General features: G+C 66.0%; 55 protein-coding genes (1 of these 55 running past the window's edge). 30 read left to right on the forward strand and 25 right to left on the reverse strand.

Annotation, left to right across the window (positions count from 1 at the left end; translation table 11 throughout):
- Window positions 1–82: 82 nt before the first annotated feature.
- Entirely contained in the window at window positions 83–976 is an 894-nt protein-coding gene (gene hslO / locus QO207_RS07800; protein WP_301531907.1) for an Hsp33 family molecular chaperone HslO, read from the reverse strand.
- A gap of 118 nt (window positions 977–1094) precedes the next feature.
- On the opposite strand from hslO, the gene QO207_RS07805 reads away from it, so the two are divergent.
- Window positions 1095–1895, forward strand: coding sequence for a phosphatase PAP2 family protein (locus QO207_RS07805; RefSeq protein WP_301531908.1), 801 nt, complete (start codon window positions 1095–1097; stop codon window positions 1893–1895).
- A gap of 45 nt (window positions 1896–1940) precedes the next feature.
- Here the strand turns inward: QO207_RS07805 and QO207_RS07810 are convergent, their stop codons facing one another.
- Window positions 1941–2333, reverse strand: coding sequence for an RNA-binding S4 domain-containing protein (locus QO207_RS07810; RefSeq protein WP_301531909.1), 393 nt, complete (start codon window positions 2331–2333; stop codon window positions 1941–1943).
- Between the two features lie 134 nt (window positions 2334–2467).
- Here QO207_RS07810 and QO207_RS07815 point away from each other — a divergent pair, with 134 nt between their 5' ends.
- From QO207_RS07815 to QO207_RS07825, 3 genes are all read left to right on the forward strand, one after another.
- Window positions 2468–2911, forward strand: coding sequence for an ATP-dependent zinc protease (locus QO207_RS07815; RefSeq protein ID WP_301532078.1), 444 nt, complete (start codon window positions 2468–2470; stop codon window positions 2909–2911).
- Complete coding sequence (gene rimK, locus QO207_RS07820; protein ID WP_038803545.1) at window positions 2908–3813, forward strand: 30S ribosomal protein S6--L-glutamate ligase; 906 nt, start codon at window positions 2908–2910, stop codon at window positions 3811–3813. Before QO207_RS07815 ends, rimK begins: the two co-directional genes overlap by 4 nt.
- Before the next feature lie 259 nt (window positions 3814–4072).
- Window positions 4073–5002 carry an LD-carboxypeptidase gene (locus QO207_RS07825; protein WP_301531910.1) on the forward strand — a complete coding sequence of 310 codons (930 nt, stop codon included), beginning with the start codon at window positions 4073–4075 and terminating at the stop codon, window positions 5000–5002.
- Here QO207_RS07825 and QO207_RS07830 read toward each other — a convergent pair.
- Entirely contained in the window at window positions 4999–6318 is a 1320-nt protein-coding gene (locus QO207_RS07830) for an ATP-binding protein (RefSeq protein WP_301531911.1), read from the reverse strand. The genes QO207_RS07825 and QO207_RS07830 overlap by 4 nt on opposite strands.
- Window positions 6319–6550: 232 nt before the next feature.
- A complete protein-coding gene (gene ompR, locus QO207_RS07835; RefSeq protein WP_024762186.1) occupies window positions 6551–7291 on the reverse strand; it encodes a two-component system response regulator OmpR in 741 nt (246 codons plus the stop codon).
- A gap of 221 nt (window positions 7292–7512) precedes the next feature.
- On the opposite strand from ompR, the gene QO207_RS07840 reads away from it, so the two are divergent.
- The 4 genes from QO207_RS07840 to QO207_RS07855 all read left to right on the forward strand — a co-directional run bounded on the left by QO207_RS07840 (window position 7513) and on the right by QO207_RS07855 (window position 12403).
- Window positions 7513–9855, forward strand: coding sequence for a Tex family protein (locus tag QO207_RS07840; protein WP_301531912.1), 2343 nt, complete (start codon window positions 7513–7515; stop codon window positions 9853–9855).
- A gap of 9 nt (window positions 9856–9864) precedes the next feature.
- Window positions 9865–10254: a PaaI family thioesterase gene (locus QO207_RS07845; protein ID WP_088420109.1), complete on the forward strand. Its 390-nt coding sequence runs from the start codon at window positions 9865–9867 to the stop codon at window positions 10252–10254.
- A gap of 164 nt (window positions 10255–10418) precedes the next feature.
- Complete coding sequence (gene gshA / locus QO207_RS07850) at window positions 10419–12005, forward strand: glutamate--cysteine ligase (RefSeq protein WP_301531913.1); 1587 nt, start codon at window positions 10419–10421, stop codon at window positions 12003–12005.
- 140 nt (window positions 12006–12145) lie between these two features.
- Entirely contained in the window at window positions 12146–12403 is a 258-nt protein-coding gene (locus QO207_RS07855; RefSeq protein ID WP_301531914.1) for a hypothetical protein, read from the forward strand.
- Here QO207_RS07855 and argA read toward each other — a convergent pair whose 3' ends face one another.
- On the reverse strand, window positions 12404–13702 hold the full coding sequence (gene argA / locus QO207_RS07860; RefSeq protein WP_301531915.1) for an amino-acid N-acetyltransferase: 1299 nt from the start codon (window positions 13700–13702) through the stop codon (window positions 12404–12406).
- A gap of 193 nt (window positions 13703–13895) precedes the next feature.
- The gene (argE, locus tag QO207_RS07865) at window positions 13896–15035 is read right to left on the reverse strand and encodes an acetylornithine deacetylase (protein WP_301531916.1); all 1140 of its coding nucleotides are present in this window, start codon (window positions 15033–15035) and stop codon (window positions 13896–13898) included.
- 187 nt (window positions 15036–15222) lie between these two features.
- Here argE and QO207_RS07870 point away from each other — a divergent pair, with 187 nt between their 5' ends.
- The 4 genes from QO207_RS07870 (at window position 15223) to QO207_RS07885 (ending at window position 19925) form a co-directional block, all read left to right on the forward strand.
- Window positions 15223–16587, forward strand: a complete 1365-nt coding sequence (locus tag QO207_RS07870; RefSeq protein ID WP_301531917.1) for an inorganic triphosphatase — start codon at window positions 15223–15225, stop codon at window positions 16585–16587.
- A 55-nt stretch (window positions 16588–16642) separates the two neighbouring features.
- Entirely contained in the window at window positions 16643–18427 is a 1785-nt protein-coding gene (locus QO207_RS07875) for a GspE/PulE family protein (RefSeq protein ID WP_301531918.1), read from the forward strand.
- Window positions 18428–18549: 122 nt separating this feature from the next.
- On the forward strand, window positions 18550–19476 hold the full coding sequence (locus QO207_RS07880; protein ID WP_301531919.1) for an SPFH domain-containing protein: 927 nt from the start codon (window positions 18550–18552) through the stop codon (window positions 19474–19476).
- Window positions 19476–19925, forward strand: coding sequence for an NfeD family protein (locus QO207_RS07885; RefSeq protein WP_301531920.1), 450 nt, complete (start codon window positions 19476–19478; stop codon window positions 19923–19925). The genes QO207_RS07880 and QO207_RS07885 overlap by 1 nt, the downstream gene beginning before the upstream one ends.
- 194 nt (window positions 19926–20119) lie before the next feature.
- Here the strand turns inward: QO207_RS07885 and lgt are convergent, their stop codons facing one another.
- Window positions 20120–20920 carry a prolipoprotein diacylglyceryl transferase gene (gene lgt, locus QO207_RS07890; RefSeq protein WP_301531921.1) on the reverse strand — a complete coding sequence of 267 codons (801 nt, stop codon included), beginning with the start codon at window positions 20918–20920 and terminating at the stop codon, window positions 20120–20122.
- A 20-nt stretch (window positions 20921–20940) separates the two neighbouring features.
- Window positions 20941–21723 carry a sulfite exporter TauE/SafE family protein gene (locus QO207_RS07895; RefSeq protein ID WP_301531922.1) on the reverse strand — a complete coding sequence of 261 codons (783 nt, stop codon included), beginning with the start codon at window positions 21721–21723 and terminating at the stop codon, window positions 20941–20943.
- A gap of 114 nt (window positions 21724–21837) precedes the next feature.
- Between QO207_RS07895 and QO207_RS07900 the strand changes: the two genes are divergently transcribed.
- Window positions 21838–22584, forward strand: coding sequence for an NRDE family protein (locus QO207_RS07900; RefSeq protein ID WP_301531923.1), 747 nt, complete (start codon window positions 21838–21840; stop codon window positions 22582–22584).
- Here the strand turns inward: QO207_RS07900 and QO207_RS07905 are convergent.
- The 3 genes from QO207_RS07905 to QO207_RS07915 all read right to left on the reverse strand — a co-directional run bounded on the left by QO207_RS07905 (window position 22581) and on the right by QO207_RS07915 (window position 26481).
- A complete protein-coding gene (locus QO207_RS07905; protein ID WP_301531924.1) occupies window positions 22581–23606 on the reverse strand; it encodes a sensor domain-containing diguanylate cyclase in 1026 nt (341 codons plus the stop codon). The genes QO207_RS07900 and QO207_RS07905 overlap by 4 nt on opposite strands.
- An 84-nt stretch (window positions 23607–23690) precedes the next feature.
- Window positions 23691–25970, reverse strand: coding sequence for a phosphoenolpyruvate--protein phosphotransferase (ptsP, locus tag QO207_RS07910; RefSeq protein ID WP_301531925.1), 2280 nt, complete (start codon window positions 25968–25970; stop codon window positions 23691–23693).
- 31 nt (window positions 25971–26001) lie between these two features.
- Entirely contained in the window at window positions 26002–26481 is a 480-nt protein-coding gene (locus QO207_RS07915; protein WP_045215602.1) for an RNA pyrophosphohydrolase, read from the reverse strand.
- A gap of 147 nt (window positions 26482–26628) precedes the next feature.
- Here QO207_RS07915 and QO207_RS07920 point away from each other — a divergent pair, with 147 nt between their 5' ends.
- Window positions 26629–27285: an HAD family phosphatase gene (locus tag QO207_RS07920; protein WP_184587787.1), complete on the forward strand. Its 657-nt coding sequence runs from the start codon at window positions 26629–26631 to the stop codon at window positions 27283–27285.
- A 25-nt stretch (window positions 27286–27310) separates the two neighbouring features.
- Here QO207_RS07920 and QO207_RS07925 read toward each other — a convergent pair whose 3' ends face one another.
- From QO207_RS07925 to ilvA, 3 genes are all read right to left on the reverse strand, one after another.
- A complete protein-coding gene (locus QO207_RS07925) occupies window positions 27311–27778 on the reverse strand; it encodes a DUF2269 domain-containing protein (protein WP_301531926.1) in 468 nt (155 codons plus the stop codon).
- A gap of 10 nt (window positions 27779–27788) precedes the next feature.
- Window positions 27789–28256, reverse strand: a complete 468-nt coding sequence (locus tag QO207_RS07930; RefSeq protein WP_301531927.1) for a DUF2269 domain-containing protein — start codon at window positions 28254–28256, stop codon at window positions 27789–27791.
- Window positions 28257–28324: 68 nt separating this feature from the next.
- Window positions 28325–29851 (reverse strand): threonine ammonia-lyase, biosynthetic, encoded by a 1527-nt coding sequence (ilvA, locus tag QO207_RS07935; RefSeq protein WP_301532079.1) that lies wholly within the window; start codon window positions 29849–29851, stop codon window positions 28325–28327.
- A gap of 189 nt (window positions 29852–30040) precedes the next feature.
- On the opposite strand from ilvA, the gene rpiA reads away from it, so the two are divergent.
- Together rpiA and QO207_RS07945 are read left to right on the forward strand one after the other, a co-directional pair.
- Window positions 30041–30712 carry a ribose-5-phosphate isomerase RpiA gene (gene rpiA / locus QO207_RS07940; RefSeq protein WP_301531928.1) on the forward strand — a complete coding sequence of 224 codons (672 nt, stop codon included), beginning with the start codon at window positions 30041–30043 and terminating at the stop codon, window positions 30710–30712.
- Between the two features lie 91 nt (window positions 30713–30803).
- Complete coding sequence (locus tag QO207_RS07945) at window positions 30804–31136, forward strand: YegP family protein (protein ID WP_301531929.1); 333 nt, start codon at window positions 30804–30806, stop codon at window positions 31134–31136.
- Here the strand turns inward: QO207_RS07945 and QO207_RS07950 are convergent.
- Window positions 31100–31873 (reverse strand): CatB-related O-acetyltransferase, encoded by a 774-nt coding sequence (locus QO207_RS07950; RefSeq protein WP_301531930.1) that lies wholly within the window; start codon window positions 31871–31873, stop codon window positions 31100–31102. The two genes, QO207_RS07945 and QO207_RS07950, sit on opposite strands and share 37 nt — an antisense overlap.
- Before the next feature lie 55 nt (window positions 31874–31928).
- Window positions 31929–32861, reverse strand: a complete 933-nt coding sequence (locus QO207_RS07955; protein WP_301531931.1) for an SdiA-regulated domain-containing protein — start codon at window positions 32859–32861, stop codon at window positions 31929–31931.
- Between the two features lie 135 nt (window positions 32862–32996).
- Here QO207_RS07955 and QO207_RS07960 point away from each other — a divergent pair, with 135 nt between their 5' ends.
- From QO207_RS07960 to QO207_RS07990, 7 genes are all read left to right on the forward strand, one after another.
- Window positions 32997–34013 (forward strand): AraC family transcriptional regulator, encoded by a 1017-nt coding sequence (locus QO207_RS07960; protein ID WP_301531932.1) that lies wholly within the window; start codon window positions 32997–32999, stop codon window positions 34011–34013.
- A 434-nt stretch (window positions 34014–34447) separates the two neighbouring features.
- Window positions 34448–35497 carry an ABC transporter ATP-binding protein gene (locus QO207_RS07965; RefSeq protein ID WP_301531933.1) on the forward strand — a complete coding sequence of 350 codons (1050 nt, stop codon included), beginning with the start codon at window positions 34448–34450 and terminating at the stop codon, window positions 35495–35497.
- Window positions 35494–36408 (forward strand): ABC transporter permease, encoded by a 915-nt coding sequence (locus tag QO207_RS07970; protein WP_301531934.1) that lies wholly within the window; start codon window positions 35494–35496, stop codon window positions 36406–36408. The genes QO207_RS07965 and QO207_RS07970 overlap by 4 nt, the downstream gene beginning before the upstream one ends.
- Complete coding sequence (locus QO207_RS07975) at window positions 36405–37193, forward strand: ABC transporter permease (protein ID WP_301531935.1); 789 nt, start codon at window positions 36405–36407, stop codon at window positions 37191–37193. The genes QO207_RS07970 and QO207_RS07975 overlap by 4 nt, the downstream gene beginning before the upstream one ends.
- 43 nt (window positions 37194–37236) lie before the next feature.
- Window positions 37237–38286 (forward strand): extracellular solute-binding protein, encoded by a 1050-nt coding sequence (locus QO207_RS07980; RefSeq protein ID WP_184587762.1) that lies wholly within the window; start codon window positions 37237–37239, stop codon window positions 38284–38286.
- A gap of 389 nt (window positions 38287–38675) precedes the next feature.
- Entirely contained in the window at window positions 38676–40085 is a 1410-nt protein-coding gene (locus tag QO207_RS07985) for an APC family permease (RefSeq protein ID WP_301531936.1), read from the forward strand.
- Window positions 40086–40140: 55 nt separating this feature from the next.
- Entirely contained in the window at window positions 40141–41172 is a 1032-nt protein-coding gene (locus tag QO207_RS07990) for a histone deacetylase family protein (protein WP_301531937.1), read from the forward strand.
- Window positions 41173–41343: 171 nt separating this feature from the next.
- On the opposite strand, the gene QO207_RS07995 is transcribed toward QO207_RS07990, so the two are convergent.
- From QO207_RS07995 to QO207_RS08010, 4 genes are all read right to left on the reverse strand, one after another.
- Window positions 41344–41721, reverse strand: a complete 378-nt coding sequence (locus tag QO207_RS07995) for a NirD/YgiW/YdeI family stress tolerance protein (RefSeq protein WP_301531938.1) — start codon at window positions 41719–41721, stop codon at window positions 41344–41346.
- Between the two features lie 118 nt (window positions 41722–41839).
- A complete protein-coding gene (locus QO207_RS08000) occupies window positions 41840–42754 on the reverse strand; it encodes an SdiA-regulated domain-containing protein (RefSeq protein WP_301531939.1) in 915 nt (304 codons plus the stop codon).
- A gap of 87 nt (window positions 42755–42841) precedes the next feature.
- The gene (locus QO207_RS08005; RefSeq protein ID WP_301531940.1) at window positions 42842–43507 is read right to left on the reverse strand and encodes a fumarylacetoacetate hydrolase family protein; all 666 of its coding nucleotides are present in this window, start codon (window positions 43505–43507) and stop codon (window positions 42842–42844) included.
- A gap of 145 nt (window positions 43508–43652) precedes the next feature.
- Window positions 43653–45047 carry an FAD-binding oxidoreductase gene (locus QO207_RS08010; protein ID WP_301531941.1) on the reverse strand — a complete coding sequence of 465 codons (1395 nt, stop codon included), beginning with the start codon at window positions 45045–45047 and terminating at the stop codon, window positions 43653–43655.
- A gap of 190 nt (window positions 45048–45237) precedes the next feature.
- On the opposite strand from QO207_RS08010, the gene serA reads away from it, so the two are divergent.
- On the forward strand, window positions 45238–46467 hold the full coding sequence (gene serA, locus QO207_RS08015) for a phosphoglycerate dehydrogenase (protein ID WP_081515253.1): 1230 nt from the start codon (window positions 45238–45240) through the stop codon (window positions 46465–46467).
- Between the two features lie 181 nt (window positions 46468–46648).
- On the opposite strand, the gene QO207_RS08020 is transcribed toward serA, so the two are convergent.
- Together QO207_RS08020 and QO207_RS08025 are read right to left on the reverse strand one after the other, a co-directional pair.
- Window positions 46649–47080, reverse strand: coding sequence for a DUF4399 domain-containing protein (locus tag QO207_RS08020; RefSeq protein WP_301531942.1), 432 nt, complete (start codon window positions 47078–47080; stop codon window positions 46649–46651).
- Between the two features lie 140 nt (window positions 47081–47220).
- Window positions 47221–47715, reverse strand: coding sequence for a DUF523 domain-containing protein (locus QO207_RS08025; RefSeq protein WP_301531943.1), 495 nt, complete (start codon window positions 47713–47715; stop codon window positions 47221–47223).
- Window positions 47716–47979: 264 nt separating this feature from the next.
- On the opposite strand from QO207_RS08025, the gene QO207_RS08030 reads away from it, so the two are divergent.
- The gene (locus tag QO207_RS08030) at window positions 47980–48528 is read left to right on the forward strand and encodes a DUF6160 family protein (protein ID WP_301531944.1); all 549 of its coding nucleotides are present in this window, start codon (window positions 47980–47982) and stop codon (window positions 48526–48528) included.
- A gap of 25 nt (window positions 48529–48553) precedes the next feature.
- Here the strand turns inward: QO207_RS08030 and QO207_RS08035 are convergent, their stop codons facing one another.
- Window positions 48554–49165, reverse strand: coding sequence for a 2OG-Fe(II) oxygenase (locus QO207_RS08035; protein WP_301531945.1), 612 nt, complete (start codon window positions 49163–49165; stop codon window positions 48554–48556).
- 100 nt (window positions 49166–49265) lie between these two features.
- Here QO207_RS08035 and QO207_RS08040 point away from each other — a divergent pair, with 100 nt between their 5' ends.
- The gene (locus tag QO207_RS08040; protein WP_301531946.1) at window positions 49266–50006 is read left to right on the forward strand and encodes a hypothetical protein; all 741 of its coding nucleotides are present in this window, start codon (window positions 49266–49268) and stop codon (window positions 50004–50006) included.
- A 154-nt stretch (window positions 50007–50160) separates the two neighbouring features.
- Here QO207_RS08040 and QO207_RS08045 read toward each other — a convergent pair whose 3' ends face one another.
- Complete coding sequence (locus QO207_RS08045) at window positions 50161–51099, reverse strand: alpha/beta hydrolase (protein WP_301531947.1); 939 nt, start codon at window positions 51097–51099, stop codon at window positions 50161–50163.
- A 123-nt stretch (window positions 51100–51222) separates the two neighbouring features.
- Between QO207_RS08045 and QO207_RS08050 the strand changes: the two genes are divergently transcribed.
- The 3 genes from QO207_RS08050 to QO207_RS08060 all read left to right on the forward strand — a co-directional run bounded on the left by QO207_RS08050 (window position 51223) and on the right by QO207_RS08060 (window position 54339).
- Window positions 51223–51798: a DUF6436 domain-containing protein gene (locus QO207_RS08050; protein ID WP_301531948.1), complete on the forward strand. Its 576-nt coding sequence runs from the start codon at window positions 51223–51225 to the stop codon at window positions 51796–51798.
- Between the two features lie 88 nt (window positions 51799–51886).
- On the forward strand, window positions 51887–52399 hold the full coding sequence (locus QO207_RS08055; RefSeq protein WP_301531949.1) for a transcriptional regulator: 513 nt from the start codon (window positions 51887–51889) through the stop codon (window positions 52397–52399).
- 272 nt (window positions 52400–52671) lie between these two features.
- Window positions 52672–54339 carry a glycosyltransferase family 39 protein gene (locus QO207_RS08060; RefSeq protein WP_301531950.1) on the forward strand — a complete coding sequence of 556 codons (1668 nt, stop codon included), beginning with the start codon at window positions 52672–52674 and terminating at the stop codon, window positions 54337–54339.
- Here the strand turns inward: QO207_RS08060 and QO207_RS08065 are convergent.
- Window positions 54336–55370, reverse strand: coding sequence for an AraC family transcriptional regulator (locus QO207_RS08065; RefSeq protein WP_301531951.1), 1035 nt, complete (start codon window positions 55368–55370; stop codon window positions 54336–54338). The genes QO207_RS08060 and QO207_RS08065 overlap by 4 nt on opposite strands.
- A 106-nt stretch (window positions 55371–55476) precedes the next feature.
- Here QO207_RS08065 and QO207_RS08070 point away from each other — a divergent pair, with 106 nt between their 5' ends.
- A protein-coding gene (locus QO207_RS08070; RefSeq protein ID WP_301531952.1) for a penicillin acylase family protein crosses the window boundary here: on the forward strand, window positions 55477–55670 show its 5' end (the start). Its footprint extends 2194 nt past the window's final position; only the first 194 of its 2388 coding nucleotides appear in the window; the start codon lies at window positions 55477–55479; its stop codon lies beyond the right edge, outside the window.

The raw sequence follows: 55670 nt of genomic DNA on the forward strand, positions 1-55670 counted from the left end.
TATGCCAGAAAAGAACTGTTCTCGTGCAGCCTCTGATCTGGCGAGAGCGCCATTGGTTCGGCTATCGGACAATTCGATGCGGTCAATGGCGGGTTTCTGACGGTGTCTGGCTACCGCCGCCCGAGAACAGCTGGGCAACGTCCGAACCGTCGAACTGGTAGCGCTGGTTGCAGAACTGGCAGTCGATGACGATTTCGCCATCCTGTTCGGCCAGCAGGCGCTGCGCGTCTTCCAGTCCAAGACTGACCAGTGCGTTGGCCGAGCGTTCCCGCGAGCAGCTGCAGCGGAACACCAGCGGCTGCGGCTCGAACAGGCGCACGTCGTCCTCGTGGTACAGGCGGTGCAGCACGGTGGCGTTGTCCAGGCCCAGCAGCTCCTCGGCGGTGAGGGTGTCGGCCAGGGTGCTGACGTGCTGCCAGCTGGCTTCCCGCGACTCGGCGTCGCGCTCGCGGTCGGCCGGCAGTTGCTGCAGCAGCAGGCCACGGGCACGACGGCTGTCGGCGTTGAGCCAGAAGCGGGTCGGCAGTTGCTCGGAAGTGGCGAAGTAGGTCGACAGGCAGTCGGCCAGGGTCGCGCCTTCCAGCGGCACGATGCCCTGGTAGCGCTTGCCGTTCTTCGGATCGACGGTGAGGGTCAGCACGCCCTCGGGCATCAGCTCGGGCAGGCCGGCGGTGTCGCCGATGGCGTCCGCATCGTAGCGGGCCAGGCCGCGTACTTCGCGGTTGCTGGAGCATTCCACCATCAGCAGCGGCACGGCGCCGTTGGAGCGCGCCTGCAGCACCAGCAGGCCGTCGAACTTCAGGGTGCCGCACAGCAGCGCGGCGGCGGCGAGCATCTCCCCGAGCAGCTGGGCGACCGGTTGCGGGTAGGGGTGCTTGGCCAGTACTTCGGCGTAGCTGCGGTCGAGCTCTACCAGCTCACCGCGCACGTCGGTGTTGTCGAAGAGGAAACGCTGACTTTGATCGATCTGGGACATGCTTTGCACAACGCTGCGATAGGCACAAATAAATGACAAGTTGATGGCAAAGGCCTATAAAGCGCGCTTTGCAGCACCCACCCGCGTTCGAGTGGTTCCGTAAGGGGGGACCGATTTTATGGATAAAGCGACGCCGTTCCAAGCCACCTGGTCCTGGAAGCCCTTTATTGCCTGCCACCTGATGGCCGGCCTGTTGTTGTTGCTGTGGCTCTGGGAGCCCACTCGCAGCGCAATGGACCTGTTCGATTTCAGCCTGTTCAGCCTGCTCAACCAGCCGCTGGCGACCAATGAAGCCTGGCGCCTGTCCTGGGCCGTGGCGAGCACGCGGCCGTTCGACCTGCTGGTCGGGGTGATCCTGCTGCTCCTGCTGATCCGTGGCGACTGGATCTTCAAGGCGACCCAGGCCCGCGCGGCGACCTTCGGCTTTTTATGCGCGGCGGTGGTGCTGGTGGTGGTGCGCATCCTCTACGCCAAGATCGCCCACAAGCTGGGCTGGCAGCACGCAAGCATCTCCGCGGTGGCGCCGGATGCCGTGCGTCTGGAAGATTTCTTCCCGCAGTGGCAGGACACCGCCTTCGAAGTGAAGGACGAATCCGCCCGCAGCTTCCCCGGCGACCACGCCTCGGTGCTGCTGATCTGGGCGCTGTTCCTCACCCTGTTCGCCCGCAACGCCCTGCAGTGGGTGGTGATCTGGGGCCTGGCGCTGCTGTTCATGCTGCCGCGCCTGGTGGCCGGCGCGCACTGGGGCCAGGACGACTACATCGGCGGCGTGCAGATGGCGCTGGTGGCCCTGGCCTGGAGCTGCTTCACCCCGTTCGCCGCCAAGGGCAGCGCCGCGCTGGTGCGCTGGACCGACCCGCTGTTCCGCCTGGCGGCGAAGATTCCGCTGGTCAACCGCCTGAGCGTCGTCGCGGCCTGACTACCAGCCGATCCCGGCGGGGCGCGCGCCGCCCTCGCCGGTCGATCATTCCTGATCGCGGAAGTTGAACAGCTGGCGGCGCTGCTTCTTGGTCGGCCGACCGTCGGTCTGCACGCCCAGCGCGCCCGCCTTGCGCAGCGCCGAGGCATCTTCGCGGCGCTTCACGCTGTCGGCGGTCTCCTCATACAGCAGCTGTGCCTCGGGCGCACCGCGACGCACCATCGACAGCGCCTTGACCACCACGGTGCGCTCGTCGAAGCCGGTGCGGATCACGTATTCCTCGCCGACCCTGGGCTCCTTGCCCGGCTTGCAGCGCTCGCCCCGGCAGTGCACCTTGCCACCGTCGATGGCTTCCTTGGCCAGGGAGCGGGTCTTGTAGAAGCGCGCCGCCCACAGCCACTTGTCCAGGCGAACCTTGTCGTCGTCTTCTTCGCTCACTTCACAACCTCGTCATGCGGGTCTGCGAGTGTACCCCGCGCCCCGCTGGCGGGGCACAATCGGCCTGACTAGAATGCCGGCAAACGCCGGGGACGCCTGCCTTGAAGACTTTCGACCAGCTGTCGGTAATTGGTCTGCGCGAATGGATCGCCCTGCCCGAACTGGGCATGGTCGGCCTGCGCGCGAAGATCGACACCGGCGCCAGCACCTCCAGCCTGCATGCCAGCGACATCGTGCCCTTCGAGCGCGATGGCCAGGACTGGGTGCGCTTCGTCGCGCACCTGGGCACCCAGGTGCAGCGCCGCCATCGTTGCGAGGCGCCGGTGGTGACGATGAAGACCATCAAGAGCTCCAACGGCCAGGCCCAGACCCGCTACGTGATCCGCACCCTGCTGGCCCTCGGCGACCGCGCCTGGTCGATCGAATTCACCCTGGCCTGCCGCAAGACCATGCGCTATCGCGTGCTGCTAGGCTCCAAGGCTCTGGTGCAGGGCCAGCTGGTGGTCAACCCCGGCCTTACCTATGTGCAAGACAAACCCCTCATCATGGTTCCCGCCACCCTTCCAGGTGATCAATGAAAATTGCTGTGCTGTCGCGCAATCCGCGCCTGTATTCCACCCGTCGGCTGGTGGAGGCCGGGCAGCAACGCGGCCACGAGATGGTGGTGATCGACACCCTCCGCGCCTACATGAACATCGCCAGCCACAAGCCGCAGATCCACTACCGCGGCAAGCCGCTGGAAGGTTTCGACGCGGTGATCCCGCGTATCGGCGCCTCGGTGACCTTCTATGGCTGCGCCGTGCTGCGCCAGTTCGAGATGATGGGGGTGTTCCCGCTCAACGAATCGGTGGCCATCGCCCGCTCCCGTGACAAGCTGCGCTCGCTGCAGCTGCTCTCGCGCAAGGGCATCGGTCTGCCGGTAACCGGTTTCGCCCACTCCCCCGATGACGTGCCGGACCTGATCGAGATGGTCGGCGGCGCGCCGCTGGTGATCAAGCTGCTGGAAGGCACCCAGGGAATCGGCGTGGTCCTCTGCGAGACGGAGAAGGCCGCCGAGTCGGTGCTGGAGGCCTTCATGGGGCTCAAGCACAACATCATGGTGCAGGAGTACATCAAGGAGGCCGGCGGCGCCGACATCCGCTGCTTCGTGGTCGGCGACAAGGTGATTGCCTCGATGAAGCGCCAGGCCGCGGCCGGCGAGTTCCGCTCCAACCTGCACCGTGGCGGCAGCGCCAGCCTGATCAAGATCACCCCGGAGGAGCGCATGACTGCCATCCGCGCCGCCAAGGTCATGGGCCTGCACGTCGCCGGCGTCGATATCCTGCGCTCCAACCACGGGCCGCTGGTGATGGAGGTGAACTCCTCGCCCGGCCTGGAAGGCATCGAGACCACCACCGGCAAGGACATCGCCGGGGTGATCATCGAGTACCTGGAGAAGAACGGCGGGCCGCATCTGGCCAGAACGAAGGGCAAGGGGTGAGCCGGGGCTTTCGCGACGCATGCGTCGCGCCGGCGAACGCCAGGCCACGGATGGCCTGGCAGGGGTCACAGAGAAGCACGTAGCCACGACAGGGATGTCAGGGTTGTCTTATCAGGAAGCACCTTCCAGCCAATCGGCGGATAAAGCGTTCCGCTTTATTCGCCCTACGGGAGCGAACTTCCTGCCTTCGTTGCCACGCTGAACCCTTCGCGAGCAAGCTCGCTCCTACAGTTTCTTCTGCAGTCTTTGGAATCCAGCCATGCCCGCTCCCCGCCCCCACGCCGAACTCACCTGGTCGCCCATCGAGGGCCGCATCGCGCTGGTTGCGCCGGCCTCGGCGATTGCCGAGGAGGTGCTGGAAGCCACCCTGCGCCAGCTGGAAGTGCAGGGCATCGACTACCACCTGGGCGAGCACGCCGACGCGCGCTATCGCTATCTGGCTGGCACGCCGGAGCAGCGTCTGGAGGACTTCCACGCCGCCTTCGAGCTGGAAGACGTCAGCGCCGTCTGGTGCCTGCGCGGTGGCTACGGCTGTGGACAACTCATCCCGCAACTGGACTGGCAACGCCTCACGGCCGCGTCGCCGCGCCCGCTGATCGGCTTCTCGGACATCTCCATCCTGCTCAGCGCCTTCCACCGCGAGTGCCTGCCGGCGATCCACGGGATGGTCGCCACCGGCCTCGGTCTGCAACCGCTTAGCGCACCCAGCGAGCAGCGCGAACGCCTGGCTTCGCTGGCCTCGATCAGCCACGTGCTGGCCGGCGGCCCCGGCAAGCTGGCGGTGCAGCACCTGGCGGGGCCGAAGACGGCAGTGGAAGGCGAATTGATCGGCGGCAACCTCACCGCGCTGGCCTGCATGGCCGGCACCGAAGGCGCGCTGTACGTGCCGGACGGTGCGATCCTGATCCTCGAAGACGTCGGCGAACCCTACTACCGAATCGAACGCAGCCTCTGGCAGTTACTGCACAGTCTCGACGGCGCGCGCCTCGGTGCGATCTGCCTGGGCACCTACACCGATTGCCCGCGCAAGGGCGTGGCCCACAGCCTGGAAGAAATCTTTGCCGAGTACGCTGCGAAGCTGGGCGTGCCGCTCTACCACGGCCTACCCAGCGGCCACGGCGCGCACAACCGCGCCTGGCCCTATGGGCGCCGGGCGGTACTGGAAGGGAAATCCCTGCGCTGGGATTAGTGCGCGTCGCGCGGTAGCAGCAATCCCAGCGGCAGACAGACACGCGCTTCCACGCCGCCGCCCTCACGGTTGCGCAACTCGATGCTGCCGCCGTGCTGTTCGGCGATGCGCTTGACGATGGCCAGCCCGAGGCCGGTGCCCTTGCCGCCGCGCGCCTTGTCGCCACGGAAGAACGGATTGAAGATGTTTTCCAGCTCCTGCGGATCGACGCCCGCGCCACGGTCCAGCACGCTGAGCACCACGTAGGGAGCACCACCGCCGCCGGCCACATGGGCCGCCACTTCGACCTTGCCGCCGCCATGGTTCAGGCCGTTCTCGATGAGGTTGCCAAGCAGGCGCTTGATCGACACGCGGCGGAAGCGGAACAGCGGCAGCGTCTCCAGGCACAGGCGCACGCGGTTGCCGCTCTGGTTGAAGGCATCGGCTACCTCACGGATCAGGTCGGCGAGGTCGCCCTCTTCCACCGATTCGTCGCGGCCATCGCGTATGAAAGCGAGGAACTGGTCAAGGATGGCGTCCATGTCCTCGATATCGCGGACCATGTCCTCGACCATCTCGCGGTCGCTGTCGGGCATCAGTTCCAGCGACAGGCGCAGGCGCGTCAGCGGCGTGCGCAGGTCGTGGGAAACCCCCGCCAGCATCAGCTCGCGCTCGCGGCCGGCCTGCTCGACGTCGTCGGCCATCTGGTTGAACGCGCGGTACACCTCGGCCATTTCGCTGGGCGTTTCCTGCCCCAGCGGCAGGCGCACGCTGCGCCCCTTGCCGAACTCGCGGGAGGCGAAGACCAGGCGCTTGAGCGGCTGGCTGAGCAGGCGCACGAAAATCCACGCCGCCGCGGTAGAGAGCAGGCCGATGCCAAGGAACCAGCCCAGCACGCTCCAGATCTGCTGGCCGCGCAGCGGGTGCGGGTAGAGGGGAACGCCGATCCAGCCGTCACCCAGGGTCGGCGCGCGCACCCAGAGCATCGACGGATGATGGATGCGCAGGCGGGTCTCGGTATCGATGCCCAGCTCCATGCGCATCTGCCGCTGGAAGATCTCGGTGTACGGCCAGTGCACTTCCTCCGGCTGCCCCTGCTCGTGGGGCGCCCACTTCAGCCCGGCGGACTGGGCGATGGCCTCGCGCGATTTCTCATCCGCCGCCCAGTAGGCACGCACGGTCAGCGCCGCGCCGTGGCTGTACTGGCGGTCGACCAGCATGTCTTCGTTCATCAGCAGGTAGACCAGGGTCAGCGCCTTGGAGAACAGCACGACGATGAGCACCAGCCAGAGGGTGCGGGCGAAGAAGCTTTGCGGGAACCAGAGGGGTGTTTTCAAGAAGGCGTTACCAGGAAGCACTGACCGTAGCAGGAGAGGTACCCGACTCTTGATCGCGAACCAAGCCGACGGAGCCCCTCTCCCTAGCCCTCTCCCTGAAGGGAGAGGGGACTGGATCGGCGCCGGCTGAAACTGCGGTGTCAGCCGGCACGGAAAGCTCCCTCTCCCTTCAGGGAGAGGGCGGGGGGAGAGGGAATAGGGCTAACGCCGCCACTCTCCCCCAAGGGTTGAATCACTTGCGGGCGGCGCCATCCGGAACGAACACGTAACCCACGCCCCAGACGGTCTGGATGTAGCGCGGTTTGGACGGATCGGGCTCGATCAGTCGGCGCAGGCGGGAAATCTGCACGTCGATGGAGCGCTCCAGGGCGTCCCACTCGCGGCCGCGGGCCAGGTTCATCAGCTTGTCGCGGGTCAGCGGTTCGCGGGCGTGCTGCACCAGGGCCTTGAGCACGGCGAACTCACCGGTGGTGAGCATGTGCACTTCCTCGCCCTTCTTCAGCTCGCGGGTGGCCAGGTGCAGCTCGTAGTCGCCGAAGGTGACGATCTCGTCCTCGCCCGCCGGCGCGCCCGGCACCAGCGGCGCCTGGCGGCGCAGCACGGCCTTGATCCGCGCCAGCAGCTCGCGCGGGTTGAACGGCTTGGCCAGGTAGTCGTCGGCGCCCTGTTCCAGGCCGGAGATGCGGCTGGATTCGTCGCCCTTGGCGGTGAGCATGATGATCGGGATCTGGTTGTTCGACTCGCGCAGGCGCTTGCACGCGGAGAGGCCATCCTCGCCGGGCATCATCAGGTCCAGCACCACCAGCTGGAACAGCTCGCGGGCCAGCAGGCGGTCCATCTGCTCGGTATTCTCGACAGCGCGGACGCGATAACCCTGCTCATCGAGGAAGCGTTCCAGCAGACGGCGCAGGCGCGCGTCGTCATCGACCACGAGGATCTTTTCGCCTTCCGGCAGGGTGGCAGCGTTGCTCATGGAGACTCCCAGAATCTGATTCGGCAGGCATTATCGCCCAGCAGCCGCGCATCACGGCCTGTCCATTGTTAGCAGATTTTTCCCCGACCAGTCGCCCACCCGGTGAAATTGTCGCGGGTATAATGCGGCGCTTTTGCGGCGGGGCGTTGTCATAGACGCCTGCCCGACGCTCCGGCGCGGCAGCCAAGCCCCGTATTTCGTTGGTTTCACCAGGTGGATTCATGGACAGCATCAACACCCGTATCGCCGAAGAGCTTTCCGCACTGCCCTCCGGCCGCGTTCAACCGCAGCAAGTCGCCGCTGCCGTCGCATTGCTCGATGAAGGCTCCACCGTCCCCTTCATCGCCCGTTACCGGAAAGAAGTCACCGGCAGCCTGGATGACACCCAGCTGCGCATGCTCGAAGAGCGCCTGCGCTACCTGCGCGAACTGGAAGACCGCCGTGGCGCGATCCTCGCCAGCATCGAGGAACAGGGCAAGCTGACCCCGGAACTGGCCCGCGAGATCAAGCTCGCCGATACCAAGACCCGCCTCGAAGACCTCTACCTGCCCTATAAGCAGAAGCGCCGCACCAAGGGCCAGATCGCCCTGGAAGCCGGCCTCGGCGAGCTGGCCGACGCACTGTTCAACGACCCGGGCCTGACGCCGGAAAGCGAAGCCGCGCGCTTCATCGATGCCGAGAAAGGCTTCGCCGACACCCGCGCCGTACTCGAAGGCGCCAAGTACATCCTGATGGAGCGCTTCGCCGAAGACGCCACCCTGCTGGACCGCCTGCGCGGCTTCCTCAAGGACAACGCCACCCTTACCGCGCGCATGGTGCCGGGCAAGGAAACCGAAGGCGCCAAGTTCAGCGACTACTTCGAGCACGACGAACCACTCAAGAGCGCCCCGTCGCACCGCGCCCTGGCGATCTTCCGTGGCCGCAACGAAGGCATCCTCAGTGTGGCGCTGAAGGTCGGTGAAGAGCTGCCGGGTACCTCGCACCCCTGCGAGATCATGATCGGCGAGCGCTTCGGCGTGTCCAACCAGGGCCGCGCCGCGGACAAGTGGCTGTCCGAAGTGGTGCGCTGGACCTGGAAGGTCAAGCTCTACACCCACCTGGAAACCGACCTGCTGGGCGAGCTGCGCGACGGCGCCGACGCCGAGGCGATCAACGTCTTCGCGCGCAACCTGCACGACCTGCTGCTGGCCGCCCCGGCCGGCCCGCGCGCCACCCTGGGCCTCGACCCGGGCCTGCGCACCGGCGTGAAGGTCGCCGTGGTCGATGCCACCGGCAAGCTGCTGGACACCGCCACCGTCTACCCGCACGTGCCGAAGAACCAGTGGGACCAGACCATCGCCGTGCTCGCCGCGCTGTGCGCCAAGCACCAGGTGGAACTGATCGCCATCGGCAACGGCACCGCCAGCCGCGAGACCGACAAGCTGGCCGCCGAGCTGATCAAGAAATACCCGGCGCTCAAGTGCACCAAGATCATGGTCAGCGAAGCCGGCGCCTCGGTGTACTCGGCGTCGGAACTGGCCGCCAGGGAATTCCCCGAGCTGGACGTCTCCCTGCGTGGCGCCGTATCCATCGCCCGCCGCCTGCAGGACCCGCTGGCCGAGCTGGTGAAGATCGAACCGAAATCCATCGGCGTCGGCCAGTACCAGCACGACGTATCCCAGCTGCAGCTCGCGCGCAGCCTGGACGCGGTGGTGGAAGACTGCGTGAACGCCGTGGGCGTGGACGTGAACACCGCCTCCGCGGCGCTGCTGGCACGCATCTCCGGCCTCAACAGCACCCTGGCGCAGAACATCGTCTCGCACCGTGATGCCAACGGCGCGTTCCGCACCCGCGACGACCTGCGCAAGGTCAGCCGCCTGGGCGACAAGACCTTCGAACAGGCCGCCGGCTTCCTCCGCGTGATGAACGGCGACAACCCGCTGGACGCCTCCGCGGTGCACCCGGAAACCTACCCGCTGGTGCAGCGCATCGCCGCCGATACCGGCCGTGACGTGCGCTCGCTGGTCGGCGACTCGGGCTTCCTCAAGCGCCTGGACCCGAAGAAGTTCACCGACGAGCAGTTCGGCCTGCCCACCGTAACCGACATCCTCAAGGAACTCGACAAGCCCGGCCGCGACCCGCGCCCGGAGTTCAAGACCGCCGAGTTCCAGGACGGCGTCGAGAGCCTCAAGGACCTCAAGCCCGGCATGGTGCTCGAGGGCGTGGTGACCAACGTCACCAACTTCGGTGCCTTCGTCGACATCGGCGTCCACCAGGACGGCCTGGTGCACATCTCCGCGCTGTCGGAGAAGTTCGTCAAGGACCCGTACGAAGTGGTCAAGGCCGGTGACATCGTCAAGGTGAAGGTCATGGAAGTGGACATCCCGCGCAACCGCGTCGGCCTGTCCATGCGCATGAGCGACACCCCCGGCGAGAAGACCGAAGGCCCGCGCGGCGGCGGTCGTCCCGGCAACGGCGCGCCACGTGGCGAGCGCAGCGCTGCCCCGCGCCAGCAGGAGCAGGCCCCGGCGAACAACGCCATGGCCTCGCTGTTCGCCAATGCCAAGCAACTGAAGAAGAAGTAAGGAAGGTCCATGAGTGAGATGCCCGCCCGCGAGCTGATGATCAGCCGCTTCAGCGAAACCATCGGCGTGCAGCCGATCCGTGTCGCTGATGGTGAAGCAGAGGTGCTGCTGCCGATGGCCGAGCACCTGCGCAATCGCGGCAATGTCATGCACGGCGGCGCACTCTTCACGCTGATGGACATGACCATGGGCCTGGCCTGCTCCAGCGCCCATGGTTTCGACCGGCAGAGCGTCACCCTGGAATGCAAGATCAACTACATCCGCGCGGTCGCCGAAGGCGAAGTGCGCTGTGTGGCCAAGGTCCTGCACGCCGGGCGGCGCTCGCTGGTGGTCGAGGCCGATATCCACCAGGGCGACAAGCTGGTCGCCAAGGGACAAGGCACCTTCGCCCAGCTGTAAGTAGCCCCGCGATATCTGACCTATGCTGTCGGCCGGAGCCCCGGATTTGCGGGCACCGGCGCAGCGACTGCCCAAGCCAGGCGACCACGCCGGTGGTGTTCCCCCTTGTAGACCGCCCAGTCCACCCCCATAGTGGGGCGATTGCCGTGTGAAGGACTTCCAACTTGAGCGACCAACTCTCCCGCCGCCTGGCCCTGCTTGGCGATGCCGCCAACCTGTCCCTGCTCACCCAGTGCCTGCACGGTATCGAGCGCGAATGCCTGCGCGTCGATGAACGCGGCAAGCTCGCCCTGACCCCGCACCCGCGTGCTCTGGGCTCGGCGCTGACCAACCCGCAGATCACCACGGACTACTCCGAGTCGCTGCTGGAGTTCATCACCCCGACTTCCACCAGCGTCGAGAAGACCCTCGACGAACTGGGTGACATCCACCGCTTCGCCAGCGCCAGGCTCGACGGCGAATACCTGTGGAGCCCGTCCATGCCCTGCAAGCTGCCGGATGAGGAGACCATCCCGATCGCCCGCTACGGCAGCTCGCACATCGGTCGCCTGAAGTACGTCTACCGCAAGGGTCTGGCCCTGCGCTACGGCAAGACCATGCAGTGCATCGCCGGCATCCACTACAACTTCTCCCTGCCCGAAGGCATCTGGGAGCTGCTGCGCGAGGAAGAAGGCAGCGAGAAGAGCGCGCGGGACTTCCAGTCGCACCGCTACATCGCGATGATCCGCAACTTCCGCCGCTACAGCTGGCTGCTGATGTACCTGTTCGGCGCATCGCCTGCCCTGGATGCCGGCTTCCTGCGCGGCCGTCCGCACGGCCTGGAAGCCTTCGACGAAAACACCCTCTACCTGCCCTACGCCACCAGCCTGCGCATGAGCGACCTGGGTTACCAGAACAACGCCCAGGCCGGCCTGACGCCCTGCTACAACGACCTCGATAGCTACATCGACAGCCTGCGCCGCGCGGTGAGCACGCCGTATGCGCCGTACGAAAAGGTCGGCACCAAGGTCGATGGCGAGTGGGTGCAGCTCAACACCAACATCCTGCAGATCGAGAACGAGTACTACTCGAGTATCCGCCCGAAACGCGTCACCTACACCGGCGAGCGGCCGATCCAGGCGCTGATGGCCCGTGGCGTGCAGTACGTCGAGGCGCGCTGCCTGGACATCAATCCGTTCCTGCCGCTGGGCATCGACGTTACCGAGGCACGCTTCCTCGACGCCTTCCTGCTCTACTGCGCACTGTCCGACAGCCCGCCGCTGGGCGGCTGCGAGTGCGGCTCGGCCACCGCCAACTTCCTCAAGGTGGTCAAGGAAGGCCGGCGTCCGGGGCTGATGCTGGAGCGCGGCTGCCAGCCGGTCGAACTGAAGGAATGGGCCGGCGCCCTGCTCGACGCCATCGCGCCGATCATCGAGCTGCTCGACCGCGCCAATGGCAGCGACCTGCACGCCCGGAGCCTGGCTGAGCAGCGCGCGAAAGTCGCCGACGCCAACCTCACCCCGTCCGCCCGCGTTCTCGCGGAAATGCGCGAGCGTGGCGAGAGCTTCGAAGCCTTCGCCCTGCGCTACAGCCGCGAACACGCTGCGACCCTGCAGGGCGAGCCGCTGCCGGCAGACCAGCAGTCACGCTTCGAAAGCATGGTCAGCGAGTCCCTGGCTGAACAGGCGGAACTGGAGAAGCAGCCCGAAGGCGATTTCGACACCTTCGTCGCCGCCTACCAGGCGAGCATCCTGGGGCTGCTCAGCGTCTGACGCTGCAAGAAATCGCTGACGCGCAGCTGATAGAGTTCTGATCGGCAACCTGCGAGCCGGGGAGGGAAAATCCTCCCTCCCCCGGATCAAGCACCGGCCAACCGGTGCGATCCGCTCAAGCCCTCGCAGGAAAGCGATCCATGTCCCCGCAATCCCCCTCCTGGACCCTCCATCAGCTGGAGACCGCCTATCGCCAGGGTTACCTGGAAGCCTTGCTGGCGCGCAAACCGCGCCGCCCTCATCACGAAGTCCTGGCAGCCAGCTGGGAAGCCGGCTGGAGAGACGCCAACAATCTCCTGCGCATGCGCCTGCGCAAGAACGGCGAGGCCGAAGCCAAAGCACCCCGTCCTACGCCGCGACTCACCGCGCAGATCCGCGGCGTGCAGCGCCGCGTCTGATCAAAGGGTCTTTTCGAAGACCTGGGAGTTACGCTGGTAGTTGTACAGCGACGCCCGCGCCGCCGGCAGGCGCTCCACGCTGCTGGGCTGGAAACCGCGCTCGCGGAACCAGTGGGCGGTGCGCGTGGTAAGCACGTAGAGGGTCTTCAGACCGAGGTTGCGCGCGCGCTGTTCGATGCGCTCCAGCAGGTCGTCGCCGCGTCCGCCGTGGCGGTACTCCGGATTTACCGCCAGGCAGGCCAGCTCTGCCGAATCCGAGTCGGCGATGGGATACAGCGCCGCGCAGGCGATGATCAGCCCTTCGCGTTCGACGATGCTGAACTGCTCGATCTCGCGCTCCAGCACCTCGCGCGAACGACGCACCAGGATGCCCTGCTCTTCCAGCGGACGGATCAGCTCCAGCAAGCCGCCGACGTCCTCGATGCCCGCTTCGCGCAGCTGCTCGAACTGCTCCTGGGCGACCAGGGTGCCGTTGCCGGTGCGGGTGAACAGCTCGCTGAGCAGCGAGCCGTCCTCGGTGTAGCTGACGATGTGGCTGCGCCGCACGCCGGCGCGGCAAGCCTGGGCCGCGGCGTCCAGTAGTTCGCCCTGGTAGCTCGTGCCCAGGCGTTCCAGGTGCGCCGGCACCTGCTGCGGGCGCAGCTCGCGCACCAGCTTGCCGGCGTCGTCCATCAGGCCGCGCTCGGCTCCATAAAGGATCAGCTTGTCCGCGCCCAGGTCGATGGCCGCGCGCATGGCCACGTCCTCGCAGGCGAGGTTGAAGATTTCCCCGGTGGGCGAATAACCCAGCGGCGAGAGCAGCACGATGCTGCGCTCGTCGAGCTGGCGGTTGATGCCCTTGCGGTCGATCCGCCGCACTTCGCCGGTGTGGTGGTAATCGATGCCGTCGACCACGCCGATTGGCCGAGCGGTGACGAAGTTGCCGGCGGTCACGCGCAGGCGCGAGCCCTGCATCGGCGAGGCGGCCATGTCCATGGACAGGCGCGCTTCGATGGAGATGCGCAGGCTGCCGACGGCGTCGATCACGCAGTCCAGGGTCGGCGCATCGGTGACCCGCAGGCCACGGTGAAAGCGCGGCGCCAGCCCGTGGGAAGCCAGGCGCGCCTCGATCTGCGGGCGCGAACCGTGCACCAGCACCAGGCGCACGCCGAGGCTGTGCAGCAGCACCAGGTCGTGGACGATATTGCCGAAATTGGGGTCTTCGACGCCCTCGCCGGGAAGCATCACCACAAAGGTGCAGTCCCGGTGGGAGTTGATGTAGGGCGAGGCGTGGCGCAGCCAGTTGACGTAGTCGTGCATTGCTTGAAAAGCCTGTCGTTCGAGTGGGCGGAAAGCTGTCGGATGCGGCCGGAGCACGGCCAGGGGCGGCGCGGTTATCGTCGTCGCAGGAACATCGACAGGTTTCTCCTCTTGGATAGGTTGGGCCCGTTGTCGGGGCGCTCTACAGGCAACTCTTCATCAACAGTTTCACGGGCTGATCAGCGACTGCTGTTCACAAGCAATAGTGCCGGATCAGTCCGCGCAGCAGTTCCACGGTAGGCTCGATGCGTTCGAGCTCGAGGTGTTCGTCCGGCTGGTGGGCGCAGGCGATGTCGCCAGGGCCCAGCACCAGGGTCTGGCAGCCGAGCTGCTGAAGATACGGTGCTTCGGTGCCAAAGGCTACCGCTTGTGCCGTGTGCCCGGTCAGACTTTCGGCCAGTCGCACCAGCTCGCTCTGCGCCGGCTCCTCGAAGGGCGGCACGGCCGGGAATAGCGGGGCATAGTCGATCTTCACCGCATGACGCTCGGCGAGCGGTTTCAGACGTTCGCGGATGGCCTGGCGCAGGACTTCGGGCTGCATGCCCGGCAATGGGCGCAGGTCGAACTCCAGGGCGCACTGGCCGCAGATGCGGTTGGGGTTGTCGCCGCCGTGGATGCAGCCGAGGTTGAGGGTCGGCTGCGGCACGCTGAACTGCGGGTTGTTGTACTCCTTCTGCCACTCCCCGCGCAGGCCCTGCAGCTCGCCCATCACCGCCTGCATCGCCTCCAGCGCGCTGCGCCCCAGGCTCGGGTCGGAGGAATGGCCGCTCTGCCCGAGGATGTCGATGCGCTCCATCATCACGCCCTTGTGCAGGCGGATCGGCTTCAGGTTGGTCGGCTCGCCGATCACCGCCGCGCGCCCCAGCGGCCGCCCGGCTTCGGCCAGGGCGCGGGCGCCGGCCATGGAGCTTTCCTCGTCGCAGGTGGCGAGGATGATCAGTGGCTGCTTGAACGGCTGATCGAGCAACGGCAGCAGCGCTTCGATGGCCAGGGCGAAGAAGCCCTTCATGTCGCAGGAGCCCAGGCCGAACCAGCGCCCGTCGCGCTCGTCCAGGCCCAGCGGGTCGCTTTTCCACAGGGCTTCGTCATAAGGCACGGTATCGGTGTGCCCGGCCAGCACCAGGCCGCCGGGGCCGCTGCCCAGGGTGGCGACCAGGTTGAACTTGCCCGGCGACACCGGCGGCATCTCGCAGGCGAAGCCCAGGTCCACCAGCCAGTTGCCCAGCAGCTCGACCACCGGGCGGTTGGACTGGTCCAGCGCAGGCTGGGTGCAGCTCACCGAGGGGATGGCGATCAGCTCGGCGAAGCGTTGTTTGAGCGGCGGCAACGGCATGGCTTTCTCCAGAAGATGGTCTCCACTATGGACCATGCGGCGGTGCGGTAAAACCTCGCGGCGCCCGGCAGGAACGCCGAAGTCCTGTAAACTGCATGACTTTGAAGTCTTTTTCGCGTCCGTCGTTCCGTCCTTGCTGCAAGAGGCCGGGAATCCGGGCGCGTCCGCTCTGACCCGGACCCCCGCCATGCAGAAAGAAACCGAAATCAAATTGCGCGCCAGCCGCGAGACCCTCGAAGCCCTGCGCGAGCATCCCGCGCTGAAGAAGCGCAACAAATCCGGCTGGGAGCCCCGCGAGCTGTTCAACCAGTACTACGACACCCCGGCCCGCGACCTGGCCCGCGCCCGCGTCGCGCTGCGCATGCGCAAGGACGGTGAGCAGTTCATCCAGACCCTGAAGACCCGCGGCCAGAGCGTCGCCGGTCTGTCCGAGCGCAACGAGTGGGACTGGTACCTGGAGAAGAACAAGCTCGATCTGAAGAAACTCGACGACCAGTGCTGGCCGGCCGCCCTCGCCGACCTGGACAAGAAGAGCCTGAAGCCGATCTTCAGCACCGACTTCACCCGCCAGCGCGCCGAGATCGCCTGGGGCCGCGGCAAGGCCAAGGTGGTGATCGAAGCCGCGCTGGACCTGGGCAAGGTCGTCGCCGGCAAGCAGGAAGAGGAAATCTGCGAGCTGGAACTGGAACTGCGCCAGGGCGAGCCCGAGGCGCTGCTGGAGCTGGCCATCGAACTCGCCGCGGACCTGGCGCTGATGCCCTGCGACATCAGCAAGGCCGAGCGCGGCTACCGCCTGTTCGACCCGGCCAGCTACAGCATCCAGCCCGACACCCAGAAGCTGCTGCACGAAACCCCGCTGGACGGCGCCTTTGCCGCGCTGTCCTGGTCGCTGCTGGGCAGCAGCCAGCGCCTGGCCGAGCAGTACCGTTTCAATGGCCACTGGAGCCTGCTGGAAAGCTGGCTGCAACAGCTGGTCGACCTGCGCGCCCTGCTCGGCAGCCTCGGCCAGGCCGTGCCGCGCGCCACCACCCGCGAGCTGCGCGCCGCCCTCGACGCGCTGATCGCCGACTGGCAGCCGCGCATCGAGCAGGGCCGCCACGACGAATCGGTGCGCCAGCAGATGCCGGCAGTCTTCCGCGAGGAACTGGCCAATCTGCGCTGGGGTCAGTTCTCCCTGAGTACCTCGCGCTGGCTGCTGGGCAAGGCCTGGACCCTCGAGCGCAACGAGCGCGCCAACCGCCTGGGCGGCGCCGCAGTGGGCAAGTGGCTGCAGCGCACCCTCGCCGAAGAGGCCCAGGGCATGCCGCTGCAGCGTGCCCAGCACCTGCCCGAAGTACTCGCCGACCAGCTGCCGCGCCTGCAGCGCATGCTGGTCTGGCTGCGCCTGGCGCGCGGCGTACTGGAGCTGCCGGAAACCGACCGCCTGTATGGCGAACTGGCCAAGCTGCAGGAGCTGCTCGTCACTCCCGACGCCGAGGGGCGCCTGGATGCCCTCGCGGCCCAGGCCCATACTGTGCTGACCCTCAAGCCGTGGAAGGCGCTTTTGAAATAAGCTGGGCCGGCATTGTTGCGGGCCTGCCGGCCCGCCACTGAAACAGGGAGTCCGCATGTCCGTCTTTGCCCCATCCGCCCAGGACCGTCCGCTCGATCTGGGCGATATCCTGCGCGAGCTGGTCAACCAGGGCCGCGTCGATCAGAACGACGCCGAACAATGCCTGGCGATCCGCCGCAGCGCCGTGAAGAACCAGCAGCACCCGCTGGAATTCCTCGCCGCGCAGCAGGTCGAGGACCGCCAGCGGCCCGGGCGCAAGCTGGACCTGGACACCCTGGTGAAGTGGCTGGCGGACTATGCCGGTCAACCCTACCTGCGCATCGACCCGCTGAAGATCGACGTCGCCGCCCTCACCCCGCTGATGTCCTACGCCTTCGCCCAGCGCCACCACATCCTTGCGGTGGCGGTCGCCCCGGACGAAGTCACCATCGCCAGCGCCCAGCCCTTCGTGCACGCCTGGGAGAGCAACCTCACCCACGTCCTCAAGCGGCCGATCAAGCGCGTGGTGGCCAACCCGGCGGACATCCAGCGCTTCACCGTGGAGTTCTACCGCCTCGCCAAGTCGGTCACCGGCGCTACCTCGTCGGACCAGAAGATCAGCGGCGTCGGCAACTTCGAGCAGCTGCTCAACCTGGGCGCCAGCGACCAGGAGCCCGATGCCAACGACGCGCACATCGTCACCATCGTCGACTGGCTATTCCAGTACGCCTTCCAGCAGCGCGCCAGCGATATCCATATCGAGCCGCGCCGCGAGCAGGGCACGGTGCGTTTCCGCATCGACGGCGTGCTGCACAACGTCTACCAGTTCCCGCCGCAGGTCACCATGGCGGTGGTCAGCCGCCTGAAGTCCCTCGGCCGGATGAACGTCGCCGAGAAGCGCAAGCCGCAGGACGGCCGGGTGAAGACCAAGACCCCGGACGGCGCCGAGGTGGAACTGCGCCTGTCGACCCTGCCCACCGCCTTCGGCGAGAAGATGGTGATGCGTATATTCGACCCCGAGGTGCTACTCAAGACCTTCGACCAGCTCGGCTTCTCGCCCGACGACCTGCGCCGCTGGGAAAGCATGACCAGCCAGCCCAACGGCATCATCCTGGTCACCGGGCCGACCGGCTCGGGCAAGACCACCACGCTCTACACCACGCTCAAACAACTGGCGACCGACGAGGTGAACCTGTGCACCATCGAGGACCCGATCGAGATGATCGAGCCCTCGTTCAACCAGATGCAGGTGCAGCACAACATCGACCTGACCTTCGCCAGCGGCGTGCGCGCCCTGCTGCGCCAGGACCCGGACATCATCATGGTCGGCGAGATCCGCGACCTGGAGACCGCCGAGATGGCGATCCAGGCGGCGCTCACCGGCCACCTGGTGCTCTCCACGCTGCACACCAACGACTCGCCCACCGCCATCACCCGTCTGCTGGAACTGGGCGTGCCGTACTACCTGATCCGCGCCACCGTGCTCGGCGTCATGGCCCAGCGCCTGGTGCGCACCCTGTGCCCGCATTGCAAGGCACCGATGGAGCTGCACGAGGAAGACTGGCAGGAAGTCACCCGCCCGTGGAACGCCCCGCTGCCCACCGGCGCACACCAGGCCGTCGGCTGCCTGGAATGCCGCGACACCGGCTACCGCGGGCGCGCCGGGGTCTACGAGATCATGCTGCTGAGCGAGTCGCTGAAAGAGCTGATCACCGCCGACACCGACCTCATCCCCCTGCGCCGCCAGGCCTACAAGGAAGGCATGCGCAGCCTGCGGCTGTCCGGCGCGCAGAAGGTCGCCGCCGGCCTCACCACCATCGAGGAAGTGCTGCGGGTGACGCCGCAGAGCGAGCAGAAGTAAGCCGCCCGTCAGTCGCCTGAGGAAAAGTCCGCCGGCGACTGCTGCACTTTCCCGCATGCCCGCCTGGCGTGCCGGTTAAACTCGACCCTCACTCAATCCACGCCAGACAAGGAGTCCTCCGCATGGAAATCGGCAGTGTTGCCCTGCTTTTCGTCATCCTCGCCATCGTCATCGTCCTCATGGGGTTCAAGGTCGTCCCCCAGGGCTTCGAATGGACCATCGAGCGCTTCGGCCGCTATACCGTCACCCTGAAGCCGGGCCTGAGCATCATCATCCCGGTGGTCGACCGCGTCGGGCAGAAGATCAACATGATGGAGCGCGTGCTCGACGTGCCGCCGCAGGAGGCGATCAGCGCCGACAACGCCATCGTGCAGATCGACGCCGTGTGCTTCTTCCAGGTGGTCGACGCCGCCCGCGCTGCCTATGAGGTGAGCGGGCTGGAAAACGCCGTGCGCAACCTGGTGATGACCAACATCCGCACCGTGCTCGGCTCCATGGAGCTGGACCACATGCTCAGCCAGCGCGACGCGATCAACGAGCGCCTGCTGCGCACCGTCGACGAGGCCACCGCGCCCTGGGGCCTGAAGGTCACCCGCATCGAGATCAAGGACATCAGCCCGCCGGCCGACCTGGTGGAAGCCATGGCCAGCCAGATGAAGGCCGAGCGCCTCAAGCGCGCACAAATCCTTGAAGCCGAAGGTCGCCGCGCCGCGGAAATCCTCACCGCCGAGGGCAAGAAGCAGGCGCAGATTCTCGAAGCCGAAGGCCTGCGCCAGTCGGCCTTCCTCGAATCCGAGGCGCGTGAGCGCCAGGCCGAAGCCGAAGCCAAGGCGACCCAGGTGGTCTCCGAGGCCATCGCCAGCGGCAACGTGCAGGCGATCAACTACTTCGTCGCGCAGAAATACGTCGACGCCCTCGGCCAACTGGCCAGCTCCAACAACAGCAAGATCGTGCTGATGCCGCTGGAGGCCAGCCAGGTGATCGGCGCGGTCGGCGGCATCGGCGAGATCGTCAAGGCCACCTTCGGCGAAACCAAGGGCCGCAGCTAATGGCCGGCTTTCTCCAGAACCTCGGCTTCTGGGACTGGCTGGGCCTGGGCATCGTCCTGCTGATCCTGGAAATCTTCGGTGCCGGCGGCTACCTGCTGTGGATCGGCATCGCTGCCGCGCTGACCGGCGTGCTGGCCTTCCTGCTGCCGGGGCTGGACTGGGTCTGGCAGTGCCTGGCCTTCGGCGTGCTGGCGATCCTCACCGCGCTGTACTGGTGGAACCACCAGCGCATCAACAAGCGCGACGCCGTCCCCTCCAGCCTGAACCGCCGCGGCAGCGAGCTGGTCGGCCGGCAGTTCGCCCTGCATGACGCCATCGTCGGCGGCCGCGGCAAGATTCGCGTCGGCGACAGCGTGTGGCTGGTCAGCGGGCCAGACCTGCCAGCCGGCACGCAGGTGCGCGTGACCGGGCAGGATGGCGTGCTGCTGCTGGTGGAGCCCATCCTCTAGGAGCCCCTCACCCTAACCCTCTCCCAAAGGGAGAGGGGACTGTACGGTATCGGCTGAAATGACAGCGTCAGCCGGCACGATCGGCCCCCTCTCCCTCCGGGAGAGGGCTGGGGTGAGGGGATAGACTGGCACGGACTATCCAGCCACCCACAAAAAAGCCCGCCAATCGGCGGGCATTTTCATTGGCGCAAGACTCAGCTCGCTACGGGCTGCGCCGGAGCGCGGCGGTAGGCCCAGACCATCAGCGCGATGCCGCCCAGGACCATCGGCACGCACAGCACCTGGCCCATGGTCAGCCAGCCCCAGGCCAGGTAGCCCAGTTGGGCATCTGGTACGCGGACGAACTCGACGATGAAGCGGAAGATGCCGTAGCACAGCACGAACAGGCCGGACACCGAGGCAGTCGGGCGCGGCTTGCGGGTGAACAGCCAGAGCACGACGAACAGCGCCACGCCTTCCAGCGCGAACTGATAGAGCTGCGACGGGTGGCGCGGATACGGGCCGCCGGTGGGGAAGATCATCGCCCAGGGCACGTCGGTCACCTTGCCCCACAGCTCGCCGTTGATGAAGTTGCCGATACGCCCGGCGCCCAGGCCGATCGGCACCAGCGGAGCGATCAGGTCCATCAGCTGGAAGAAGCTCTTGTTGTTGCGCTTGCCGAACCACCAGGTGGCCAGCATCACGCCGATCAGCCCGCCGTGGAACGACATGCCACCCTTCCACACCTCGAAGATCAGCGTCGGGTTGGCGATGTACTCATCCAGGTTGTAGAACAGCACGTAGCCCAGGCGACCGCCCAGGACCACGCCGCACGCCACCCAGAAGACCAGGTCGGAGAGTTTCTCCTTGGTCCAGGTCGGGTCGAAATCCTTCAGCTTGCGCGACGCCAGCAGCCAGGCGCCGCCGATGCCGATCAGGTACATCAGGCCGTACCAGTGGATTTTCAGCGGCCCGAGTGCAACGGCAACCGGGTCGATCTGTGGATAAGGCAGCATCCGCTTCTCCTAGCAGGAACTCAGATCAGGAAACTCAAGCCCACGCTGAACAGCAGCAGGGCGAACAAACGCTTGAGCACCAGGGGTGGCAGGCGATGGGCCAGCCGTGCCCCGATGCGGGCGAAGAACATGCTGGTGACGGCAATGCCCACCAGCGCCGGCAGGTAGACGAAGCCCAGGCTCAGCTCCGGCAGCTTGTCGTTGTGCCAGCCGACGGCGATGAAGGATATCGCGCCGGCAATGGCGATCGGCAGGCCACATGCCGAGGAAGTCGCAACCGCCTGTTGCATGGAGACGCCACGCCAGGTCAGGAAAGGCACGGTCAGCGAGCCGCCGCCGATGCCGAAAATGGCTGAGGCCCAGCCCACCACGCCGCCGGCCACGCCCAGGCCGAAACGCCCCGGCAGGTCGCGCGCGCCCTTGGGCTGCAGGCCCAGCACCATCTGCAGCGACACCAGGATGGCGAAGATACCGATGATCTTCTGCAGCACCGGGCCCTGGATCTTCGATGCGGTGATCGCCCCCAGCGCGCTGCCGACCAGGATGCCGACGGTCATCCAGCCGAACACCTGCCAGCGCACCGCGCCACGTCGATGGTGTTCGAGGATCGAATTGATCGAGGTGAAGACGATGGTCGCCAGCGAAGTGCCGACCGCCATCTGGGTCAGCACGTCGGGCGAGAAACCGTGGGCGCCGAAGCTGAAGACCAGGGCCGGGACGATGATCAACCCGCCGCCAACGCCGAACAGGCCGGCGAGCACGCCAGCGCAGGCACCAAGCACCAGGTAGAGCACGAACTCCATGGGCAACCTCGGGCAACAAAGCGGGCATGGTAGCCGAAGGCTCCCGGGCGCTCCAGCCACTCCGGGTCTTCGCTGGATGTTGATAGACTGCCGGCACACTACGGAGTTCGACCCATGTGCCTGATCGTCTTCGCCTGGCGCCCTGACCACGCCACGCCGTTGATCGTTGCGGCCAACCGCGACGAGTTCTACGCCCGCCCGACCCTGCCGCTGGCGGCCTGGGAGGATCATCCCGGCGTGCATGCCGGGCGCGACCTGGAAGCCGGCGGTACCTGGCTGGGGGTGGCGCCGGACGGCCGCTTCGCCGCCCTGACCAACGTCCGCGACCCCGGCCAGCCGGTGGGCAAGCACTCCCGTGGCGAGCTGGTGGCGACCTTCCTGCAAGGCCGGCAGGCACCCCTGGAGTACCTGCAGAAGGTCGCGCGCCGCGCGGCGGACTACAGCGGCTTCAACCTGCTGGTCGGCGACCGCAGCCAGCTCTGTTACTTCAATCCCCGCGTCGGCCCGCCAGTGGCGGTGGCGCCGGGTGTGCACGGGCTGTCGAATGCCGCGCTGAACACGCCCTGGCCCAAGCTGATCAAGGCACGCAGTGCGCTGGACTCAGCACTGGAGCAACCCGATACCGGCTCTCTGCTCGCCCTGCTGCGCGACAATCAGCAGCCCGGCGATGCCGAACTGCCGGAAACTGGCGTGGGCCTAGCCACCGAGCGGCTGCTGTCCAGCGTGTTCATCGCCAGCGCGAACTACGGCACCCGCGCCAGTACGGCGCTGATCGTGCATGCCGATGGACGCCGCGAGCTGCTGGAACACAGCTTCGGCCCCAGCGGGGCGCGGCTGGGCGAAGTGGCGCTGACGCTCTAGCAGAGGACGATGCAGTCGCGCTGCGCCTTGGCGCGATAGAGCCCTTCGTCCAGACGGCGCAGCAGGCCCATAAGGTCTTCGCCGAGCTTCATCTCAGTCACCGAGAAGCTGGCGGTGAGTTGCGTCGGCAGCGAGACATCGGCCCGGCGCAGGCTCATCCGCAGCCGTTCGGCCAGCTCGCGGCCGGCCTCGCCGGTGGTTTCCGGCAGCAGGACGATGAACTCCTCGCCGCCCCAGCGGGCGAAGCAGTCTTCCTCGCGCAGACGCCGCCGCACCACTTCGGCCACCGCCACCAGCACGCGGTCGCCGGCCTGGTGGCCGAGGCTGTCGTTGATGCGCTTGAAGTGATCGAGGTCGAACATCATCAGCGAGCAGCCGTGGCCGTGGCGTTGCAGACGCTGCCATTCGGCGTGCAACTGCTGCTCGAAGCGCCGCCGGTTGGCGATCTGCGTCAGCGGGTCGATTTCCGACAGGCGCAGGGCAACGGCGGCTTGCTCGGCCAGCGCCTGGTTGGCCTTGCGCAGGGCGGCGGTGCGCTCCTGCACCAGGTATTCCAGGCTCAGGTTGAGCTGGTGCAGCTCGTGGTTCTTCTCCTGCAGCGCCAGCTCGGCGAGCTTGCGCTCGTGAATGTTGCGATGGGCGCCGACCATCCGGGTCGGCTTGCCCCCTTCGTCGAACTCGAAGAAGCGCCCGTGATCGCTGATCCACAGGTAGTTGCCGTCCTCGCAGCGGCAGCGGTACTCCTCACGATAAGCACCGCTGCGCCCCTCGATGTAGGCATTGAAGGCGAACATTACCCGTTCGAAGTCATCGGGATGGATGCGTTCGTGCCAGGTATTGACGTTCTCGGGGAGGCTGTCCGGGTCGTAGCCGAGCATGACGTACCAGCTCGGGCTGCGGGTGACATGGTTGCTGCGGATATCCCAATCCCAGATGCCGTCGCTGACCATGCTCAGCGCATAGCGCAGGCTGCGCACACCGGCTTCGGGCTCCGTGCGGGGGGTGACGTCGAGCTCTTCCATAAGCTTCGCCTTGGCCAGTGAGCCGGCCTTGTTTCCTACGAGCCTGCCGGTAATGCACGGTGCCGGCAGGGAATGCGCCCGGCGTCAGGCCTGGATGGTCGCCGCCGGGTTGATCACGCGGCCCAGGCCGAGGTTGCGCAGGGCCAGGTGCAGCGAGCTGTGGATAACCTGCGGGTTGTCGAAGGTCATCAGCTGGGTGAGCAGTTCGCGGGAGCGGGACAGGGTCATCTGGCGCAGCAGCCACTTCACCTTGGGCAGGTTGGTAGCGTTCATCGACAGCGAGTCGAAGCCCATGGCCATCAGCAGCACGGCAGCCGCCGGGTCGCCGGCCATCTCGCCGCAGATGCTCACCGGCTTGCCTTCGGCGTGGGAGTCGTCGACCACCTTCTTCAGCGCCTGCAGCACGGCCGGGTGCAGGTAGTCGTAGAGGTCGGCGACGCGCGGGTTGTTGCGGTCCACCGCCAGCAGGTACTGGGTCAGGTCGTTGGAGCCGACGGAAAGGAAGTCCACCTGGCGCGCCAGTTCGCGGGTCTGGTACACGGCCGCGGGGATCTCCACCATCATGCCGATCGGCGGCATGGGGATGTCGACACCTTCGTCGCGCACTTCGCCCCAGGCGCGGTGGATCAGGTGCAGCGCCTCTTCCAGCTCGTGGGTGCCGGAGATCATCGGCAGCAGGATGCGCAGGTTGTCCAGGCCTTCACTGGCCTTGAGCATGGCGCGAGTCTGCACCAGGAAGATTTCCGGGTGGTCGAGGGTGACGCGGATGCCGCGCCAGCCGAGGAAGGGGTTGTCTTCCTTGATCGGGAAGTACGACAGCGCCTTGTCACCGCCGATATCCAGGGTGCGCATGGTCACCGGCAGCGGGTGGAAGGCGGAAAGCTGCTCGCGGTAGATGGCGAGCTGTTCCTTCTCGCTGGGGAAGCGGTCGTTGATCATGAACGGCACTTCCGTGCGGTACAGGCCGACCCCTTCGGCGCCGCGCTCCTGGGCGCGGGCCACGTCCGCCAGCAGGCCGGTGTTGACCCACAGCGGCATGCGATGGCCGTCGAGCGTCTCGCAGGGCAGCTCGCGCAACGCGGCCAGGCCCTTGCTCAGTTCCTTCTCTTCGGCGACCACTTCGCCGTACTGCTTGACCAGCTGCGGCGACGGGTTGGTGTAGATCTCGCCGTGGTAGCCGTCGACGATCAGGTCGATGCCGTCGACCTTGGAATACGGCAGGTCGACCGCGCCCATGACGGTCGGGATGCCCATGGCGCGGGCGAGGATGGCAACGTGGGAGTTGCCCGAGCCGAGTACCGAGATCAGGCCCACCAGCTTGCCTTCGGGCACTTCGCCGAGCATGGCCGGCGACAGCTCCTCACTGACGATGATGGTCTGGTCCGGGTAGGTCAGCGACTGCTTACGTTCTTCCTGGAGGTAGGCCAGGATGCGCCGGCCGATGTCCTTGACGTCCGATGCGCGCTCGCGCAGGTAGGCGTCGTCCATCAGTTCGAAGCGCTGCACATGCTCCATGACCACCTGGCGCAGGGCGCCCTGCGCCCACTGGCCGGTGCGGATGATGCGTTTGACTTCCAGCCCGATGGAGGCGTCGTCGAGCATCATCAGGTAGACGTCGAACAGCGCGCGCTCTTCCTTGCGCAGCTGGGTAGCCAGCTTGCTGGAGAGGTTGCGCATGTCCTCGCGGACCGATTCCAGCGCCTGCTTGAAGCGCTCGACCTCGGCCTCGACGTCGTCGATGGGTTTGTCCGGGACTACTTCGAGATCAGCCGGCGGCAGCACCACCACGGCCTTGCCCACGGCCACGCCGGGGGCGCCGGGGACGCCGACGAACTTGGCTTCGCTGATGCCCTTGCCCATCTTGCCCAGGCCGCGGATCGAACCGGTGGCCTCGGCGTGGGCGATAACGCCGGCGAGCTGTGCGCTCATGGTGACGAGGAAGGCTTCCTCGCCTTCGTCGAACTGGCGCTTTTCCTTCTGCTGCACCACCAGAACGCCCATCACTCGACGGTGGTGGATGATCGGTGCGCCGAGGAAGGAGGCGTAGCGTTCCTCGCCGGTCTCGGCGAAGTAGCGGTAACGGGGGTGTTCGGAGGCGTTCTCGAGGTTCAGCGGCTCTTCGCGGGTACCGACCAGGCCGACCAGGCCCTCGTTGGGCGCCATGCTGACCTTGCCGATGGAGCGCTTGTTCAGGCCCTCGGTGGCCATCAGCACGAAGCGGTTGCTCTCGGGGTCCAGCAGGTAGACCGAGCACACCTGGCTGCCCATGGCCTCCTTGACCCGCAGCACGATGATGCCCAGCGCCGCCTTGAGGTCCTTGGCGGAGTTCACTTCCTGGACGATCTTACGCAGCGTGTTGAGCATGGCGTGGGGGTCTAACTCCTTGAACTACGTGCTAGTCGCGCGCGAGCAGGCGCGGTGCCAATTCCTTCAGTGCCCGGCGGTAGACCTCGCGCTTGAAGGTCACGACCTGGCCCAGCGGGTACCAATAACTCACCCATTTCCAGCCGTCGAATTCGGGCTTGCCGGTGACATCCATGCGCACCCGGCTTTCCTCGCCGGTCAGGCGCAGGAGGAACCACTTCTGTTTCTGCCCGATGCACAGCGGCTGGCTGTTGGTTCGCACCAGGCGTTGCGGCAGGCGGTAGCGCAGCCAGCCACGGGTACAGGCCAGTATCCTGACGTCCTGCTCTTCCAGGCCGACTTCTTCGTTCAGTTCGCGGTACAGCGCTTCCTCAGGGGTTTCGCGGGCGTTGATGCCGCCCTGGGGAAATTGCCAGGCTTCCTGGTTGATGCGCCGTGCCCACAGGACCTGTCCGACATCGTTGCAAAGGATGATGCCGACATTGGGGCGAAAACCATCGGGATCGATCACGGCGGTACATCCTCGAAATCGCGTGTGCCCGCATTGTTCCACAAAGCTTGTGACAGCGGCAACGCGGGCTGCGGCGTCCTGTGCTGGGTGGGCAAAAGCCGTTACTCTAGGCGACTTTTCCGTATTGGCAACTGGCGGTAAACCATCGTGCGACTGGCTCTCTTCGATCTCGACAACACCCTCCTGGCCGGCGACAGCGACCACAGCTGGGGCGAATGGCTGTGCCAGCGCGGGCTGGTGGATGCCGGCGAGTACCAGGCGCGCAACGATGCTTTCTACGCCGACTATGTCGCCGGCACCCTCGATGTGTTCGCCTACCAGGCCTTCACCCAGGCGATCCTCGGCCGCAACAGCCTCGACCAGCTGGCCACCTGGCATCGCCAGTTCATGCAGGACGTCATCGAGCCGATCATCCTGGCCCGCGGCGAAGCCCTGCTGGCCGAGCACCGCGCTGCCGGCGACAAGCTGGTGATCATCACCGCCACCAACCGCTTCGTCACCGGCCCGATCGCCGAGCGCCTGGGCGTGGAGACGCTGATCGCCACCGAGTGCGAGATGCTCGATGGCCTCTACACCGGCCGTACCTGCGACGTGCCGTGCTTCCAGGGCGGCAAGGTGACCCGCCTCAACCGCTGGCTCGAAGAGACCGGCCTGAAGCTGGACGACGCCTATTTCTACAGCGACTCGCGCAATGACCTGCCGTTGCTGGAACTGGTGGCCAACCCGGTCGCCGTCGACCCCGACGACACCCTGCGTGCCACCGCCACCGAGCGCGGCTGGCCGGTGATCAGCCTGCGCGGCTGAGCGCTGGTCAACCTGCGCTGAAGGCTCAGAAGCCCTTGTTGACCATCAGGTAGAAGATCGCCAGAAAGGCCAGGAACGCCGGCCAGCCCAGGGCGAACCACCAGCGCATATAGAGGAAGGCCCGCGGCGGCAGCGCCGTGCCTTCCCGGTGCGCGGCTTCGGCCATGTCCCGCACGCGGATCTGCAGCCACACCACCGGCAGCCAGCAGGTGCCCGCGAACACATAGAGCGCCAGGCTCCACAGTAACCAGCCCGAATCCAGCGGCCAGCCGGCCATGTGCGCCATGGCGATGCCGCTCAGCGGCTGGAACACCGCCGTGGTGGCGATGAACAGCCAGTCCGCGGTGACCAGGTGGCGGAAGGTGATGCGGATCGCTTCCAGGTTACCGCTGCGCCAGGCGCGCCAGCTGTAATAGGCCGAGCCGAGGCCGGTGCCGAACAGCAGCGTGGAAGAGAGGATGTGCAGGGTCTTGAGCAGCAGGTAGAGGTTCACGCGGCGTGCTTCACACCGGCTTGCTGATCATCAGCACCAGGATGGCGATCACGCACAGCAGCGCGAGCACGAAGAAGGCCAAGCCGAACTTCCATTGCCGTGCGGCGCCGGCGGAGATCGGTTCGCCACTGCTCTGCGCCACCAGCGCCAGGTCGCGGATGCGCCACAGGCGGGTGGTGAACAGCAGCCAGAAGACAGTCGCGACGATCAGCAGGCAGGCGCTACCCAGCAACCAGGTCTGCCCCAGCGGCCAGCCGATGGTCTGCACCATGCGATAACCGGTGACCGGCAGGCTGGCGACGCTGCCGGCGACCAGCACCCAGCCGATGAGGCCGATACGTTGCAGCGCCTTGGCGATCACTCCGGCGTCGCCGCCACGCCAACTGCGCCAGCCGTACCAAGCCAGGCCGATGATGGCCAGGAACGGCAGCACCGCGGCAATGCCGTGGAGGATGCGGAAGGTCTGCAGGCTTTCCATTTCAAGTCCCTGTGATCGTGCGGCGTTCCGACAAGCCTAGCAGCAGACGCACGGCCCTTGCCTGCTCCTCAGCCGAGGAACAGGCGGTAGGCCGGGTTGTCCGTCTCGTCCCAGTAGGGGTAGCCGATCTCTTCCAGTGCAGCCGCCACCAGGTGACGCTCGTCTTCCGGCACCTGCAGGCCCGCCACGACGCGACCGTCGGCGGCGCCATGGTTGCGGTAGTGGAACAGGGTGATGTTCCAGCGCCCGCCCAGGCGGTTGAGGAAGTTGAACAGCGCGCCGGGACGCTCGGGGAACTCGAAACGGAACACCTGCTCGCCGGAAACCCGCGGCGAGTGGCCCCCGACCATGTGGCGGATGTGCAGCTTGGCCAGCTCGTTGTCGGTCAGGTCCAGCACCGGGAAGCCCTGCTCCTGCAGCTGCTGCACCAGCGCCGCACGCGGGTCGTTCTCCGGGTGGGTCTGCACGCCGACGAAGATGTGCGCTTCGCTGTCGGTGTTGTAGCGGTAGTTGAACTCGGTGATCTGGCGCTTGCCGATGGCCTCGCAGAAGGCCTTGAAGCTGCCCGGACGCTCGGGAATGGTCACCGCGATGATCGCTTCGCGCTTCTCGCCCAGCTCGGCACGCTCGGCCACGTGGCGCAGGCGGTCGAAGTTGATGTTGGCGCCCGAGTCGATGGCGACCAGGGTCTCGCCCTTCACGCCTTCGCGCTCGACGTACTTCTTGATCCCGGCCACCGCCAGCGCGCCGGCCGGTTCGGTGATCGAGCGGGTGTCGTCGTAGATGTCCTTGATCGCCGCACAGATTTCGTCGGTGCTGACGGTGATCACCTCGTCAACGTAGTCCTTGCACAGCTCGAAGTTGTGTTTGCCGATCTGCGCCACCGCTACGCCGTCGGCGAACAGCCCGACCTGGCCGAGCACTACGCGCTCGCCAGCGGCCATGGCGGCCTGCAGGCAGTTGGAGTCGTCCGGCTCGACGCCGATGACCTTGATTTCCGGGCGCAGGTATTTGACGTACGCGGCGATGCCGGCGATCAGGCCGCCGCCGCCGACCGGCACGAAGATCGCGTCGATGCGGCCGGGGTTCTGGCGAAGGATTTCCATGGCCACGGTGCCCTGGCCGGCGATCACGTCCGGATCGTCGTAGGGGTGGATGTAGACGTAGCCCTTCTCTTCCACCAGCTTCAGCGAGTGCGCCAGCGCATCGGGGAAGGCGTCACCGTGCAGCACGGCCTTGCCGCCACGGGCGCGCACGCCCTGGACTTTCAGCTCCGGCGTGGTGCGCGGCATCACGATGGTGGCCTTGATGCCCAGCTCGCGGGCGGCCAGCGCCACGCCCTGGGCATGGTTGCCGGCGGAGGCGGTGACGACGCCGCGGGCGAGTTCTTCCGGGCTCAGCTGCGCCAGCTTGTTGTAGGCGCCGCGAATCTTGAAGGAGAACACCGGCTGCAGGTCTTCGCGTTTCAGCAGAATCTGGTTGCCCAGGCGCTCGGAGAGCTGGCGGGCGGGCTGCAGGGGCGTTTCCACGGCAACGTCGTAGACACGCGAGGTGAGGATCTTCTTGACGTATTGTTCGAGCATCGGAAGGGCTATATCGGCGGCTTTTCGAGGAACCGCGAGTCTACTCCAGCCGGCGCCGGCCGGGCCACCGAACAATCCGCGCGCAGATGACCATAACAGTTGCCCGGCGGCGCAACACCGCCCCGCCTTCGGCCGCTATAATCCGCCCTTTCGATTATTCCCCGGCGCTTTCGCGTCCAGCCAGGTAAAAGACCCCTCGCCATGAACCAGGATCAGCTCAAGCAGGCTGTGGCCCAGGCCGCCGTCGACCACATCCTTCCGCACCTCGACAGCAAGAGCATCGTCGGCGTGGGCACCGGCTCCACCGCCAATTTCTTCATCGACCTGCTGGCCAAGCACAAGGCCGAGTTCGACGGCGCCGTGGCCAGCTCCGAAGCCACCGCCCAGCGCCTGAAGGGCCACGGCATCCCGGTCTACGACCTGAACACGGTCAGCGAGCTGGAGTTCTACGTGGACGGTGCCGACGAAACCAACGAGCGCCTGGAACTGATCAAGGGCGGCGGCGCCGCGCTGACCCGCGAGAAGATCGTCGCCGCGGTCGCCAAGCAGTTCATCTGCATCGCCGATGCCAGCAAGCTGGTGCCGATCCTCGGCGGCTTCCCGCTACCGGTGGAAGTCATCCCCATGGCCCGCAGCCACGTGGCGCGCCAGCTGGTGAAACTGGGCGGCGACCCGGTGTACCGCGAGGGCGTACTGACCGACAACGGCAACATCATCCTCGACGTGTACAACCTGCGCATCGACAGCCCGGTGCAGCTGGAAGAAGCGATCAACAACATCGTCGGCGTGGTCACCAACGGCCTGTTCGCCACGCGTCCGGCCGACCTGCTGCTGCTCGGCACCGCCGAAGGTGTGAAGACCCTCAAAGTCTGACGCCCTCGGGCGCCATCCACCGGGTGGCGCCTTCCGCAGCACCTGCGGCCGTCTACGCTGGGATGATCCAATCCGCCCCAGGAGACGCAGCATGGCCGCCAAGTACCATCTGAAGAAGGCCAGCGATGGCCAGTTCTACTTCAATCTGCACGCCAGCAACGGCGAGATCGTCCTGACCAGCGAGCTGTACAAGGCCAAGGCCTCGGCTCATCAGGGGATCGACTCGGTACGCAGCAACTCCCAGCGCGAAGGCGCCTTCGAAGTGAAGATCGCCAGCAACGGCAAGCACTACTTCGTGCTCAAGGCCACTAACGGCCAGGTCGTCGGGCAAAGCCAGATGTACGCCAGCAAGGCCAGCGCCGACGCCGGCGTGGCGGCGGTTAAGCGCTACGCGCCGGATGCGCCGATCAGCGATGACACCTGAGCCGCCGCACGCCCCTGCAACTCCTCGATGGCGAAGGGCTTGGAATTGATCTGCAACCGACCTGGCAACGAACGCGGCGCCGAAGCCTGCCTCTCCAGGACCGACAGGCAGGCCTGCGGATCATCCAGCGGCAGCTCGCCCAGCACCTCCAGCGGCAACTCCCACCAGCGGCTGGCCAGCAGCCGCTCGATCAGCGGCTGTTCGAAGCGGTAGCGGATCACCCGCGCCGGGGTCCCGGCGACGATGGCATAGGGCGGCACGTCGACATTGACCAGCGACTGCGCGCCGATGATGGCGCCGGTGCCGATGCTCACCCCGTCGAGAATCAGTACGTCACGGCCGATCCAGACGTCATGGCCGATCACCGTGGGGCGATAGGGGTGCTCACGCTTGATCGGGCGTTTGATCAGCCTGGCGTTGGAGGCGAAGTGGTGGGTGGTCAGCCAGTCGATCGGATGCGACTGGCGCGCCTGGCCGATCACCACATCGGCGGCGATGGAGCAGTAGCGGCCGATCTGCGCCACGTCGAGAAACTCGCAGCCGCTGACCACGTCGGTATAGGCACCGATCTCCAGTTCGCGGGAAAAGATCTCCGCCTTGCCGAGCTTCACCCCCGGTTCGAGGATCAGCTTCGCGCCGTCGCGCAGCGACTTGATGCCGCTGGAGAGGCGGCAGCGGTGGCTGGCCAGCGCCTTGTTCAGGCGCCGATTGAGCAGGGCTTCCTTGATGACATTCATGGACGCTCCGGTTCGACGCCACTTTTTTCCGAGGGCGCAAACTGTATCGCTTTTGTTACTGCGACTCCACGGGAACGGATTTGCGGAACACATAGAAGAGGTTCGGCTCGCTGACCAGGTACAGCGTGCCCTGGTCGTCCATGGCGATACCCTCGGCCTGCGGCACACTGCGGCGCAGACCCTGCATGCCGCGCAGCAGCGACAGCGAACTGATCGGTTCACCATCGGCGCTCAGTTCCAGCACCAGCCGGGATTCGTCGGACAGTGCCAGCAGGTGGCCGCTGCGCTCGTCGTACTGCAGGCTGGAAAGGTCGCGGACGAACAGGTTGCGGTTGTGCTTGAGGTCTTCCACCACGTGTACGGTGATGGGCTGCTGCGACTGCTCGTAAGGGAAGCCGCGCACCTCGTAGATGTGCACCGGCTTGCGCTCCTTGGCGACGAACAGGCGCTTGCCGACCGAGTCGTAGGCCAATCCCTCGAAACCGCTATTGCCGCCGCGCCCCAGGGCCAGGGCGAGCTGCTGGGCGTCCTCGACGCGCAGATCTGTCGTGTCGTCGCGTAATTCGACGCGGATCAGCCGCTGGTGGGTCTCATCGCTGATCACATAGACGTTGCGGCTGATGTATTCGATCGCCTCGGGATCGCCGAAGCCATGCAGCTCGATCTTGCGCAGCACCTTGCCTTCCAGCGACAGCTCGATGATCTGCGGCTGCTTGTTGGTCACGGTGAACAGGGTCTGCCGGTCCGGATCGTAGGTCAGTGCCGAGACATCGTCCTCCAGCCCCTGGATCGGCAGCGCCTCCAGCACGACGCGGTAGTCGGGCAGCCAGAGGGATTTGTCCTGCCACTGCGCCGCATGCCGCCATTCGCTGAACTTGAACCAGGCGCGCTCGTAGAGCCGCAAGCTCTGCCCCAGCGCCAGCAGCGCGGCAAGGGCGAGCAGCGCCAGCAGCAGGAACAGACGACGGGGTTTGAGCAGACGACGCATGGCGGACTCGGGGATGAGGTTGGCATGGCAGAGTGACAGCAGCGCCTGAAGCCAAACTTAAAGGCCGCAGGCAGGCTAGAGTCAGGTTAGTGCAAGACCGCTCGACCCTCTCGCTCCTCTGTAGAAGGCAACCCGATGGTCCAGTCCCTGCTCCCCGAACAGCGCCAGCAAGCCACGCTGCACACCGTGGTGCTGGCCACCGAAGTGCTGCACCACGCCGGTGTGCCACGGCCGAAGCTGCTGGAAGGCAGCGGCATCGGCGAGGCGGACCTGCTGACCCCGGAGAAACTGATCACCCACGCCCAGGAACTGCGGGTGTTCGCCAACGCCCTGAACTGCCACCACGATCCGGCACTGGGCCTTTATCTCGGCTTGCGCATGCACGTCTCGGCTTACGGCATCCTCGGCTACAGCATGCTAGCCAGCCGCACCCTGCGCGATGCGCTGCAGCTGGCGCTGTCGTTTCCCGAGCTGCTCGGCACCTATTTCCGCCTGGCGTTGACGCCGCAGGGCGACGAGGTCCACCTGACCGCCGACGGTTACCGCTACGCGCCGGAGCTGACGGTATTCAACACCGAGCTGTGCCTGACCTCGCTGCTGACGGTGATCCGCGACCTGCTCGGTGAGTCGGTGCGGCCGCGTCGGCTGCTGCTGGCCTATCGACCGCCATTGCATGCCGAGACCTACACCGAGCGCCTGGGCTGCCCGGTGGATTTCGGTGCACCCACCAGCGCGCTGTGTTTCAGCCCGGCGCTGCTGGACCGACCGCTGCCGCTGGCCGACCCGGTCAGCTGTCACAACGGCGTGCAGCAGTGCCTGCGCATGAGCGGCATGCTCAGCGCCCGTGGCGATGTGCTCGACCAGTTGCGCCAGCACCTCGCCAGCCACCTGCAGGACACCGCCAGCCTGGACACCGTGGCGCGCCACCTGCACCGCTCCACCCGCACCCTGCGCCGCCACCTGCAGCAGCAGAACACCAGTTATCAACAGGTGCTCGACGAGGTGCGCTTCGACCGTGCGCGGCAATTGCTCAAGGACACCGACCTGCCGATCTACCTGATCGCCGAGCAGCTCGGCTACAGCGAGACGGCCAGCTTCCGGCATGCCTTCCAGCGCTGGAGCGGGGCGAGCCCGAGCCTGTATCGAGGCTGAGGGGCGGGCCGGGAATACCCTCTCCCCAGCCCTCTCCCTGAAGGGAGAGGGAGCTGTCCTCTGCATCACCACCCCCGCAGAGTCAGCCGGCTAACACTCCAGTTGCAGCGCGTTCCGGATAGTCCCCTCTCCCTTCGGAGCGGGGCGCGCAGCCAGGGTTAGGGAGAGGGCCGGGGCCAAGCCTGGACGCCGAATCCAATCCGTTCGCGAGCAAGCTCGCTCCTACGAAAAGCCTGGGAAACGACACCCCGCTGACGCCCGAAATCCAGCATTCCAGCGCGTATTTTCAACTTGGCCTGATTTATCCCTTATTGGCCTGATCTATCGTTCTGCGCATCCCGCGGCTTGGTCATTATCAATCCGCAGCTAGGTGAAACGGTCCTAGAAACCGTAAAACCTCAACAATAACAACTGCTTAACTGCATGGTACAAGCATGACCAGCGCGATCACCATCGAGCGGATATGCATGGAGTTCGGTACACCCGGACAAGGCCTCAAGGCCCTGGACGACGTGTCACTGGAAATCCGCGCCAACGAGTTCTTCACCCTCCTCGGCCCATCGGGCTGCGGCAAGACCACCTTGCTGCGACTGATCGCCGGCTTCGAACAACCCTCCTCCGGCAGCATTCGCCTTTACGGCGACGCGATGGAAGGCCTTCCGCCCTTCAAGCGCCCGGTCAATACCGTCTTCCAGAGCTACGCCCTGTTCCCGCACATGACCGTGGCGGAGAACATCGCCTTCGGCCTGGAAATGCAGGGCAAGCAGCGCAGCGACATCGACGCCACCGTGCAGAAGATGCTCGACCTGGTGCGCCTGCCCGACGTCGGCAAGCGCCGCGCCGACCAGCTCTCCGGCGGCCAGCAACAGCGCATCGCCCTGGCCCGCGCCCTGGCCAGCCGGCCCAAGGTGCTGCTGCTCGATGAATCGCTGTCCGCGCTGGACCTCAAGCTGCGCAAGGAAATGCAGATCGAACTCAAGCGCCTGCAGCACGAGACCGGGATCACCTTCATCTTCGTCACCCACGACCAGGAAGAAGCGCTGACCATGTCCGACCGCATCGCGGTGATGAGTCGCGGCAAGGTCATGCAGATCGGCACGCCGACGGAAATCTACGAGGCGCCGGTCAATCGACTGGTGGCCGACTTCATCGGCGAGACCAACTTCCTCGAAGGCGAATCCAGCGGTGACAGCGTGCGCCTGGCCGACGGCCAGGTGCTGCCGGCCGCCACCACCTTGCCCGGCAAGGTGACCCTGGCGATCCGCCCGGAGCGCACCGAGCTGGCGCAGGATGGCCAGCTCGAAGGCGTGGTCGAGAACATCGTCTACGTCGGCACCGACACCGTGTACCACCTCAATGTCGCCGGTCAGGGCGGCTTCCGGGTCCGTCAGCAGAACCGCGACGGCGCCCATTCCACCCACGCGCCCGGCGCGCGGGTGCGGGTCCGCATTCCCGCCACCGCCATCCGGGTGCTGGCCGAATGAGTACACTGCGCGCACAAGCGGAACGCCAATCGCTGCTCAAACGCCTGGCCCTGACCAGCCCGGCGATGATCATGCTGATCGTGTTCCTGGTCCTGCCGCTGGGCATCATGTTCGCCGTGTCGATCCAGGCACCGGGCGACTACGGCGGCGTGAAGTGGGGCCAGCACACCGTCGAGGCCTACATCAACTTCCTCTGGGAACGCGACCTGGACGACAGCCTGGCGTTCAACGCCGACTACCTGGGCATCTTCCAGCGCTCGTTCTGGCTGTCGATCCTGACCACGCTGGGCTGCGTGCTGATCGGCTTCCCTACTGCGCTGTACCTGGCGCTGCAGGACGAGCGCCGGCGCAACCTGCTGCTGTTCCTGGTCACGGTACCGTTCTGGACCAACCTGCTGGTGCGGGTCTATGCCTGGATGCTGCTGCTGCGCAACGGCGGGCTGATCGACGAAGGACTGCACGGGCTGGGCTTCTCCAACGCTTCCCTGGGCATCCTCTACACCGACAACGCGGTGATCATCGGCCTGCTCTACACCTACCTGCCGTTCATGGTCCTGCCCATCTACACCAGCCTGGAGAAAATGGACTGGCGCCTGGTGGAAGCGGCCTTCGACCTTGGCGCCAACCGCTGGAAGGCGCTGAAGCGGATCATCATCCCGCTGGCCATGCCCGGCATCGTCGCCGGCTGCATCCTGGTGTTCATCCCCTCGCTGGGCAGCTACATCATTCCCGAGCTGCTCGGGGGCGGTAAGTCGCTGATGATCGGCAACCTGATCCAGCTGCAGTTCGGCACGGCGCACAACTGGCCGTTCGGCGCGGCGCTGTCCTTCGCCCTGCTGGCCTTCGTGCTGCTGGCGATGCTGATCTACAGCATGCGCTTCAAACAGGGCACCGCGGGAGGTCACCCATGAAGTCGGCCAACCCGCTCTGGCGCTTCACCGGGGTCCGCCCCGCCGCCTGGCTTTTCTTCGCCTTCCTCTACATCCCGATCTTCGTGCTGGTGGTGCTGAGCTTCAACAGCGGCCAGTCGGCGACGCTGTGGGAAAGCTTCAGCCTGAAGTGGTACTCGGTGGTGGCGGACGACCCGGAGATCCTCCGCGCGGCGAAGAACTCGCTGATCGTCGCCACCCTCGCCACCCTGGTCGCCACCACCCTGGCCACGCTTGCCGCACTGGGCATGCGCGGTCGCACGTTCCGCGGGCAGACGCTGATGAGCGGCGTACTGGGCCTGCCGCTGCTGGTGCCGGAGATCGTCACCGCCGTGGCGACCCTGATGTTCTTCGCCTTCATTGGCCTGAAGCTGTCGCTGTTCACCATCCTGCTGGCGCACATCGTGTTCTGCATTCCGTTCGCCTACCTGCCGATCCGCGCCCGTCTCGAAGGCATGGACCCCAGGCTGGCGGAAGCGGCGGCGGACCTCTATGCCTCGCCATGGAAGACCTTCTGGAAGGTGACCTTCCCCCTGCTGACGCCGGGGATCGTGTCCGGTGCGATGCTGGCGTTCATCATCTCGATGGACGACTTCGTCATCACCTACTTCGTCGCCGGCGCCGGGGCCACCACCCTGCCGGTGTACATCTTCAGCTCCATCCGCATGGGGATTTCCCCGAAGATCAACGCCATATCTTCAATAATACTGTTGATTTCCATCGCGTTCGTTGCGTTGTCGTACTACGTCGGCCAGCGTCGCCGCTGACCTCCTGCCGCCAATCAAAACAACATTGCAAGGAGCTTCACCGATGAAATTCCGCCGTACCCCCATCGCCCGCGCGTTCGTCGCCGCCAGCCTGCTGCTGGCTGGCAGCGCCCATGCCGACGGCACCCTGCACTTCGCCAACTGGTCCGACTACTTCCCGCCGGAGCTCTTGAAGAAGTTTGAAAAGGACACCGGCATCCACGCCACCCTGGACTCCTACGACAGCAACGAGACCCTGCTGGCCAAGCTCAAGGCCGGCGGCGGCGCCTACGACGTGGTCGTGCCGTCCGACAGCTTCATCGAGATCTTCGTCAAGGAAGGCCTGCTGCAGAAGCTCGACAAGTCGCAGCTGCCGAACCTGGCCAACCTGAAGGACAAGTTCAAGACCCTGTCCTACGATCCGGGCCACGACTACTCCATCCCTTACCTGTGGGGCACCACCGGCTACAGCTACGACAGCGCCAAGGTACCGGGCGGCAAGCTGGATGAAAGCTGGAAGCCGTTCTTCGAGCCGCCGGAAGAGCTGAAAGGCAAGGTGGTTGCGCTCAACTCCATCGAGGAACTGTACGCCCCGGCGTCCTACTTCCTGGGCATCGACGAGTGCACCGAAGACCCGAAAGAGGCGGCGAAGATCCAGGACCTGCTGCTCAAGCAGAAACCGATGCTGGCCATGTACAACAGCGACGGCACCATCGAGCGCATGGCAGCCGGCGAAGTCTCCATGCACCAGCAATGGAACGGCGCCTTCCACCGCGCCCACGCCCAGCGCGCCAGCCTGGTCTACGTCTATCCCAAGGAAGGCGTGCGCCTGTTCATCGACAACCTGACCATTCCCAAGGACGCCACCAACATCAAGGAGGCCCACGCCTTCCTGAACTGGATGATGCAGCCTGAGAACATCGCCCTGGCCTCCAACTTCGCCAAGTACAACAACGCGATCGAAGGCTCGGACAAGTTCATGGACAAGGAGCTGTTCGACGACCCGGCGATCAACACCCCGGCGGACAAGCTGGACCGCCTGAAGCCCTTCAAGCTGTGCTCGCCCAAAGCCCTGCAGCTGCGCTCCAAGGTCTGGACCAAGCTGAAGAAATGACCTGCAAGTCACCCGGCGCGGCGGTGCGCGCCGGGTGACCCTGACAGCCAATTTGGCCATTTCGATCCCTTTTTGACCCTTTGCAGGGTTCTGCCCGGCACCCCTGGTTGCTAGAGTCGGGCGGCTCGCGCAGGGAGCGGCTGGAAAGGCGGCCAGCCCTTGCACCATCACAGATGGCGCAGGGATTTCCCGAGGGAACGCGAGCGCGTTATCCACAAGAACAAATGCCCCGAGAACGCCCATGACCAGCTTTTGCGTCAACCTGCAGCACACACCCTCATTCCTCGCGCGTCGTCAGCGCTGCGGCTGAGCCGCAAGCCGACGACTTCAGGACGGCCACCGAACGCCGCCCGCCCGCAAGCCATCATAAAAATCGCGAGGATTCCCCCATGGCCAGCCAACACAGCGCCAGCACTGCACACGTTCAACAAAGCACTCAACACAATACGCAGCACGGCACTCCGGCCAACGCCGACGCCCGCCTGAAACGCGTCCTGGGCCTGCCCGCCCTGGTCTTCTTCGGCCTGGTCTACATGGTCCCGCTGACCATGTTCACCACCTACGGCGTGGTCACCGAGATGACCGGCGGCCGTACCGCCAGCGCCTACCTGATCACCCTGCTGGCGATGCTGTTCACCGCGGCGTCCTACAGCTTCATGGTGCGCAAGTACCCGATTTCCGGCTCCGCGTACTCCTACACCAGCCTGAGCTTCGGCCCGGTGGTCGGCTTCCTCTCCGGCTGGTCGCTGCTGCTCGATTACCTGTTCCTGCCGATGATCAACTACCTGCTCATCGGCCTGTTCATGAACATCGCCTTCCCGGAAATTCCGGCCTGGATGTTCGTGGTCGCCTCCATCGCCCTGGTCACCGTGCTCAACGTGGTCGGCATCAGCCAGGTCGCCGGCATGAGCAACGTGATCGTCGGCGCGCAGCTGGTGTTCATCGCGGTGTTCGTGGTCATGTCGATCAAGACCCTGGCCGGCGGCGCCGCCATCGACTTCAGCCTGCCCTTCGTCGGTGACGGCAGCCAGCCCGGCTTCGCCCCGCTGATGGCTGGCGCTGCGGTGCTGTGCCTGTCGTTCCTGGGCTTCGACGCGGTCTCGACCATGGCCGAGGAAACCCGCGACGCCCGCCGCGACATCCCCCGCGCGATCATCATCACCACCGTCATCGCCGGCCTGATGTTCACCCTGCTGGCGATCATCAGCCAACTGGTATTCCCCGGCAGCGTGTTCCAGAACGCCGACTCGGCGGCCAACGAAGTGATGCTCAAGGCCGGCGGCCAGTTCCTCGGCAACTTCTTCACCTCCGCCTACATCGCCGGCTGCATCGGCTCGGCGCTGGCGTCCCAGGCCTCGGTGTCGCGCATCATCTTCACCATGGGCCGTGACGGCATCCTGCCGCGCAGCCTGTTCGGCACCCTGCACGCACGTTTCCAGACTCCGGTGGTGGCGATCCTGGTGGTGTCCGCCGTGTCCCTGCTGGCGGTCGTGCTGGACCTGACCACCCTCGCCTCGATGATCAGCTTCGGCGCGCTGGTGGCCTTCTCCGTGGTCAACCTGGCGGTGATCCGTACCTACCTGGGCGTCGAGCGCCGTCGCGGCGCGAAGAACATCCTGGTCTACGGGGCGATCCCGTTCATCGGCCTTTGCCTGACCCTGTGGCTGTGGACCAGCCTCTCGCAGCTGACGCTGATCGTCGGCCTGAGCTGGTTCGCAGTCGGCTTCGCTTATCTGGCGGTGCATACCGGCGGTTTCCGTCGCAAGGCACCGAGTGTGAATTTCGAGGAAAACGCCTGACGGCAGAGCTAACAAGAACCCAACGGGCGCCCGGAGGCGCCCTCAGGAGCGCGTGATGTTGACGATCTATACCGACGACCATCGCTTGCACCACGGTCAGCACGAGCTGATCGGCGGCCAGTTCACCCCCTGCTTCGAAAAGCCCAGCCGCGCCGACATGGTGCTGGATCGGGCCAAGGCGGTGAAACTGGGCGATATCCAGGCCCCGCGGGACTTCGGCCTGGACCCCATCCTGAGGGTGCACAGCGAAGGCTTCGTGCGGTTCCTGCAGCACGCCTGGCGTGACTGGCTGGCCACCGGCCGGACCCACGACATGCTGCCCATCGCCTGGCCGACCCGCCGCCTGCGGCAGAAGGAGCCGGACAGCATCGACGGTCGCCTGGGCTTCTATAGCCTGGACGCCGGCGCGCCGATCACCGCCGGCACCTGGCAGGCGGTGCTCAGCTCGGTGAACGTGGCGATGACCGGCCAGGCCGAACTGGCCAAGGGCGCGCGCTCGGTGTTCTCGCTGTGCCGCCCGCCGGGCCACCACGCCTCGGCGGACTTCATGGGCGGCTACTGCTTCTTCAACAACGCGGCCATCGCCGCCCAGTCGATTCTCGACCAGGGCGCCAACCGCGTGGCCATCCTCGATGTCGACTACCACCACGGCAACGGCACCCAGGACATCTTCTACGACCGCGCCGACGTGCTGTTCACCTCGATCCACGGCGACCCGCGCTTCGAGTACCCCTACTTCCTCGGCTACGCCGACGAGAAGGGCCAGGGCGTGGGCGAAGGCTTCAACTTCAACTATCCGCTGGCCTCGGGCAGCGACTGGTCGGTGTGGAGCCTGGCGCTGCAGGCGGCAATCCGGCAGATCTCGGCGTACAAGCCGGACGTGCTGATCGTTTCCCTGGGCGTGGACACCTACAAGGAAGACCCGATCTCCCAGTTCAAGCTGGACAGCCCGGACTACCTGCGCATGGGCGAAGCCATCGGCAAGCTCGGCCTGCCGACGCTGTTCGTGATGGAGGGCGGTTACGCGGTGGAAGAGATCGGCATCAACGCGATCAATGTGCTGCAGGGGTTTGAAAGCATCGGCTGACGCCACCTCATTTGTAAGACCGAGGGGACATCCAGTCCTTGCTCGCGAACCGTGCTGCTACGCCGATGGGCTCGGCATGCACGGAGGTTGTTCGCGAGCAAGCTCGCTCCTACGAAGAGCACAAAAAAGCCGCACCGGGATTCCCGGCGCGGCTTTTTCATTGCAGCTGGATTACTGAAGGATTTCGACGCGATCCACATCGATGTCGGTGGCCTTCAGCTTGTGGTGGTCGACCTCGCCGGTCAGGCGCACCTTGGTGTTCTCGGAGACTGCCGCGCCAGCGGGCCAATCGTCGTTGTCGATCTCGACCTCGATGCTGCCGGTGGCGTCCTTGAACTCGTAGTGCTCGCCGCTGATGCGCTTGGTGATCACACCTTCCAGCACCACCGGCGTGTCGTCGTGGGCGGACTGCGCCTGCTTGACGGTGGTGACCTGCGCAGTGGCGGCAGCAGGCTTGGCGTCGCTGCCCGGGCCGGTGTAGCCGGCGGCCAGGGTGAAGGTGGAGAACAGGCCAGCGGCAGCGATCAGGGGGAGATGAGTCAGTTTCATGGATGAGCCTCCTGGGGCGTTTTCGATGGGTTCAGCTTAGGACCGGTGGCTGAAACCAGCCTGAATCCGGACTTAACCCAACCTTAAAGCCATCCGACCCGCACTCCCCCGCCCTGGATCAATCTGTTTTGGCTGCTTCTCGCTTGAACACGTAGAACAGGTCCGGCTCACTGACCATGTAGATGGTGCCCTGCTCGTCAATGGCTACGCCCTCGGCTCGCGGAATGCGGTCATTCAGGCCATTGAGGCCGCCGAGCAGGCTGATAAAGCTGATCGGCTCGCCCTTCTCGTCCAACTCCAGCAGCAGGTGCGATTCCGCCGACAGCACCAGGGTATGGCCGGTGCGCGGGTCGATGCTCAGCGCCGAGACGTTGGTCATCAGCAAGTCGCTGGGCATCGGCTGCAGCGCGCCATTCAGGCTCGGCCCGCCATCGCTGGGCAGGCTGAACAGCGCCAGCGGATCACGCTCCTGGCCCAGCACCAGGCGGTGCTGGCGCGGGTCCCAGGCAATGCCTTCGATGCCCTTGTTCTTCTTGCCGCGCGGGCCGAGGTCGAAGCTGGACAGCTTCTCGGTGCTCAGCTCGCGAGTCTCGGGGTCGACGTGGAAGATGGTCAGGGAGTTCTTGCGCTCGTCGGTCACGGCGATGTTGCCGTTCTCCAGCACCGCCACGCCCTCGGGGTTGGACATGCCCAGCAGGGGAATCACCCGCAGTACATCGCCGGTGAGCGACAGCTCGGCCAGCAGCGGCTTCTTGCCGGTGACGGTGAACAGCGTGCGGGTGACCGGGTTGTAGGCCAGGTCGGAAGTCTCCTGGCCTTCGATACCGCCCTTGAGCGGCTTGGCCTGGATCACCGCGCGATAGCCGGGCAACCAGATGCTCTCGGAACGCGCCTGGGCGCTGGTGTCCTGCTCGCGCAGCCAGAGGCGGCCGCGGTCATCCCAGTGGAAACGGGCAACCAGATAGCCGAGCACCACCAAGGCGAACAGTAGCGCCAGCAGCAGCCAGCGACGACGAAGGATGGACATGGTCATGAAGACTCTTGTTGGACAGCACGGACAAGGCATCCCGCAACAAGCGAAGGCCGCACAGATGGCGGCCTTCGGCGGGACAGATCGGGATTACAGCACGCGGCTTTCGAAGCGGCTGGCGCCGGGAAGTTCCAGCACCACGTCGCTGCCGCTCTTGAGCGGGCCGACGCCGACCGGAGTGCCGGTGGAAACCACGTCGCCCGGCTGCAGCGAGAAGTGCCCGCAGATGTGCTGGATCAGCGGCACGATGGGGTTGAGCATGTCGCGGCTGTTGCCGTCCTGGCGGACTTCGCCGTCGATCACCAGGCGGATACCGATATCGGTCGGGTCCGGGAAGTGGTCGGCGCTGACGAAGGGCGCCAGCACGAAGGCGCCGTCGAAGGACTTGGCCAGCTCCCAGGGCAGGCCCTTCTCCTTAAGCTTGGCCTGCACGTCACGCAGGGTCAGGTCCAGCGCCGGGGCGTAGCCGGAGATGGCATCCAGCACTTCCTCGGTGCTCGGCTTGCGCGACAGCGGCTTGCCGATCAGCACGGCGATTTCCGCCTCGTAGTGCACCGAACCACGATCTTCCGGGATGGCGAAGCCGCCGGCGTGGGAGACGGTGCAGGAACCGGGCTTGATGAACAGCAGCGGCTCGGTCGGTACCGGGTTGTTCAGCTCCTTGGCGTGTTCCGCGTAGTTGCGGCCGACGCAGACCACCTTGCCCAGGGTGAAATGGATCGGGGTGCCATCGACATACTGGTGCTGGTAACTCATGACCGACTCCTGAACGCATGGAAGAGATGATCCGCGCGGTGCTCGTGATCCCGCGCGGTTGCCCGCATCCTGCCGGCGTACGCGCCACTTCCTGTGACGCTGACGTGCGAAGGGCCGGTTAACCGGCCCTTCTGGATACAGCAGCTTATTCGGCGAAGATCTTGCCGGGGTTCATAATCCCGTTCGGGTCGAACACCGCCTTGACCGCCTTCATGTAGCCGATTTCAGCCTCGGAACGAGAGTAACCCAGGTAATCGCGCTTGGTCATGCCCACGCCGTGCTCGGCCGAGATGGAGCCGTTGTATTTCTGCACGGTCTCGAACACCCACTTGTTGACGGTCGCGCACTTGGCGAAGAACTCGTCCTTGGTCAGGTTCTCGGGCTTGAGGATATTCAGGTGCAGGTTGCCGTCGCCGATGTGGCCGAACCAGACGACCTCGAAGTCGGGGTAGTTGGCCGCGACGATATCGTCGATGTCCTTGAGGAAGGCCGGGACCTTGCCGACGGTGACCGAGATGTCGTTCTTGTACGGCGTCCAGTGGGAGATGGTCTCGGAGATGTACTCGCGCAGCTTCCACAGGTTCTGCAGCTGCTGTTCGCTCTGGCTCATCACGCCATCGAGCACCCAGCCCTGCTCTACACAATGTTCGAAAGTCGCCAGCGCCTCGTTGGCCACTTCCTCGGTGCTCGCTTCGAACTCCAGCAGGGCATAGAACGGGCAGTCGGTCTCGAAGGCCGGCGGCACGTCGCCACGGGCCATGATCTTGGCCAGGGCCTTGTCGGAGAAGAACTCGAAGGCGGTCAGGTCCAGCTTGTTCTGGAAGGCGTGCAGCACCGGCATGATCGAGTCGAAGTCCGGGGTGCCAAGGACCATCGCGGTGAGGTTCTTCGGCTGGCGCTCCAGGCGCATGGTCGCCTCGACCACGAAGCCCAGGGTGCCTTCAGCGCCGATGAACAGCTGGCGCAGGTCGTAGCCGGTGGCGTTCTTGATCAGGTCCTTGTTCAGTTCCAGCAGGTCGCCCTTGCCGGTGACGACCTTCATGCCGGCCACCCAGTTGCGGGTCATGCCGTAGCGAATCACCTTGATCCCGCCGGCATTGGTGCCGATGTTGCCGCCAATCTGGCTGGAACCCGAGGAAGCGAAGTCCACCGGATAGTACAGGCCGTGCTCTTCGGCGAAGGTCTGCAGCTGCTTGGTGATCACGCCCGGCTGGCAGACCACGGTGCGGTCGAATTCGTTGAATTCCACCACCTTGTTCATGTAGTCGAAGGCCACGACCACTTCGCCATTGGCGGCGACGGCGGCGGCGGAGAGACCGGTACGGCCACCCGAGGGAACCAGCGCGACCTTGTGCTCATTGGCCCAGCGGACGATGGCCTGCACCTGCTCGGTGCTCTTGGGGAAGGCGATCGCCAGGGGTGCCGGGGCGAAATGCTTGGTCCAGTCCTTGCCATAGGTCTCGAGGGAATCGGCGTCTGTCAGCAGCTTCCCGGCATCCAGCAGGGGCTTGAGCGATTCGATCAGGGCGTCGCGGGTCATTGGAGGAACTCTCAAATGGTTCATGGTCGTCCTGAGAACAGCTCAGGTCGCAACCGGGCAAGGAAAAGGGAGAACATGCTAGCATACGCACCCCACGCAGAGCGCCACCTGGCGCCAAGCTTGGCACCGGCCGGTCCGGCCTGAGCTGTTCAATTTCTCGCCACACTCCGGGACTACAGGTTCAAAGCAGATGAGCAAGACTTCTCTCGACAAGAGCAAGATCAAATTCCTTCTCCTTGAAGGCGTGCACCAGAACGCCGTCGACACCCTCAAGGCGGCCGGCTACTCCAACATCGAGTACCTCAAGACCGCACTGTCCGGTGACGAGCTGAAGGAAAAGATTGCCGATGCACACTTCATCGGTATCCGCTCCCGCACCCAGCTGACCGAAGAAGTCTTCGACGCTGCCAAGAAGCTGATCGCCGTCGGCTGCTTCTGCATCGGTACCAACCAGGTCAACCTGAATGCGGCCCGCGAGCGCGGCATCGCCGTGTTCAACGCGCCCTACTCCAACACTCGTTCGGTCGCCGAACTGGTGCTGGCCGAGGCCATCCTGCTGCTGCGCGGCATCCCCGAGAAGAACGCTTCCTGCCACCGCGGCGGCTGGATCAAGTCCGCTGCCAACTCCTTCGAGATCCGCGGCAAGAAGCTGGGCATCGTCGGCTACGGCTCGATCGGCACCCAGCTCTCGGTCCTGGCCGAAGCACTGGGCATGCAGGTGTTCTTCTACGACACCGTGACCAAGCTGCCGCTGGGTAACGCCCAGCAGGTCGGCAACCTGCACGAGCTGCTCGGCATGTCCGACATCGTCTCGCTGCACGTGCCGGAACTGCCGTCCACCCAGTGGATGATCGGCGAGAAGGAAATCCGCGCCATCAAGAAAGGCGGCATCCTGATCAACGCCGCCCGTGGCACCGTGGTCGAGCTGGACCACCTGGCCGCCGCGATCAAGGACGAGCACCTGATCGGCGCTGCCATCGACGTGTTCCCCGTCGAGCCCAAGTCCAACGACGACGAGTTCGAGAGCCCGCTGCGCGGCCTGGATCGCGTGATCCTGACCCCGCACATCGGCGGCTCCACCGCCGAAGCCCAGGCCAACATTGGCCTGGAAGTGGCCGAGAAGCTGGTCAAGTACAGCGACAACGGTACCTCGGTATCTTCCGTCAACTTCCCGGAAGTGGCCCTGCCGTCGCACCCGGGCAAGCACCGCCTGCTGCACATCCACGAGAACATTCCGGGTGTGATGAGCGAGATCAACAAGGTGTTCGCCGACAACGGCATCAACATCTCCGGCCAGTACCTGCAGACCAACGACAAGGTCGGCTACGTGGTGATCGACGTCGACGCCGAGTACTCGGACCTGGCGCTGGAGAAGCTGCAGCACGTGAACGGCACCATCCGTAGCCGCGTGCTGTTCTAAGCGCTGCTCGGTGACAAGAAAAAAGGAGGCTTCGGCCTCCTTTTTTCGTTTCAACGGCTCGGAACTCAACGCCACGTAGGAGCGGACTCCGTCCGCGATCGGTATCCGGCGCGTGGCGAACCTATCGCGGACAGAGTCCGCTCCTACGCGTATGTCAGCCCGCGGTTGAAGCGATCTCCCGTCATTTGACGTTGACGGTGATCTTCTGCGACTCCACCGGCGGGTCGAACGGCACGTGGTTCTTGTCGCCCACCAGAAGCTGCAGGGTGTGCTTGCCCGGCGGCAGGGTCACTTCGGTTTCGGTCTGGCCCTTGCCGAAGTGCTTGATCTGGTCGGTCATCGGCAGCGGCATGTTCATCGCCGGCTGCTCCTTGAGATCGATCAGCAGGTGGTGGTGGCCGGTGGCCGGCGAATCCACGCCGGCCGGGGCGACGCCCATGCCCTTGAGGCCGAACTTGACGGTGAAGGTCTTGTCGACCGTGGCGCCGTCGGCCGGCGAGATGAAGTACACCTTGGCGCCTTCCGGGGCCGGGGTGCGCGGGATTTCCGCAGCGATGGCGGAAGTACCGGCGAGCAGCGCGGCAAGGCCGAGGCAAGGCAGCATGGTTCTCATGTTCTTCTCCTTCTGCATGACAATCGAAAAGGCGAAGGCCCGCTCAGGCCGGCTTCGCTTTCCGCATGGAACGCACAAGCATAGGCGCCTGGGCGTCAGGCTCAAGCAAAAGAATGCTTCTTCGGTTGTCGGAAACCGCTCTAGCCTCCGGCTTCCAGCCCGGCCAGGCAGACGGCGGCGGCGTCCAGTTCCTCTTCGCTGAAGACCAGCACGCCCATGCGTTTGAGCGCAGCAGCGGTGACGCCTTCACCGGCGACCTTCTGCCCGCTGAAGCTGCCGTCGTAGTTCTCGCGGTTGCCGCACGACGGGCTGCGCGCCTTGAGTACCGCCAGGCGGATGTCGTGGTGGCGCACCAGCGCCATGGCCTCTTCGGCGCCGAGCAGGAAGGCGTCGCTGACATCCTCGCCCTCCACCGTCATCACCGGGCGCGCACGCTCCAGCACGGCCATGCCCTGGCCACCGGGAATCTCCGCCGGGGCGCGGGGCGTCGGCAGGCCGCCGGCGACCTCCGGGCATAGCGCGACCACCCGCCCCTGGTCCAGCCAGCGCGATAGCAGGTCGAACGGCCCGTGCGCCCCGCCGTCGTAGCGGACGCGATGGCCAAGCAGGCAGCGGCTGACGAGAACCTTCTGCATGGGCGAATCACTCCCTTTTGGAAGGGGACAGACTAGCCGCTCGCCGTTTGCCGGTCACGCCGGGTAACGCAACTTTCCTCGCGGCTTGTGTCGCAACAGGTTTCCGCCCCGCCGAAAGTCGGGTCCTTGAGCGCCGCGCCGGTCGTCGGCAGCCGTCTGCGCGCCAGCCGAGCACAACCTTCGACGGGATCGGCCATCCGGCACTGGCCGCTGCGCGGGGCGCCGCCCAGACTCGCGCATCGGCCAATCGCCAAGGAGCCCGCCATGTCCCGCCTGTTCCTCTATTCCGCGACTTTCGCGGCACTTTCCTACCTGCCCATGGCCTTTGCCGAGCTGCAGAGCCTGGACAACGAGCGTCTGGGCGCGATCACCGGGCAGGACGGCATCAGCATCCGCGCCGATGTGCTGGCGCACATGGACAGCATCGCCTGGAACGACAACGGCGGCAGCGTCTCCATGCGCAACGTGTTCATCGACAACGGCTGCGTCAGCGCCAGCGACTGCCCCGACGGACGTGGCGGCAGCCTGCCCTACGGCGCCGCGCAGCTGGGCCTGAGCCTGCCGATCTTCGGCATCGAGCAGCCGACCCTGCAGGTGGACGTGGTACAGGGTGCCGGCGGCCAGCAGCAACTCGCCCTGACCCTGCCCGACCTCACCACCATCAACCAGCAGCTCAACGCCAGCGGCCTGCCGGCGCAGACCATCCGCATGCGGGTGATCGGCGATGTCTACGTCGGCAACGGGCGGCTGGGCACCATCGAGATCCGTGACATCCAGGACATCAGCGGCACCATCAAGGTCTGGGGCCACTAAGGCCTGGGGGCACTGAGCCTCGGGCTCAGGCGCGGCGGCGGAACCAGCCGGTCAGCGACAGGCGCTCGTGGCTGGCCGGCAGCACCTCATGGGGGAAGTCGCCGGACATGAACACCACCAGGCGCGCGGCCACCGGCGACAGGTCCAGGGTCTGCCCGTCGCTGAAGTACATGCGCAGCTCGCCGCCCTGCTCCGGCAGCCAGCCGTGGTTGAGGTAGATCACCGCCGACAGCATGCGCCGGTCGTCGTCGCGGAAGCGGTCCAGGTGCTTCAGGTAGAAGGCGCCCGGCGGATACAGGGCGAAGTGCCCCTCGAAATCTTCCAGGCCGAGATAGAGCGAGCGATTGATCGCCAGGCGCAGCTCGTCCAGCGCGCCCAGGTAGAGGTCGCAGATCTCGGACTGACCGGGTTCGATCCACTGGATGCGGTCGCCGCGAATGCCTTCGCGCACCGCCTGCCCGTCTCCGCGCCCGGTGGCCGCCGCGGCGAGCTTGCCGGCCGCATCGCGGGCACGGCATTCGCTCGCCAGGCGGGCGATCAGGGCGTCGGAAAGAAAGCCGTCCTGCTGCGACCAGCCCTTGTCGGCGAGGTCGTCCACGATGCTTTGCAGGAGGGGAAAATGGGCGTCGGATTTCATCGTGCATTGTAACGTCCGGCACCGGTGGCTCGACAAGCGGGGCAAGCCTTGCCGACAATAGCCTCCGGCGAGTGAACCCTGCCGCCCAAAAGGAGTTGCAATGCGCGTACTGCTGGCCCTCACCCTTCTTGTACTGGGCATGCCTGCCCTGGCCGACAACTACCAGCGCCTGTACCAGGCCGCCGGCTGGCCGGAACAGCGAGCGCACTTCAACGACGCCCTGCACGCGGCGCAGAAGCGCTACCAGGGCAACCTGCCGCCAGCGCTGTACCAGACGCTGGTGCAGAACAGCAACCAGCGCTTCGCCCCCGCCGACATCGACCAGCGCGCGCTCAACGGCCTGCGCCAGAACCTGCCGGACAGCACGGCGGCGGTGAATTTCTTCGAATCCCCGCTGGGCCGCAAGGTCGCCGGTGCCGAAACCCTGGCCACCCGCAGCGACCAGCTGCAGAAGTACGCCAACGGCCTGCCGCGCCAGCAGGCCAGCGAGGCGCGCAAGCAGACCGTCCACCGTCTGAGCCAGATCCTCCCGGCCCGCGAAGCCGGCGCCGAAGTCAGCCTGGCGCTGGCCAGCGTCGCCGCCGACAGCCTTAGCCAGATGCTTCCCGGCCTGCTCGGTGGTGGCAGCGCCCAGGGCATGCTGGAAGGCCAGCGGCAGAAACTGATGGGGCAGATCGGCGCGGACCTGGATAACACCCTGCTCTACGTCTATCGCGACCTGAGCGATGCGGAACTCGGTCAGTTCGCCAGTTTCAGCGAATCACCGGCCGGCCGCGACTACTACCGCGCGGCCCTGGCTGCCCTCAAGGCCGGCCTGGCGGCGCCTGCCGGCGGCGAGTGACAGGAATTAACCTACGCGGCTTACGGACCACTCCGAGGAACGCTCCCCCTATAATGGCGCCTGCTGTACGGAGGGTGGCGCCTGAGGATCATGGCGCATGGAGTGAAGGACACACCCTCACCTACAGCGACTCCCTTCCCCCGCACGCCCCCCGCTAAGCCATCCGCTCACTGAGAAAATCGAAGTAACGCCTGCGCAGCGTCTCGCTCTCGTTCGCCAGATGGTGCCGCGCACCGGTGAGCAACAGGCATTCGATCTTCTCGAACTTGTCCTCCAGCACCTTCAGGTTGTAGCGCCAGTCCACCGTCTCGTCGGCGTCGCCCTGCACCACCAGCAGGCTCTGCGCGCCGTGCGCGGCCGACTCGATGCGCGGAATCCAGCGCGCCAGCGCGCCGACCCAGGCTGTCGGCAGGACCTTGGGCTGCAGCGGGTCGCGATCACGCAGGAAGGCGAGGAATTCGGCGTCGCTGGAGTTCTCGCTGAAGCGCCGCGGAATCGAAGCCACGAACGGCCGCAGCAACTGGTAGCTGAACTTCGACCAACCCCAGGCGCGCGGACGCACCAGTGGCGCCAGCAGGATGGTGCGGCCCAGTTCCGGGCGCGGCTTGCCGGTGAGCAGGTAGTCCAGCAGGATCGCCCCACCGGTGCTCTGGCCACAGAGATGCCAGGGTTGCGGCAGATCCAGCGCCTGGGCCTGGTCCAGCAGCGCGCCGAGCACCACCTGGTATTCGGCGAAGTCGCCGATGCTGGCGACCACGCCGCCGGACAGCCCGTGCCCCGGCAGGTCGCAGGCAAGCACGGCAAAGCCCATGCCCAGCGCCCAGTCGATCACGTGGCGATACAGGCCCATGTGGTCGTAGTAGCCGTGCAGCAGCACCACGGTGCCGCGTGCCAGCACCGGCCGCCAGTACTGCGCGGCGATCTGGTAGCCGCCGGCCTCGAAGGTGCCCAGGCGGCTCTGCAGGCCGGGGTGCCGGGCGTGCAGGTCCAGACCGTAGAAATGCTGGTACAGCGCGATGCCGACCTCATTCGCCTCTGCGGTCAGAGGTCGCAGCAGGGAACGCAGCAGATCGGGCTGGAAGGCTTCAGGCATGGGCATTTCGCTTCTGGCAGACGGGTGACGAGAGGTGCGCGCACAGCAGCGGGATATTCTGCCGTGCTCGTCCTCGTGGCAAGCTTGTCGGCTATCTTACCGACTCTGTCCCTGGTCGCCGCCATGTCCTCACGCCGCAAACCCCTGCTCACCTGGCTGATCGCCGCTGCCTGCCTGGGCGCCCTGCTGGCCACCTACTGGTGGTACGAGAATCGCTTCATCCGCCCGTTCAGCCACCAGCCGCAGCTGTTTTCCGGCGATCACCTGATGCTGCCGGCACAGCTAGCAGGGCCGGGCAGGATTCGCCTGGTGCACTTCTGGGACCCGGCCTGCCCGTGCAACGTCGGCAACCAGCAGCACCTCGCAGAATTGATCGAACGCTTCGGCCCGCAGGGCGTGGACTTCTTCGCGGTGCAGAAGCCCGGCACCCGCGGCCACCTGCCCGACACCCTGAAGTCGATGACCACGCTGGACTCGCTGCCCGGCGCCGAGCAGCTGCCCGCCAGCCCGGCCGTGGCGATCTGGGATGCGCAGGGCAAGCTGGCCTACTTCGGCCCCTACAGCGAAGGCGCGGTGTGCACCTCGGGCAACAGCTTCATCGAGCCGATCCTCGACGCCCTGGTGGGCGGCCGCCAGGTCAACGCCACTCATACCCTGGCAGTGGGTTGCTACTGCCCCTGGGATAACGCCAGGCACTGAGCCGCATCAACGAAGACGACCGGCAATCCGTGACTACACTTGGTTCGCCGGCCCATGAAGGGCCGATCGCTACCAAGGAGCTTTCCGCATGCGTCTTCATTCCGCCCTCGCCTTCTGCGCCGTGCTGTCCACCGGCATTGCCCTGCCCCTGGCCGCCCACGCCGAAGATGCCCCCAGCAGCAAACAGGTGATGGAGCAGCACAAGCAGGCCATCAACAACCGAATCGCCGACATCGACTACAAGCGCAAGCGCATCGTCGAAGCCAACATGAAGCTCACCCCGCAGGAAACCGAGAAGTTCTGGCCGATCTACAACAGCTACCGCACCGAGGCGGACAAGCTGAGCAAGCAGACCCTGGCGATCATCATCGACTACGCCAACAGCTATAACACCGGCTCGGTGAGCAATGACGACGCGGCCAAGCTGCAGAAGCAGGTACTCGAACTGCAGGACGACAAGCAGGAGCTGAAGGAGAAGTACCTCAAGCGCATCGCCAAGGAAGTCTCGCCGCAACGCGCCCTGCGCTTCCTGCAGGTCGAAGACCAGCTCGACGCCATGGCCCTGCTGGAAGTCTCTCGCGAAATCCCCCTGGCCGAATGATTCGACCGGCTGCCGGCGGCATGCGCTGCCGGTAGCCGTTCCCCCCGGCCAGCCCTCCGCGCCCCCCGCCACCTTGATCCCAGTCACAGGGCCGTCCCTTGGGCGGAGGAAAAGAGAGCGGGTCACATTCCAGCCAACCGCCAGGTCACCTGTCCCCCTGCACGGGCCAACGACAGGGCAGCGCGTTATGGTGCGCCGCTTTCAACCCATGCTGGCACCCAACCGCAGACCGAGCGTACCCGGCCTGCGCGCCCGTCGCCGTACCCTGCAGAATGAACAGCGCACAACCCGACCCCGCCCTCCGTACAACGCTCTCCCGTCACCTCTACCGCACCGATCGACGAGCCGCACTGCGCTTCTTCAGCCTGCTGCTGATCCTCTCCGGCAGCGCCATGCTCCTGCTGCTGGGGCACGTGCCCCTGCTCGACAACAACGAGGGCATGTACGCCAGCATCGGCGCGCAGATGCTGCGCGACGGCGACTGGGTGATCCCGCACTTCAACGGCGTCACCTACCTGGAAAAACCGCCGCTGCTGTACTGGGCGACGGCCATCAGCCTGTCGCTGTTCGGCGAGCACGCCTGGGCCGCCCGGTTGCCGTCGGCGCTGGCCGGCATGGGCTGCATCATTGCCGTGGGCTGCTGGGTCGCCCGCCGTCAGTCGCTGGAGCAGGGCCTGATCAGCGGTGCACTGCTGGGAAGCATGGCGGGCTATGTGCTGCTCAGCCGGACGCTGCTGTTCGATCCCCTGCTCACCCTGTGGTTCACCCTGGCACTGCTGCTCGCCTGGGACGCCCGCCCCGGCGACCGCTTCGGACCGTCGCTGGCGGCGATCTGCCTGGCACTCGCGGTGCTCACCAAGGGCCTGCTCGCCGTCGTGCTGTTCGGCGGCATCCTGCTCTCGGCCAGCCTCTGGTGTCGTGAAGCCCGCCCGCTCAGGGCCCTGTTGCACCCCTTACCGCTGCTGGTGTTCATCGCCGTGGCAGCCCCCTGGCACCTGCTGGCGGCGCAGCGCGATGCGGACTTCCTCTGGTTCTACTTCGTCAACGAGCACTGGCTGCGCTTCCTCGGCCAGCGCCTGCCCTACGACTACTACGGCGGCCCCTGGTGGTACTACCTGCCGCGCCTGCTGCTGCTCAGCCTGCCGTGGTCACCGCTACTGCTGATGCGTCCGGGCCAGCCCTGGCCGCAATGGGCACGCCTGGCCTGCTGCGCGTGCCTGGTGCCCTTGCTGTTCTTCTCGTTGTCACGGGCCAAGGCCAACTACTACGCCGTGCTGATCCTGCCGTGGATCGCCATGCTCGCCGGGCATGTGCTGTACACCCGGCAGGCCAGCCTGGCCCGGCAGTGGAAGTACTGGCACCTGGCGATCCTGCTGCTCGCGCTGGGACTGCTCTGGGGCGGCATCCTGCAGATCAACAGCGCGCGGCCGGTGCTGACCGGGCTGCTGCTGAGCCTGGCGATGCTGGCCATCAGCGCGCTGGCGATCAGCCTGGGTAAACGTCTGCGCTGGTTATGCACGGCGCAGCTGGCGATCCTGATCCCCCTGAGCGCGGTCACCCTCGCCGCTTCGCCGCACTGGAAGGCCTCCTCAGCACCGGACCTGGCGATCCTGCAGAGTCGTCATCCACAGGCTGACCTGCTGCTGTTCGGCAAGCTGGAGTCCAGCTCTGCCCTGGCCTTCTACCATCCCGAGCCGCTGCGCATGGTCGACAGCTCCAGCAGCGACCTGTACTTCGGCCGCATGCGCGGCGAACGACCGGAACTGTTCCTGGATGCTGCCACGGCGGAGAAGCAGCTACGACAGGGCGCTTCGCTGCTGGTATCGAGACACGATGGGAAGAGATTCCGCCATCATCCGCTGTCGCGCCAGCTGGTGCTGCTCGATGAATCCGGGATGCTGAGCCTGTACCGCTGGCCTGAGCCACCTCCCGGCGACTAGACCAGACGCTGCCGATAGCGCTCAGGTGGCATCGAGTACCAGCGGCGGAACGCCCGGTAGAACGGTGACAACTCGGCGAAGCCGCAGGCCCGCGCCACGTCCCGGATCGCTGCGCCCTGTTCGAGCATCTCCACCGCGCGCTGGCGGCGCACGTCCTCGCGCACATCGCGGAAAGTCTGCGCGCGGCCGGCCAGGTTGCGTTGCAGCAGGCCCGGGCGTACGCCCAGCTCGCGGGCGCAACTCTGCAGGGTGCAATCCGCCTCGCCCAGGCGAATGCCGATCAGGTAGCGCAGGCGGTTGAGCAGGTCGTTCTCGTCCAGCGTACCCAGTTGCTCGCGCGCGTACTCGGTCAGCAGGCGGTGCAGCGCCGGGTTGCCGGTGCGCGATGGTCGCGCCAGCAGCGTGCGATCGAACAGCAGGGCATCGTTGGGCTTGCCGAAGGCCGGTGTCATGCTGAACAGCCGTCGGTGCTCGCTGAGGCGACGCGGCTGCGGATGACGGAACTCGATGGCGTGGAAGTGGAATTCGCCGTCGGTGATCAGCCCCAGCAGCTTGAGGAACAGCACCATCAGGCACTCCATCTGCTGGCGCAGGCTGCTGGTGCCCAGGTAGTTGAGGTCGAGGATCAGCCGCACCTGCTCGCCCTCCTCGCGCATCTGCGCGGCAAAGCCCCCGGAGAGGATGTGCTGGAAGCGCAGGAAGCTCTGCAGCGCCTGGCGCAGGTCGCTGCTGGCCATCTGCAGGTAGCCGACCACATCGAGCAGGCGCGGCTTCATCGCCTCGCCCAGGTGCAGGCCGATGTCGCAGTCGCCGGTAATCTCGTCCAGGGTGGTCCAGAACAGCGGTGCGTCGTCGTGCACCAGCCGGCCGCTCTGCGCCGGCGGCGGCAGGCGGACCTTCTGCAGGGCCTGGCGGTAGATATCGGTGGGGTCGTAGCCGAGCACCGAAAGCGCCTCGTACAGCTGGCGGCGCAGGGTCGCGGACTGGGTCAGGGCCGGGGTCGCAGGGAAATTCAGCTCGTCAGTGGACATGATCGCTCCTGGATTGACCGGAGAATTCCAGCTGAGAGATGTTTGGTCAATGAATAGCTGTCAACTTCCTTTGCAGAATTGCGGCATAACAACAAGGAGTTGCCGAATGAAACGCACTTTGACCGTCCTCGCTGTCGTCGTTGCCGCCGCTGCCGCGGGCGCCGGCTGGTACCTGCACGGCAAGCAGCCGCAGCGCGACGGGCAGTTGCCGGTGGCCGGGCTGGCCAGCGAGGTCACCGTCCGCTATGACGAGCGCGGCGTGCCGCACATCAAGGCCGGCAGCGAGGAGGACATGTACCG

This window comes from Pseudomonas sp. CAN1 (genome assembly GCF_030462585.1).
Lineage (GTDB): Bacteria > Pseudomonadota > Gammaproteobacteria > Pseudomonadales > Pseudomonadaceae > Pseudomonas.

Excerpts from the sequence above, each read along its gene's own strand:
- QO207_RS08065 (WP_301531951.1), bottom strand. The coding sequence starts at position 55,370 with ATGTCCACTGACGAGCTGAATTTCCCTGCGACCCCGGCCCTGACCCAG.
- QO207_RS07885 (WP_301531920.1), top strand. The coding sequence starts at position 19,476 with ATGGCCGGCTTTCTCCAGAACCTCGGCTTCTGGGACTGGCTGGGCCTG.
- rimK (WP_038803545.1), top strand. The coding sequence starts at position 2,908 with ATGAAAATTGCTGTGCTGTCGCGCAATCCGCGCCTGTATTCCACCCGT.
- QO207_RS07845 (WP_088420109.1), top strand. The coding sequence starts at position 9,865 with ATGAGTGAGATGCCCGCCCGCGAGCTGATGATCAGCCGCTTCAGCGAA.
- QO207_RS07930 (WP_301531927.1), bottom strand. The coding sequence starts at position 28,256 with ATGGAAAGCCTGCAGACCTTCCGCATCCTCCACGGCATTGCCGCGGTG.
- QO207_RS07895 (WP_301531922.1), bottom strand. The coding sequence starts at position 21,723 with ATGGAGTTCGTGCTCTACCTGGTGCTTGGTGCCTGCGCTGGCGTGCTC.
- QO207_RS08020 (WP_301531942.1), bottom strand. The coding sequence starts at position 47,080 with ATGAGAACCATGCTGCCTTGCCTCGGCCTTGCCGCGCTGCTCGCCGGT.
- QO207_RS07945 (WP_301531929.1), top strand. The coding sequence starts at position 30,804 with ATGGCCGCCAAGTACCATCTGAAGAAGGCCAGCGATGGCCAGTTCTAC.
- QO207_RS07880 (WP_301531919.1), top strand. The coding sequence starts at position 18,550 with ATGGAAATCGGCAGTGTTGCCCTGCTTTTCGTCATCCTCGCCATCGTC.
- QO207_RS08045 (WP_301531947.1), bottom strand. The coding sequence starts at position 51,099 with ATGCCTGAAGCCTTCCAGCCCGATCTGCTGCGTTCCCTGCTGCGACCT.
- QO207_RS08050 (WP_301531948.1), top strand. The coding sequence starts at position 51,223 with ATGTCCTCACGCCGCAAACCCCTGCTCACCTGGCTGATCGCCGCTGCC.
- QO207_RS08040 (WP_301531946.1), top strand. The coding sequence starts at position 49,266 with ATGCGCGTACTGCTGGCCCTCACCCTTCTTGTACTGGGCATGCCTGCC.
- QO207_RS07995 (WP_301531938.1), bottom strand. The coding sequence starts at position 41,721 with ATGAAACTGACTCATCTCCCCCTGATCGCTGCCGCTGGCCTGTTCTCC.
- serA (WP_081515253.1), top strand. The coding sequence starts at position 45,238 with ATGAGCAAGACTTCTCTCGACAAGAGCAAGATCAAATTCCTTCTCCTT.
- QO207_RS07990 (WP_301531937.1), top strand. The coding sequence starts at position 40,141 with ATGTTGACGATCTATACCGACGACCATCGCTTGCACCACGGTCAGCAC.
- QO207_RS08060 (WP_301531950.1), top strand. The coding sequence starts at position 52,672 with ATGAACAGCGCACAACCCGACCCCGCCCTCCGTACAACGCTCTCCCGT.
- QO207_RS07805 (WP_301531908.1), top strand. The coding sequence starts at position 1,095 with ATGGATAAAGCGACGCCGTTCCAAGCCACCTGGTCCTGGAAGCCCTTT.
- QO207_RS07905 (WP_301531924.1), bottom strand. The coding sequence starts at position 23,606 with ATGGAAGAGCTCGACGTCACCCCCCGCACGGAGCCCGAAGCCGGTGTG.
- QO207_RS07970 (WP_301531934.1), top strand. The coding sequence starts at position 35,494 with ATGAGTACACTGCGCGCACAAGCGGAACGCCAATCGCTGCTCAAACGC.
- argE (WP_301531916.1), bottom strand. The coding sequence starts at position 15,035 with ATGCCGTTGCCGCCGCTCAAACAACGCTTCGCCGAGCTGATCGCCATC.
- QO207_RS08035 (WP_301531945.1), bottom strand. The coding sequence starts at position 49,165 with ATGAAATCCGACGCCCATTTTCCCCTCCTGCAAAGCATCGTGGACGAC.
- ptsP (WP_301531925.1), bottom strand. The coding sequence starts at position 25,970 with ATGCTCAACACGCTGCGTAAGATCGTCCAGGAAGTGAACTCCGCCAAG.
- QO207_RS07975 (WP_301531935.1), top strand. The coding sequence starts at position 36,405 with ATGAAGTCGGCCAACCCGCTCTGGCGCTTCACCGGGGTCCGCCCCGCC.
- QO207_RS07985 (WP_301531936.1), top strand. The coding sequence starts at position 38,676 with ATGGCCAGCCAACACAGCGCCAGCACTGCACACGTTCAACAAAGCACT.
- QO207_RS08010 (WP_301531941.1), bottom strand. The coding sequence starts at position 45,047 with ATGACCCGCGACGCCCTGATCGAATCGCTCAAGCCCCTGCTGGATGCC.
- QO207_RS07855 (WP_301531914.1), top strand. The coding sequence starts at position 12,146 with ATGTCCCCGCAATCCCCCTCCTGGACCCTCCATCAGCTGGAGACCGCC.
- QO207_RS07955 (WP_301531931.1), bottom strand. The coding sequence starts at position 32,861 with ATGCGTCGTCTGCTCAAACCCCGTCGTCTGTTCCTGCTGCTGGCGCTG.
- QO207_RS08000 (WP_301531939.1), bottom strand. The coding sequence starts at position 42,754 with ATGACCATGTCCATCCTTCGTCGTCGCTGGCTGCTGCTGGCGCTACTG.
- QO207_RS07840 (WP_301531912.1), top strand. The coding sequence starts at position 7,513 with ATGGACAGCATCAACACCCGTATCGCCGAAGAGCTTTCCGCACTGCCC.
- rpiA (WP_301531928.1), top strand. The coding sequence starts at position 30,041 with ATGAACCAGGATCAGCTCAAGCAGGCTGTGGCCCAGGCCGCCGTCGAC.
- QO207_RS07980 (WP_184587762.1), top strand. The coding sequence starts at position 37,237 with ATGAAATTCCGCCGTACCCCCATCGCCCGCGCGTTCGTCGCCGCCAGC.
- hslO (WP_301531907.1), bottom strand. The coding sequence starts at position 976 with ATGTCCCAGATCGATCAAAGTCAGCGTTTCCTCTTCGACAACACCGAC.
- QO207_RS07960 (WP_301531932.1), top strand. The coding sequence starts at position 32,997 with ATGGTCCAGTCCCTGCTCCCCGAACAGCGCCAGCAAGCCACGCTGCAC.
- lgt (WP_301531921.1), bottom strand. The coding sequence starts at position 20,920 with ATGCTGCCTTATCCACAGATCGACCCGGTTGCCGTTGCACTCGGGCCG.
- QO207_RS07875 (WP_301531918.1), top strand. The coding sequence starts at position 16,643 with ATGTCCGTCTTTGCCCCATCCGCCCAGGACCGTCCGCTCGATCTGGGC.
- QO207_RS07870 (WP_301531917.1), top strand. The coding sequence starts at position 15,223 with ATGCAGAAAGAAACCGAAATCAAATTGCGCGCCAGCCGCGAGACCCTC.
- QO207_RS07950 (WP_301531930.1), bottom strand. The coding sequence starts at position 31,873 with ATGAATGTCATCAAGGAAGCCCTGCTCAATCGGCGCCTGAACAAGGCG.
- QO207_RS08025 (WP_301531943.1), bottom strand. The coding sequence starts at position 47,715 with ATGCAGAAGGTTCTCGTCAGCCGCTGCCTGCTTGGCCATCGCGTCCGC.
- argA (WP_301531915.1), bottom strand. The coding sequence starts at position 13,702 with ATGCACGACTACGTCAACTGGCTGCGCCACGCCTCGCCCTACATCAAC.
- QO207_RS08055 (WP_301531949.1), top strand. The coding sequence starts at position 51,887 with ATGCGTCTTCATTCCGCCCTCGCCTTCTGCGCCGTGCTGTCCACCGGC.
- QO207_RS07965 (WP_301531933.1), top strand. The coding sequence starts at position 34,448 with ATGACCAGCGCGATCACCATCGAGCGGATATGCATGGAGTTCGGTACA.
- QO207_RS08005 (WP_301531940.1), bottom strand. The coding sequence starts at position 43,507 with ATGAGTTACCAGCACCAGTATGTCGATGGCACCCCGATCCATTTCACC.
- QO207_RS07900 (WP_301531923.1), top strand. The coding sequence starts at position 21,838 with ATGTGCCTGATCGTCTTCGCCTGGCGCCCTGACCACGCCACGCCGTTG.
- ompR (WP_024762186.1), bottom strand. The coding sequence starts at position 7,291 with ATGAGCAACGCTGCCACCCTGCCGGAAGGCGAAAAGATCCTCGTGGTC.
- QO207_RS08030 (WP_301531944.1), top strand. The coding sequence starts at position 47,980 with ATGTCCCGCCTGTTCCTCTATTCCGCGACTTTCGCGGCACTTTCCTAC.
- QO207_RS07825 (WP_301531910.1), top strand. The coding sequence starts at position 4,073 with ATGCCCGCTCCCCGCCCCCACGCCGAACTCACCTGGTCGCCCATCGAG.